The organism is Alterinioella sp., assembly GCF_058343375.1.
The window spans coordinates 1-55,582 of record NZ_JBTUJH010000075.1 but is presented as its reverse complement, the minus strand read 5'-3'; the positions used below and the strand labels follow the sequence as shown (position 1 = coordinate 55,582).

The window sequence follows — 55,582 nt, the reverse complement described above, 5'->3', positions numbered from 1 at the left end:
TCGTCATCAGGCACATCCTTTGGCAAGCGATCTGCGGGTCTCGGCCCCGTTTTGGCGGCCAATGCTGGTAATATGGGGGGGGCCTCGCTGCTCTGCAAGACGTTGAACGCTTTGCCATGCAGGGCAAATCCGGTATCGTCCGGTCTCGCCAATAGCCCGACTCACGCCCCGGGGGGCCAGCTGCAGATATGGAAACGACCGCCGAGATGAGCCACGAGGATGTGCTGCGCGTGAAATTGCGCGTGCTGATGCGTGAACACCGTGATCTCGATGATGCGATCTCGGCGTTGGAGCAGCACACCCGCCCTGATCCGCTGACGCTGCGGCGGCTGAAAAAGCAGAAACTGTCGCTCAAGGACCGCATCGCCCGGATCGAGGATGAACTGACCCCGGATATCATTGCGTAGCCGCGCGCCATGGCTATAGTGCGCGCTTTCTTGAACCGGCTGAGGGGCTTGGGCAAATGGCAAAGATCGAGGTCGGCATCATCATGGGCAGCCAGTCCGATTGGGCCACGATGCGCGAGGCGGCAGAGGTTCTGGGCGAACTTGACCTGCCCTTCGAGACCCGGATCGTATCGGCCCATCGCACGCCGGATCGGCTGTGGAGCTATGGCAGCACGGCGATTGAGCGTGGGCTGAAAGTGATTATCGCCGGGGCTGGCGGGGCGGCCCATCTGCCCGGCATGATGGCGTCCAAGACCCGGGTGCCGGTGATCGGCGTGCCGGTGCAGACGCAGGCGCTTTCGGGGCTCGACAGCCTCTATTCCATCCTGCAGATGCCGCGTGGCTATCCGGTCGCAACCATGGCCATCGGGGCGGCGGGTGCCCGCAATGCCGGCCTGATGGCGGCGGGCATTCTGGCGCTCTCCGATCCTGGCCTGGCCACCCGGCTGGACGCCTGGCGTGCCGCTTTGTCGGCCTCCATCCCCGAGGAGCCGCAAGATGATTGAGCCGCTCGCCCCCGGCAGCACCATCGGCATTCTCGGCGGTGGCCAGCTTGGCCGCATGCTGGCGATGGCGGCGGCGCGGCTTGGCTATAAAACCCATATATTCGAGCCGGGCAGCGCGCCCGCTGGCGATGTCGCGGCGCATGTGACGCAGGCGGGCTATGATGATCTGACAGCACTGGCCGAATTTGCGGCCGCGGTCGATCTGATCACGTTCGAATTTGAAAACATCCCCGCCGCGGCGCTGGATCTGCTGTCGGGCACAACCCCGCTGTTCCCGTCGCGCCGCGCGCTGGAGGTGAGCCAGGACCGGCTGACCGAAAAGATGTTCCTTACCGAACTGGGCCTGACCACCGCGCCCTTTGCCGCCATTGATACCGCCACCGATCTCGATGCCGCGCTTGCCCGCATCGGCACCCCCGCCATCCTGAAAACCCGCCGCTTCGGCTATGATGGCAAGGGCCAGGCCCGGATCATGGCACCCGATGAGGCCGCCGGGGCGCTGGCCGCGCTCAACGCGGCACCGGCCATCCTGGAAGGGTTCATCGACTTCAGTATCGAAATCTCGGTCATCGCGGCGCGCGGGCGCGAGGGCCAGATCGCCTGCTATGATCCCGGCGAGAATATCCACCGGCAGGGCATCCTCGCCACCACCACGGTGCCCGCCGCAATCCCGGCCAGCCTGCGCAGCGATGCCGTGCTGCTGGCGGCGCGTATCCTGAATGCGCTCGACTATATCGGCGTGTTGGGGGTGGAACTATTCGTGACCCCCACCGGCCTCGTGGTCAATGAAATTGCCCCGCGGGTCCACAATTCCGGCCACTGGACCCAGGCGGGCACCGCCGTTGACCAATTCGAACAACATATCCGCGCCATCGCCGGCTGGCCGCTTGGCGACGGGGCCCGGCATGCCAATGTGGTGATGGAAAACCTGATCGGAGACGATATCTCCCGCGTGGCCGAGGCCGCCGCCCGGCCCGGCACACAGATCCATCTCTATGGCAAATCCGGTGTCCGCCCGGGCCGCAAGATGGGCCACCTGAACCGCGTGACCGGCCCCGCAGGCTAAGCCCCGCCCGCGCGCGCCGCCCCCATTCATCTTGGCACAAATACCTCGGGGGGTGTGGGGGGAGCCCCCCACTATGACCGCGCCGCACACCGAAAGCTGCGCCTGCATTTTCGCACAGACCCGGCCCGGCCGCCATGGCAATGCGGGCGGCGGAGGGCTCCCGGCAGGGGGCTTGACGTCGCCCGCTCCCGGCTCAGGGGACCAGCGCCTCCGCGGCATCGAAAAGGCTCAGGCTATGATCAAAGGCCCCGTTTTCCAGAAAGGCCACGACCTCGGCCACCACAACCGGATTGTTCATCATGAAAGTATGGCTGACCGGCAGCACAATGAAATCAGCCATGCCCTCCACCCGGGTGCTCTCGACCGAAACTTTGCCATCATCGGCCCCGTCGATCAGCGCCGAGGTGATCGGGTTGAGCGTGGCATAGCCGGCGATCACGCCAAGCTCGAAATCAACCGGCGGCAGCTGGCTGACAAGCGATCCGCCCTCGGTCGTCAGGTCCTCTGCAGCCGGACCATTGACCCATTGAAACGGGCCAAATTCGCTCAGCCGGTCCACCAGTTCCGATCCCTGGTTGGGCGGCGCAAGCATCACCACCCGGCCCAGGTTTTCGGGCCGGTTTTCCACCAGCCAATAGCGCAGAAGAATGCCGCCCATCGAATGGGTCACGAAATTTATGCGCTGATCGCCGCATTCTTCTATGGCCGGGATCAGGGCCGCCGGGGCCAGCTCCTCGATCGGGGCCTGGGTGGAGGGGTAGTCGCGGTTCACCACCTGGTAGCCTTCGCGCTCCAGCACCTCCTCGATGACCCAGAGCGACAGTGATGTGCGCGCCAGCCCATGCAACAGGATCACGCACTCGGCGCGATCCGCCTGGGCGCGTGCAGCGCCGGGCAACAGGGCCGCGCCAAAGGCCGCCGCAAACAGGGTCAATCGCATCATCATGCCCCCGATCTAGGCTTTTCACCCCGCCACGCCAACCCCCGCTTGCATATCGGGCCCCGGCCCGGCAGCATCGCCCCCCATGCCCTGCCCCCGCCTTGCCGCCCGCGGCCTCCTTCTGATCGACGACCGGCTGCTTATGGTCAACGCCTGGCCCGGCCATCGCGGCGGGCTGTGGTGCGCGCCCGGCGGCGGGGTCGAACGCGGCGCGTCGCTGCAGGACAATCTGGCGCGCGAATTTCACGAGGAAACCGGGCTGACCGTCGCAGTTGGCGCGCCCTGTCTGATCAATGAGTTTCACGACCCGAATGGCAGTTTTCATCAGGTCGATCTCTATTTCCGCTGCACGCTGATCGCGGGCCGGATCGACCAGAACTGGAACGACCCAGAAGGCATCGTGACCCGCCGCCGCCTGTTTTCGCGGGGCGAAATGGCCACGATCAAGGTCAAGCCCGACAGCCTGGCCCAGGCCGCCTGGGGGCAAAGCCTGCTTTATGATCCGCTGGAGCCGATCTTGCGCTGACCGCCGGCCAGGAGGCCGATGGCAATACCGCCCAGAACCACCGCGCCGGCACCCAGAACGCGCAGACCGGCCGCTTCGCCCAACAATACAGCGCCGCCCAGAACCGCAATCACCGGCACCGAAAGCTGCACCAGCCCCGCAACCGAGGCCGCAAGCCGTGGCAGAACGCTATACCACAACGCATAGCCAAGCCCCGATGTCACCGCCCCGCACAGCACCGCCAGCGCTACTCCCGGCGCGCTGATCGGGGTGGCATCCGCCTGCACCGGCAATAGCAGCGCCACCGCTACAAGGATTGGCGCGGCCAGCACGAAATTGGCCGCCGTCGCCGCCAGCGGGTCGCCCGCGCGCCGCCCGATCAGTGAATAAAGCCCCCATCCAATGCCCGCCAATCCCATGGCACCCGCCCCGACCCCCGGCACCCGCACCGCGCCTGCGGGCCACAGCAACCAGGCCAGCCCGGCCAGCGCCACCGCCGCCCCGATCCAGCGCGTGCGGGTCACGGTCTCGCGCGTCGCAACGGCACCGGCAAACATGGTGATCTGGACCATGCCGAACAGAATGAGCGCACCCAGACCGGCATCCAGTTGAATATAGGCGATCGAAAATCCGACCAGATAGAGGCTGAGCGACAGCGCCCCGCCAACCCGGCCCGGCGCAAAGACCGGCAACCCACGCCGCCGGATCAGCACGATCAGCAGCAGAATTGCCGCCCCCGACAGAACCCGGATCACCGCAAAGCTGATCGGGTCGATCAAACCGGCGCTGACCGCCAACCGGTTCAGGATCGAATTGGCGGCAAAACCCAGCATCGTCAGCACCGTGAGGCTGGCCAGGCGCGGGCCGTTCATGCCAGAAACCGGGTGGCGATGGGGCCGGCAAGATAGGTCAGCTGCCCGCCCGCGATAGTGGCCTGCACCTGGGCCAGACCGGGATCAAGGATCACCAGATCGGCGCGTTTGCCGGGGCTGATCTCGCCGCGATCCTCCAGGCCCAGGATCCGAGCCGGTCGGGCCGAGACCAGCGGCCAGGCCTGCGCCAGATCCCACCCGTCGGCAACCAGCCTGCGCATGGCTCCCAAAGGGGCCGGATAGTGATAATCCGATGCCAGCGCGACCGCGCTGCCCGGTGCCAGAAAATCACGCGCATTGATGCCTTTGGAATGGCTGCCGCCGCGCATCACATTGGGGGCGCCCAGGATGATCGGGTCGCCGGCCATTTGCGCCGCGCTTGCGGCCTCAGCCGTGACCGGAAATTCCGCGATCTTCGCGCCCAGGCCCCGCCAAAAGGAACGTCCAGAGCCGCTATCATCATCATGGCTGCCAAGGATGACGCCCCGCGCCGACAGCGCCGCGCATGGTTCGGGCAGCCGGGCGCGGGCGGTCCAGATCTGATCATGCAGCCGGTTGAGCAGCGCCAGATGGGCAGAGGGCGACCGGCCCGATTTCAGCGCCTGCCCTTCCAGACGCGGCACGCGCTTGCCCGACGCCAATTGCCGGTGCGGCAGATGATCATTGAACACGACATAACCGATCTGGTGCCGCTCGATCAGGGCCAGCGCCGCGTCAAACTGCTCGAAACACCCCAGCTCCAGTCGCAATTGCAGCCGCAGATCGGCGCGCGCGTCATGGCCCGCCAGCGCCGTGCAAAGCGCCGCCGCGAAATCGGGGCTGCGCATGCCGCCCTCCCAGCTCCAGAACTGGGCCAGCATGGCCGTGGTGATGCCATTGGCGGCAAGTTCGGCCTCGACCGCGCGCAAGCCCTGCCCCAGATCGGTGGCGGCCCCCCGGCGCGGGGCCAGATGCCGTTCAAACCCGTCGCCATGCGGATCGACGATGCCGGGCAGAATGACGAAACCGGACAGGTCAATCTGGCGTCCCTTCGCGTCGGAAATCAGGCCATCAGCCACACCAAGCGGGGCCGCGCAGAACCCGCCCGGGCGCAGAACCCTGGCACCAGTGAATGAGAGCGGAGGCAAATTCATGACCCGTTCCTGCCCGGTCGGAACAGGAAAGAAAAGCCCCGCAACCGAATGCTGGCGCGACCAGGCTGTCAGCCGCGGGCCGCTTTCAGGCTTGCAGCGACTTCAGCACGACCTTGTTTCGGCAATAGGCGGGCGTGTCAGCGGCACCGGTTTCATGCGCATCCAGCCAGGTTTCGCAGGCGCGGTGCTCGGGGCATCTGCTGCACCGGAACACGATGTCGCTGATCGGGAAATTCCGCAGCCTGCCCGCCAATACCGCCTGGCCGAGATCGACGCCAATCGTTCCGGCCATTTTTTGCACGCGTTGCGAATGTGAAGCGAAATCCTGGATGAATGCCATGGCACCTTCCCATATTGGTGATTGTTTCGGGACAGGGCGAATTCTGCCCATTGGGAACCTGTGTTTCGTAAGGCAGTCCGGGAAATCCGTCATTGATCGAAGTCAAACTGCGCCGCGGGCTGCCGTTTACGCAAAAAAGAGGGGCCACCGGATGGCAGCCCCTCTTTTTGTCAGTTCAGCGATGTTGCGCGCGTTGTCCGGCCCCAAGAGGCCAAAGCTCTGCTGCGCTACAATTCAAACCCGCAGGTTTGAATTTACATCATGCCGCCCATGCCGCCCATGTCGGGCATGCCGCCGCCACCGGCGCCTGCGCCTTCCTTGGTGGGCTTGTCGGCGACCATGGCCTCGGTGGTGATCAGAAGCGAGGCAATCGAGGCCGCATCTTCCAGCGCGGTGCGCACCACTTTGGCCGGGTCAATCACGCCGAATTTGAACATGTCGCCATATTCTTCGGTCTGCGCGTTGAAGCCAAAGGTCACATCGTCGCTTTCGCGAACCTTGCCCGCAACCACGGCACCGTCAACACCGGCGTTTTCGGCAATCTGACGCAGCGGTGCTTCCAGCGCCCGGCGCACGATGGCGATCCCGGCATTCTGGTCGGAATTGGCGCCGGTGACGCCAGCCAGCGCTTTCGCGCCCTGGATCAGAGACACGCCACCGCCAACAACGATACCTTCCTGCACGGCCGCACGGGTCGAGTTCAGGGCGTCGTCAACACGGTCTTTGCGCTCTTTCACTTCGATCTCGGTCATGCCGCCAACGCGGATGACGGCAACGCCGCCGGCCAGTTTGGCAACCCGTTCCTGCAGCTTTTCGCGGTCATAATCCGAGGTGGTTTCCTCGATTTGCAGACGGATCTGGGCCACACGCGATTCGATTTCAGCTTTCTCACCGCCACCGTCGACGATGGTCGTCTCGTCCTTGGTGATGGAGACCTTCTTGGCCGAGCCGAGCATGTCCATGGTGACATTTTCCAGCTTCATGCCCAGATCTTCGGAGATCACCTGACCACCGGTCAGAATGGCGATATCCTGCAACATGGCCTTGCGACGATCGCCGAAACCAGGGGCTTTGACGGCCGCGATTTTCAGGCCGCCGCGCAGTTTGTTGACCACGAGGGTCGCCAGCGCTTCGCCTTCGACATCTTCCGAGATGATCAGCAGCGGCTTTTGCGACTGGATCACGGATTCGAGCAGCGGAACCATGGATTGCAGCGACGAGAGTTTCTTCTCGTGCAGCAGGATCATGCAGTCTTCGAGATCTGCAACCATCTTGTCCGGGTTGGTGACAAAATAGGGGCTCAGGTAGCCGCGATCGAACTGCATGCCTTCGACAACTTCGGTCTCGGTCTCGAGGCCCTTGTTCTCTTCGACGGTGATCACGCCGTCATTGCCGACCTTCTGCATCGCATCGGCGATCTGACGGCCGATTTCGGCTTCGCCATTGGCAGAGATGGTGCCGACCTGGGCAACTTCATCGCTGTCGGCAACTTCGCGCGAAGATGCCTTGATCGATGCGATGACATGGGTCACGGCCGTGTCGATACCGCGTTTCAGATCCATCGGGTTCAGACCGGCGGCAACCTGTTTCAGGCCTTCACGCACGATGGCCTGGGCCAGAACGGTGGCGGTGGTGGTGCCGTCGCCGGCCTCGTCATTGGTGCGAGAGGCAACCTCTTTCACCATTTGCGCGCCCATGTTTTCGAACTTATCTTCCAGCTCGATTTCCTTGGCTACCGTCACACCGTCTTTGGTGATGCGCGGGGACCCGAAGGATTTGTCGAGGATCACGTTGCGGCCTTTGGGGCCGAGGGTGACTTTAACCGCGTCGGCGAGAATGTTCACGCCTTTCAGCATGCGGTTGCGGGCATCGGTGTCAAATTTGACGTCCTTAGCAGCCATATCAGCTTGCTCCTTGAATATCTGGTTTTCGTGGGGCGGGGGTTACCCCGCCAAGTGGAAAGTGGCGGCTCAGGAGATGATCCCGAGAATGTCGCTTTCCTTCATGATCAGCAGTTCCTTGCCGTCAACGGTCACTTCAGTGCCGGACCATTTGCCGAACAGGATCTTGTCGCCTTGTGCAACATCCATCGCGATACGGTCGCCGTCATCGTCCTTGGCGCCAGCGCCGACAGCCACAACCAGGCCTTCAGCCGGTTTTTCTTTGGCGCTGTCGGGGATGATCAGGCCGCCTGAGGTTGTGTCGTCGCTTTCAATGCGCTCGACCAAAACCCGGTCATGCAGAGGTGCAAATGCCATCTGTCGAACTCTCCTTCGATTCGTGTTTTTCCCTTGTTGTCACTCAGGGTCACCGAGTGCTAACGAACGGTAGATAAGCGGGGCACCGGTGCGAGTCAACAAGCGGCGGCAAAACTATTTGCGTCGCATTCGTGCCGATCCGTGCAGCGGGCGCAACCCGGGCCGCGCGAAAACGCCCCATGACAATGGTGCATGACACGCCTATAAGGGCGGCGAATTTCGCACATGCATGACGGAACCCAAACCCATGACCACACTCGTTTTCGGCCACAAATCCCCCGACACCGATTCCACCGGGTCACCGCTTATCTGGGCCTGGTATCTGAACGAGGTGAAGGGCGTCGAGGCCCAGGCCAGGCTGTTGGGCGAACCCAATACCGAAGCCGCATTCGTGCTGGAACGCTGGAACCTGGACAAGCCCGAGATCATCGCCGATGTGGCCGAGGGAACGCCGGTCGTCATCGTCGACACCAATAACCCGGCCGAACTGCCCGCAGGCATCAATGGTGCCGATATTCAGGCCATCATCGACCATCACAAACTGGTCGGCGGGCTGGAAACCAAAGGCCCGATCGAGATCACCATCCGCCCCGTCGCCTGCACCGCGACCATCATGCATGACCTGATGGGCGATGACGCCGCCAGGATGCCCGAGGCAATCAAGGGCGCGATGCTGTCCTGCATTATTTCCGACACGCTGGAATTTCGCTCCCCCACCACCACCGATGCCGACCGCGACGTGGTGGCCACACTGGCCGCCGATCTGGGCATCGACGTCACTGCCTACGCGGCCGAGATGTTCGCCGCAAAATCCGATATCTCGCGTTTCTCAGATGCCGAGCTTTTGCGGATGGACAGCAAGGAATTTACCGTCCAAGGCACCAAATTCCGTGTCTCGGTTCTGGAAACCACCTCGCCCGACACGGTTCTTGCGCGCAAACCCGGTCTAATGCAGGCCATGGCCACGGTCGCCCAGGAAGATGGCGTCGATCAGGTGCTGCTGTTTGTTGTCGACATTCTGAATGAGCAAAGCACCATGCTGATCCCGAATGCGTTTACCAAACAAGTGGCCGAGGCCAGCTTTGCCACTGCCTGCGGCGACGCCGACAGCGTGGTTTTGCCCGGTGTCGTGAGCCGCAAGAAACAGATCATCCCCAACCTGACACTCTGACCCCCGCGCCACCAGATTTCAACCTGTCAAAGGGGCGGCCCTGGGGCTGCCTCTTGGCATATGCGTGGCCCCATATCGCCCTGCCCTGCGCTGATCCAGGCAAGCCTCAGAAGGAATCACTGACCAATTGGTCAAAATCGGGCATGATCCCGCATATCAATAATATGATACGATCAGGAGGGTTCCCCCATGGCATTCATCATCGACCGCCGCGCGTTTCTGGCAGGCAGCGCCAGCTTCATCGCCTTGCACCCGTTCTCGGCCAATGCGCAGGCCGGTCAGGCGCATCTGCGGATCATGGAAACCACCGATCTGCATGTGCATGTCTTCCCCTATGATTATTATGGCGACCGCCCCGTAGATACCCTGGGCCTGTCGCGCACCGCGACGCTGATTCAGGCGGTGCGCGATGAAAGCACCAATTCGATGCTGATCGACAATGGCGATTTCCTGCAAGGCAACCCGATGGGTGATTACATCGCCTATGAGCGCGGCATGGCCGAGGGCGACACCCACCCCATCATCAATGCGATGAACACGCTCGGCTATCAGGCCTCGACCCTTGGCAATCACGAATTCAACTATGGGCTGAGCTTTTTGCTGAACTCGGTCGCGGGGGCCAATTTCCCGGTGGTCTCGGCCAATGTGGTGCGCGAAATGGGGGCCTCCCCGCGTGACGACACCACCCTGCTGCCGCCCTATGTGATCATCGATCATCAGGTCACCGATGGTGCCGGTGTGGCCCATGACATCCGCATCGGGCTGATCGGGTTCGTGCCGCCACAGATCATGAACTGGGACCGCCGCCATCTGGAGGGCAACGTCCAGACCCGTGACATCGTCGATACCGCGCGCGCCTATGTGCCGCAAATGCGCGAGGACGGCGCCGATCTGATCATCGCGCTCAGCCATTCCGGCATTGGCGAGGCCGATCATATCGACGGCCAGGAAAACGCCTCGATCCCGCTGGCCGCCGTGGACGGCATTGATGCCATCCTGACCGGCCACCACCACCGCGTGTTCCCCGGACCCAACTATGCCGAAACGGCCGGCGTCGATACTGAGGCCGGCACGATCATGGGCAAACCGGCCACCATGGCCGGGTTCTGGGGCTCGCATATGGGCCTGATCGACCTGATGCTGGAAAATGACGGCGGCACCTGGCGGATCGTGGCCCATGAAAGCGAAGCGCGGCCGATTTCGATGCGCAACGAAGACCGCTCGATCACGCCGCTGGTCGATAGCGTGGCCTCGGTCGAGGCCGCCGCACAGGCCGAGCATGAGGCAACCCTGGCCTATGTCCGGCGCGCCGTCGGCCGGACCGAGGCCCCGCTGCACAGCTATTTCGCGCTGGTGGCCGATGATCCATCGGTGCAGATCGTGTCGATTGCCCAGATGTGGTATATTGAGCAGATGATGGCGGGCACCGAATATGAGGGCCTGCCGATCCTGTCGGCCGCCGCCCCCTTCAAGGCCGGTGGCCGGGGCGGGCCGTCCTATTACACCGATGTGCCGGTGGGCGATGTGGCGATCCGCAATGTGGCCGATCTCTACCTCTACCCCAACACCGTGCGCGCGGTGCTGATCACAGGCGAGGAATTGCAGGGCTGGCTGGAACGCTCTGCCGGTATCTTCAACCAGATCACCCCGGGTGAGGCCGATCAGGTGCTGCTGAACAATGATTTCCCGTCCTATAATTTTGACGTGATCGACGGCGTGCAATACCAGATCGACCTGAGCCAGCCATCGCGGTTCACCACACGGGGCGAGCCGCTGAACCCGGAGGCCAGCCGCATCGTCAACCTCACTTACAATGGCGCGCCGGTGACCCCGGACATGCAGTTCATCGTCGCCACAAACAATTACCGCGCCGGCGGCGGCGGGTCTTTCCCCGGCGCATCGCCCGAAACGGTGATCTTTGAAGGCCCCGACACCAACCGCGACGTGATCGTGCGCTATATCGTGGAACAGGGAAGCATCAACCCTGCCGCCGATGCCAACTGGTCCTTCGCGCCGCTGCCCGGAACCTCGGTGCTGTTCGATACCGGCCCGGCGGCTGCACCCTATGCAGATAGCGTGCCCGGCGTGTCGATCGAGCCTGCGGGCGACGGCCCCGACGGCTTTGCACGGTTCCGCATCTCGCTCTGAGGCGCAATATGAGGGGGGAAGAAAACAGCTTCCCCCTTCATCTTGGCGAAAATACCTCCGGGGGTTTGGGGGTGGAACCCCCAAGCTTCCTTTCCAATCCGCGCGCGGCCCTCTAAGGAAATCCAAGCTTTTCCCGAAGAGGTCGAACCATGACTCAGATTATCCGTTCGCTCGCTGACATCTCCGACCGCTACGATGTGCTTTACTGCGATCTCTGGGGCTGCCTGCATGACGGCTACACGCCTTTCACAGAGGCGGTTGCGGCATTGCGCGGCTTCAAGGCGCGCGGCGGCACGGTGTTGCTTTTGACCAATTCGCCACGCCCGCGGGCGCAGGTCGAACAGCAATTGGAGGAAATCGGCGTGCCGCGCGATTGCTGGGATATCATCGCCTCATCGGGCGACAGCGCGCGGGCCGCGATGCTGCGCGGGCTGGTCGGCCGCAAGGTGTGGTTTGTCGGTGATCCTTCCGATCACGGATTTTTTGCCCCGATGCAGATCGTGGGCTCAGAACCCGAGATCACCAAGGTGGCGCTGGAGGAGGCCGAGGGGATCGTCTGCACCGGCCCCTTCGATCCAAGGGCCGACCCGTCCGTGCTGCGGCCGCAATTTCTGGTTGCCAAGGCGCGCGGGCTGAAATTGCTCTGCGCCAATCCCGATATCGTTGTCGATCGGGGCGAAACCCGTGAATGGTGCGCCGGCGCTTTGGCGGCGCTTTATACCGAAATGGGCGGCGAGAGCCTCTATTTCGGCAAACCGCACGCGCCCATCTACGAGCTGGCCCGAATGCGCCTGGCCCAGATCGGCGTCGATCCGGACCCGGACCGGGTGCTGGCCGTTGGCGATGGCATCCGCACCGATATTCTGGGCGCGCTTGGCGATGCGACAGATACGCTTTTCATCACCGGCGGGCTGGCACGCACCGAGACCGGCACCGGCACCGGGCGGGACCCGGATTCGGAAAAACTGCGCGCCTATCTGGATGAGGCACAGATTGCTGCGACCTATTCCATCGGATATCTACGGTAGCAAAGCAATATAGTTTCGATATGGATGCGAGTGGGGATTTTTAATTACTTCTGCATTGCAGCATTCATCAATATCCGTTATCATTTCGGCACATGGCTGACAGGATTCCGGATATGCTCGATAACTTCCCCCGTGGCACGATCTGTATCGAAGATATCGAGATCGGCATGACCCGGCATCTTCTGAAAGAAGTGACGGATCGGGATATCGAACTTTTTGCCGAAATATCCACCGATCACAACCCGGTGCATCTGGATGACGCCTATGCGCAGGACACGATCTTTGAGGGGCGCATTGCGCATGGCATGCTGACGGCGGGGTTGATCTCGGCCGTGATCGGCGAGCAATTGCCCGGCCATGGCACGGTCTATCTGGGCCAGACACTGAAATTTCTGGCCCCCGTGCGCCCCGGCGATATGGTGCGCGCGGAAGTGACGGTGACCGAGATGGATATCGGCAGGCGCCGGGTGGCGATGGCGACAGAGTGCACCATCGAAGGCAAGCCGGTGCTGCGCGGTGAGGCCATCGTGTTGGCCCCGTCGCGGAAATTCGATTGACCGGGTAAGTTATTGCAAGGCGATTTCGCCGCGCCTTTGGCGCGCCGATCCGGGTGGGGGCCAGCCCGTCGCCATTTTCGCTCGGACCAATGGCGCAACAATGCCAACCCCCCGAGGTATTTTCGCCAAGATGAACAGGCAGAGTTGCCCTTGCCGAAAGTGCCGGATAATTCGGGGCCATGAGAATCCTGCGCGACTATCAATATGCTTTGCCAGAAGACCGGGGCGCGTCAGCCGCCATCGGGAATTTCGACGGTGTGCATCTGGGCCATCAGTATGTGATCGACCGCGCCCGCGTCGATGGGCTGCCGCTTGGGCTGCTGACATTCGAGCCGCATCCACGCGAGTTTTTTGCCTCCGGCACCCCGCCTTTCCGGCTGATGAATGCCGAGGCGCGGGCCCACCGGCTGCAAAAACTGGGGGTTGATATCCTGTATGAACTGCCCTTCAACGCGGCCCTTTCGGGGCTGAGTGCCGAAGATTTCGCGCGCGATGTGCTGGCCGGCGGTCTGGGTTTGAAGCGGGTTATCGTCGGCGCTGATTTCTGTTTCGGAAAGGGCCGCAAGGGAACCGTGGCAATGCTGAGCGATCTGGGCCGCGATCTGGGATTTGCGGTCGATATCGTGCCCATCCTGCATGGCGATCTGGGCGCGATATCCTCGACCAATATCCGGCGCGCCTTGAGCGAGGGCCACCCCCGCGACGCCGCCGCCATGTTGGGCCACTGGCACCGGATCGAAGGCCCGGTGGTGCATGGCGAAAAACGCGGCCGGCAATTGGGATACCCCACCGCCAATATGAGGCTTGATGGGCTGCATTTGCCCAAACTTGGCGTCTACGCGGTGCTGGTCGATGTGCTCAACGGCACCCATCCCGGCCATTATCATGGCGTGGCCTCGCTTGGTGTGCGGCCGATGTTCAATGGCGATGCGCCCAATCTGGAAACCTTTCTGTTTGATTTCTCGGGCGATCTTTACGGCTGCGATCTGTCAATCGCGCTGGTCGAATATTTGCGACCCGAGTTGAAATTCGACGGGCTGGAGCAGCTGGTCACGCAGATGGATGCCGATAGCGAACAGGCCCGCGCCATTCTGAAGGCTCTGCCATGAGGCCCGATTTCTGGCGACGCTTTCCGCTTTCGAAACTGACCGGCCAAGAATGGGAGGCGCTATGCGATGGCTGCGGCAAATGTTGCCTGAACAAGCTGGAGGATGAGGCGACCGCAGAGGTCGCGCTGACCTGTGTGGCCTGCCGGTTGCTGGATGACCAGACCTGCCGCTGCGGGCAATATGACATCCGCAAGATGCTGGTGCCCGAATGCATTCAACTGACGCCAGACACCATGGCCGATGTCGCCTATTTCATGCCCGAAACCTGCGCCTACCGGCTGCTGCATGAGGGCAAGCCGCTTTATCACTGGCACCCGCTGGTCTCGGGCGATCCCGAAAGCGTGCACCAGGCCGGTGTCTCGGTGCGCGGGCTTTCGGTGCCCGAATTCGAAGTGCCAGAGGAAGACTGGGAAGATTATATCATAGAGGAACCGGGCATATGATGTTTGCATCCGACAATATGGGCCCCGCCGCGCCCGAGATCATGGCGGCGGTTTTGCGTGCCAATCAGGGCCACCACATGCCCTATGGCGCGGATGCGTTCACCGATGGCGCGGTGCAGAAACTGCGCGATCTGTTCGAAGCACCCGAGGCGGCGGTGCATCTGATCTCGACCGGCACCGCCGCCAATGCCGTCGCTTTGGCCGCCCTCGCCAATCCCTGGGACGCGATATTCGTGCACCGGATTGCCCATGCCGAAGAGGATGAATGCGGCGCGCCGGAGTTCTATTCCGGCGGGGCCAAACTGACCCTGATTGATGGCCCGGACGGCAAGATCGACCCCGCCGCCCTGCGCGAGGCCATCATGCTGACGGCTGACCGCGGCGTCAGGGGGGTGCAATGCGGCCCCGTCAGCATCACCAATATCACCGAGATCGGGACGATCTATTCGCTGGAGGAAATTCGAGCCATCACCGATATCGCCAAATCCTTTGGCCTGAAAACCCATCTTGATGGGGCCCGGTTTGCCAATGCCTGCGCCGCGCTGAACTGCACCCCGGCCGAGATGAGCTGGAAAGCCGGCATAGATGCGGTCAGCTTTGGCGGCACCAAGAACGGCTGTATCGGGGTCGAGGCGATCATCTTCTTTGATCCGGCCAAATCCTGGGAGCTGGAGCTGCGACGCAAGCGCGGCGCGCATCTGGCCTCGAAATTCCGTTTCCTGTCAGCGCAGATGGAGGCCTATGCCAGCGATGGGTTGTGGCTGCGGCTGGCCCGCGCCGCCAATGCGCGCTGCGCCGAACTGGTGGCCGGTTTGCGCGATGTGCCCGGCGCGACAATCGAGGCGGAACCGGCCGGAAACATGGTCTTTGCCCACCTGCCGCGCGCAGCCCATCGCCGGGCGATGGAGGCAGGCGCGCAATATTACCTCTTTCCCGCTGACAGCAGCCTGGATGGCCCCGATGATGCGTTGATCCGCTGTCGGTTCGTCTGTGACTGGTCCTGCACTTCAGACAGCGTGCAAACCTTGCTGGCACATTTCAGGGGCTGACACGCGCCAGATGGCCCGCAATGGCATCTGCGACCGGGGCGGGATGGGTGATCGGGGCCATGTGACCCGCGCCGGGGATCTGGCAGCGTGTGGTATCGGGCATGTCCCGCTCCATCCGGCCGAGGATCGCTTCAATCACCGGCGGGCAATCGCCGCCCGCCATCAGCAATGTGGGTGCCGCCACCTGCCCAAGACGCGGGACCAGCGCCGCACTGTCACCAAACAGCGCCGGCGCGGCGGCATCAATCAGATGGATACGGGCGGCCATATAGGCCTGTTGATGCGCCGGCAGATCATCGAAATTCGCGCCGCTGCCCCAAAGTTTGAGAAACTGCCGGGTGACCGCGACCCGATCCCGTTGCGTCACGGCCATGCCAAGCCCCATTTCCGCGTCCTGATGCGGGGTGAAAGTGCCACTGCCCTTTGCGGCTGCGAACAGAACCGGCTCGATCAGGGTCAGGCTGCGGATGCGGTCGGGCATCTCGATGGCCAGCCGCAGCGCCAGCGTGGCACCGAAACTGTGGCCCACGGCGTCAAAGCGGCCCGGGGGCAGACAGGGGAGCACCGCCGCAAGACATTGGTCATGCAGATCACGGCTGGGGTCGTATTCCGGCCCCTTCCCATGGCCCACCAGATCGGGCGCTGTCAGTCTCAGGCCGCCGGGCAACGCGTTTGCCACGCCTGTCCAGGCCGCGCCCTGCGCCAGCGAACAATGCAGCATCAGGACGTCGCGCGCACCGTCGCCCCAATGCCGGGCCGCAGCACTCACAGCTTGCCGGACAGATACAGATCCAGATCCTCCAGCCGGTCCTGCCCCCAGAAATGCGCCGCCCCGTCGACCACGAAGAAAGGCGCGCCAAAGACATTCGCGGCGACCGCATCTTCCAGATTATGGCCATATTCATCGGCCGCGGCCAACATGCCCTTATCGGCCAGATCGGGATCAAACCCGGTCTCGCTCAGGGCGGCGCGGATCACCTCATCCTGGGCGATGTCCTTTTCTTCGGCCCAGACCGCGCGGCCAAGCGCGAAGACCAGCCCGCCCAGATCACCGCCGCCGGTCTTTTGCGCCGTGATCAGCGCATAGGAGGCGGGCGCGGGATTGGTCGGAAAAAACATCGGTTTCTCATTCAGCGGCAGCCCCGCCCTGGCCGCCTGTCGGCGCAGATCCTGCAACCGGTAAGCCTGGCGCGCCGGATGCCGCTCATTGGGGGCGGTGCCGCCGGTGCGGGCAAAAAGCGCCAAAAGATCGAGCGGCTTATAGGTGATGTCTGCCCCGTGGCTTGAGGCAATCTCGGGAACCCGCTGCCCGGTCAGATAGCTATAGGGCGACAGCGGCGTGAAATAGATGTCGATATGGGCCAATTTGACCTCCCGTTTGGACTTTCCCGAACGGTAGCCGGATGCTAGGGGGTGTCAACGTTTCACCAGCGCTGCCTTGAGGAAACCCTGCCCATGCCCGCGACCGACCCCAAGCTGATTTCCGGCAATGCCAACCGCCCCCTGGCCGAGGCCATTGCCCGCCGCATGACCCTGCACCGGGGCATGTCCGTCAGTCTGGTCGATGCGCGCGTGGAACGCTTCAACGATCAGGAGATCTTTGTCGAGGTCTATGAAAACGTCCGCGGCGAGGACATGTTCATCATTCAAAGCACGTCGAACCCGGCCAATGACAATCTGATGGAACTGCTGATCATGGCCGATGCGCTGCGCCGGTCGTCGGCGGCGCGCATCACCGCCGTGATCCCCTATTTCGGATATGCGCGCCAGGACCGCCGCACCAAGGCGCGCACGCCCATTTCGGCCAAGCTGGTGGCCAACATGATCGTGCGGGCGGGCATCGAACGGGTGCTGACGATGGATCTGCACGCTACCCAGATTCAGGGTTTTTTCGATATTCCGGTTGATAACCTCTATGCCTCGCCGGTCTTTGCGCTGGATATCCTGCATCATTTCCAGGGTGCGACCGACGATATCATGGTGATCTCGCCCGATGTCGGCGGTGTGGCGCGCGCCCGCGAACTGGCCAAACGGATCAACGCACCGCTCTCCATCGTCGACAAGCGCCGCGAGAAAGCCGGCGAGATTGCCGAGATGACCATCATCGGTAATGTCGCCGGCAAGAAATGCATCATTGTCGATGACATGATCGACACCGCCGGGACGCTGTGCAAGGCCGCCGAAGTGCTGATGGCGCAGGGTGCCTCCGAGGTGCACGCCTATATCACCCATGGCGTGATGTCGGGCCCGGCGGTCGAGCGGATCACCAATTCGGTGATGAAGTCGCTGGTGATCACCGATTCGATCGAGGCCACGTCGGAAACGCTCGCCGCTCCCAATATCCGCATCGTTCCGATGGCCCCGATGTTCGCGCAGGCGATCCTGAACACATGGAATGGCACATCCGTGTCGTCGCTGTTTCAAGGTGAGACGCTGGCACCGATCTATGAGGGCATGTATTCGCGGGGGTGATGTGCCGTTTGCGGGGATCTTGCCTGATTTCGCCGGGTCAAGGTCGCATAAATTCAGGCCTCGATTGGCCGGTGTTTAAACGCCACCATGGTGATCCAGATCCAAACGGCTATGCGCAGCACCATCGCGCCGACTGTGCGCATCTCATAGGCCCCGCCCTGAAACACGACGACGCCGAAGGCGACAAAGACAGCGGCGGTCGTAACCAATATGGCAATAGACAGCCCTGCCGCCCATGCGCGACGCGCGATCAGCCCAATTCCCGCCAGGACATAGGCAATACCGGCGAAGAAATTGAACCACAGGACGAAGGGAACGGCATCGCCGGCTGCGGCGCGCGCCTCTGCGCCCGCAAACAACACGCGGCCTCCTGAAATGACTGTTAAGACACCGAACACAATCGCGACAATGGCCGCAATCCACAGGTGGGTTTTCCGTTGGCTGGACATATTCTGAGCCTCTCCTGATGAACAAGAGCGGTCCGCGGAAACTGCCAGGTTCCGGCAGTCGTGATGCGGGGCCGCATTGTCGATTTTGGTATGATTGGGCGGTTTGTGAAATGTCGCTATTGTCACAGGCGGAAAATTTGGCGCGTCGCCTCAATACAAATCCCAGTCATCCTCGTGCAGCAACTCTCCGATCGCCATCCAGTCGGCGCGCACGCGGGCGATCTTGCTGTCTTCCCAGGTGGTGAGCACCAGTTCAAACCCGTCACGGCGCACATTGCGGGCGCGCAGATCAATCCGGTGATTGGTGCTGATATCCATATCCCACATCGACAGGGAAACATGGACCATCGGCGGGGTGCTGTATTTGTCGCTGAAACGCACCTGATGCCAGGCCTCACGCGGGCCGGTGCCGGTCCACATGTCACCACCGGTGTCATAATCCTCGAACATCACCTCGCTGCCCTGGGCGATGCCGATCAGGTTGTTTCTCAGGCGTTTCATTCAGTCATCACATCCGTTCGCGTCATAATCTGCGAAATGATTGCGGCTGCAATAGGGAAATATTCGACCATGTTGCAGGTGATAGCGCCCCGCCAGATGATCTGGCGGGGCGCTATCGGTGTCGGATCCTGACGGAATGGGCCTATTCCATGTCCTGCATCAGCTGAACCAGGTCCGAGACGAATTTCTCGGCCACATCCCTTTGCGCCGCTTCGGCACCCGATGCCGCCGCGCGGGCCTCTTCCAGCACCGATGTCAGATCATCCTTGGTGATCTCATCCCCGGCATGGGCGCGTTCGGCGATCACCGAGACCGAGGCGTCGGTGATTTCGACAAATCCTGCCGTAACCACATAGGATTTGTCACCCTCAGTCGACTGCACCCGGACCACACCGGGGCGCAGGGCCGCGATCACCGGGCTGTGGCCCGGCATCGCCGTCATATCGCCATCGGCCCCCGGTATCTGCACCGCGGTGGCGGTGAAAGACGCCAGCCGCTTTTCCGGGGATACGAGGTCGAATTGCATATTATCTGCCATCGGGCCCTCCTCAGGCGGCTTCTGCGGCCAGGCGTTCGGCTTTTGCGATCACGTCGTCGATGCCGCCGACCATGTAGAAGGCCGCTTCGGGAAGGTGGTCATATTCGCCGGCAACCACGGCCTTGAACGACGCGATGGTTTCGTCCAGCGGAACCTGCACACCGTCAAAACCGGTAAAGACCTTGGCGACATCGAAGGGCTGGCTGAGGAACCGCTCGATCTTGCGGGCGCGGGTCACGGCCAGTTTGTCATCCTCGCTGAGTTCATCCATGCCCAGAATGGCGATGATGTCCTGCAGGGATTTATAGCGCTGAAGCACCTGCTGCACGTCGGTGGCAACCTTGTAATGCTCTTCGCCGATGATCAGCGGATCCAGCAGCCGCGAGGTCGATCCAAGCGGATCCACAGCCGGGTAGATGCCTTTTTCCGAAATGGCACGATCCAGAACCGTGGTCGCATCAAGGTGGGCAAAGGACGTGGCCGGCGCGGGGTCGGTCAAGTCATCGGCCGGCACATAGACGGCCTGCACGGACGTGATGGAGCCTGATTTGGTCGAGGAAATCCGTTCCTGCATCGCACCCATATCGGTGGCCAGCGTCGGCTGGTAGCCCACGGCAGAGGGGATACGGCCCAACAGCGCGGACACTTCCGACCCGGCCTGCGTGAAGCGGAAGATGTTGTCGACAAAGAACAACACGTCCGACCCGGTATCGTCACGGAACTGTTCGGCCAGCGTCAGACCGGACAGGGCCACCCGCATACGTGCCCCCGGAGGCTCGTTCATCTGGCCATAGACCAGCGCGATTTTCGATTCAGGCAGGTTATCGGGAACGATAACGCCGGATTCGATCATCTCGTGATAGAGGTCGTTGCCCTCACGGGTCCGTTCCCCAACACCGGCAAACACCGACACGCCCGAATGCACCTTGGCGATGTTGTTGATCAGTTCCATGATCAGAACTGTCTTGCCCACACCGGCACCGCCGAAAAGACCGATCTTGCCGCCTTTGGTATAGGGGGCCAGCAGGTCGATCACCTTGATACCGGTGGTCAGGATCTCGGTTTCGGTGGATTGTTCGTCAAAAGCCGGGGCGTCGCCATGAATGGCGCGACGCTCGGTTGCGCCGACATCGCCTTTTTCGTCCACCGGGTCACCGACCACATTCAGGATGCGGCCAAGGGTGGCGGTGCCCACGGGCATCGAAATCGGCCCGCCCTGGTCGGTCACGGTGGCCCCGCGCACCAGACCTTCGGTGGCGTCCATCGCAATGGTGCGCACGGTGTTTTCGCCCAGATGCTGCGCCACTTCCAGAACCAGCGGCCTGCCGTTGTTTTCCGTGGTCAGCGCGTTGAGGATCTTGGGCAGTTCATCTTCAAACTGCACGTCAACGACGGCGCCGATGACCTGCGTGATTTTTCCGACTGCATTTGCCATGTCGTTAAGTCTCCGGTTCTTAGAGCGCTTCTGCGCCCGAGATAATTTCGATCAGCTCGTTGGTGATGACAGCCTGACGCGAGCGGTTGTATTTGATCGTCAGTTTGTCGATCATGTCGCCCGCGTTGCGCGTGGCGTTATCCATCGCCGACATCCGTGCGCCCTGTTCAGAGGCACCATTTTCCAGAAGCGCCGAGAAGATCTGCGTTGCCACACCACGCGGCAGCAGGTCTTCCAATATGGCCTCTTCCGAGGGTTCATAATCATACAGCGTGGAGGCCGCGTCAGCGCCTTCCTCGAACACCGCCGGAATGATCTGCGTTGCCGTCGGAATCTGGCTGATCACCGACTGAAAGCGGCTGAAGAAGATCGTGGCCACGTCGAATTCACCGGCGTCAAAGCGTTTCAGGATATCGCCCGCTATTTCGGCGGCATTGGCGTAGCCCACCCGCTTGACCTCGGTCAGATCGACATGCGCAACCATCAGGTCTTCATATTCCCGCTTCAGCTGTTCGCGGCCCTTTTTGCCCACGGTCAGCAGCTTGACGGTCTTGCCCGCGCCCTGCAATTCGGTGATCCGGGTGCGCACCAGGCGCACGATGGACGAATTGAAGCCGCCACACAGGCCGCGTTCAGAGGTCATCACCACCAGAAGATGGGTCTGATCCGCGCCCGAGCCTACCAGAAGGCGCGGCGCATCTGGCGAATTTCCGACAGATGCCGCCAAGCCGCCCATGACGGCCAGCATACGTTCGGCATAAGGGCGCCCGGCCTCTGCCGCTTCCTGCGCACGGCGCAGTTTTGCGGCAGCGACCATCTGCATCGCCTTGGTGATCTTGCGGGTCGATTTGACCGACGCGATCCGATTTTTTAGAACCTTGAGGTTTGGCATTGCCTAAGCCCCCTTATGCGAAATCGGCGGCGTAATCGTTGAGGGCTGCCTTGATCTTGTCCTCAAGCTCACCTTTGACCTTGCGGTCGTTATTGGTGATGTCATCCAGCAGATCCTGGTTCTTGCCACGCAGATGCGACAGCAGGCCAGCCTCAAACCGGCCAACCTCTTTTACATCGACATTATCAAGGTAACCATTGGTCCCTGCATAGATGACGCAAACGATCTCGGCGTTGGTCAGCGGCGAATACTGCGCCTGCTTCATCAGTTCGGTCAGGCGGGCACCACGGGCCAGCAGACGTTGTGTTGACGCATCAAGATCGGATCCGAACTGTGCGAATGCCGCCATTTCACGGTATTGCGCAAGGCTCAGCTTCACCGGGCCAGCAACAGAAGACATCGCCTTGGTCTGGGCCGATGACCCAACCCGGGATACCGAAAGACCGGTGTTCACGGCCGGGCGGATGCCCTGATAGAACAGCTCGGTTTCCAGGAAGATCTGGCCGTCGGTGATCGAGATCACGTTGGTCGGGATAAAGGCCGACACGTCGCCGCCTTGGGTTTCGATGATCGGCAGCGCGGTCAGCGACCCGGAGCCGTGATCCTCGTTCAGTTTCGCGGACCGTTCCAGCAGACGCGAGTGCAGATAGAAAACATCGCCCGGATAGGCTTCACGCCCCGGCGGACGGCGCAGCAGCAGCGACATCTGGCGATAGGACACGGCCTGTTTGGAAAGGTCATCATAGATGATCAGCGCATGGCGGCCATTGTCGCGGAAGAACTCGGCCATCGCGGTGGCGGCATAGGGGGCCAGGAACTGCAACGGCGCGGGGTCCGATGCGGTGGCTGCCACAATGATGGAATATTCCAGCGCGCCGCTTTCTTCCAGCTTCTTGACCAGCTGCGCCACGGTGGACCGCTTCTGGCCGATCGCCACATAGATGCAGTAGAGCTTCTTGCTCTCGTCATCGCCGGCGGCCTCATTATAGGATTTCTGGTTCAGGATCGTGTCCAGCGCCACCGCGGTCTTGCCGGTCTGGCGGTCACCGATGATCAGCTCGCGCTGGCCCCGGCCGATCGGGATCATGGCATCGACCGATTTCAACCCGGTCGCCATCGGTTCATGCACCGATTTGCGCGGGATGATACCGGGGGCCTTCACATCGGCCACGCGGCGCTCAGAGGCCTCGATCGGGCCTTTGCCGTCAATCGGATTGCCCAGACCATCGACCACGCGGCCCAGCAGGCCATTGCCCGCCGGCACATCGACGATGGAATTGGTGCGCTTGACGATGTCACCTTCCTTGATGTCCCGGTCAGAGCCGAAAATCACGACACCCACATTGTCGCTTTCCAGGTTCAGGGCCATGCCCATGATGCCACCGGGAAATTCGACCATTTCACCGGCCTGGCAGTTGTCCAGACCGTAAACGCGGGCAATACCGTCGCCCACGCTCAGCACACGGCCAACTTCGGCAACTTCCGCGTCCTGACCAAAGCTTTTGATCTGCTCTTTCAGGATCGCAGAGATCTCGGCTGCTTGGATACTCATTTATCCGACCTCTTTCATGGTGTTCTGGAGAGAGTTGAGCTTGGAGCGGATCGACGTGTCGATCATCTTCGAGCCCACCTTAACGACAAGACCGCCGATGATACCCTCATCAACGGTCGCATTCAGTTTCACTTGCTTGCCAATCGCGGCGGCCAGCGTTTTCGCCAGCTTGTCGGATTGGGTTTTCGTCAGGGCCTTGGCCGAAGTCACATCGGCGACAATCTCGCCTTTATGATCGGCAATCAGGTCGCGCAGCTTGGCCATCAGCGCGGGCACCACAAAGAGGCGGCGCTTGGTGGCCATCAGCTTCAGCGTGTTGCCCAGGATCGGCCCCAGGCCCATCGCGCTGGCAACGGCACTGATACCGGCCTGCATATCGGCGCGGGAATAGATCGGGGAATTCAGCAGATCGCGCAGGTCGGCGCTATCGGCCATGGCAGATTCCAGCATGCCAAGATCGCCCTCCAGCGCAGGCAGGGCATTTTCCTCCTGCGCGAGGTCAAAAACCGCCGTGGCATAACGCAACGCTATGCCGGATGAAATCGAAGCTGGTTCGGACACGTCCACCCTTCCGATATTGAGGCCGGGTTCATGCGCAAAGCATGCCCGGCAGTTTTGTCGTTGAGAGCGGAACTTGTCCCCCGCCCATAGAAATCGCGCAGGATGTAGCAGAGGTGTCTTAGACCTGCAACACAAACGGGCAGGCTCGATTTTCCGGCAACAGGGCCGATTCTTAAGGGGCGCAGCGCAATCCCGCACCCTGCGACGCTTTGAAGCTGACAAAAACACTGAACTTTTCTGTGGATAACTCCCAGGTCACAGAGCACGGCCGGCCATGGCGCAGATTTGCATGCCGAAACTATCCCAAATTGCGATTCGCCGGGCGCGGGGCGGCATCCAGAATGCGCAGCGGGCGGCGCACACGTTCAGCCAGGCCAGGCCGGGTCGGCGCATAGGTCTGCTTGCTGGCCTCCAGCAAGATCACGCCGCCGGCGTAATAATTCGACATCTTGCGGCCCATGCGCTCCACCAGCTCGGCACTGCGCAACCAGAACGCTGCATGGCTTGGCGGGGCGAACAGGGCGGCCCGGTGGCGTCCGGGCTCGAACCCGTGGCTGCGCAGCTGCGCCTCGAGCTGACCAAGCGTATAGGGCCTGCCGAAGCCGAACGGCGTGCCGTCGCGCCGCGCCCACAGCCCGCCCCGGTTCGGCACGATGAACAGCGCCCGACCGCCCGGGGCCAGCACCCGGTAGCATTCCTCCAGCACAGATGACGGGTGTGGCGTGGTTTCCAGCCCGTGCATGCAGATCAGCTTATCCGCCATGCCCGCCGATAACGGCCATTTGGATTCGTGGCACAGAACCGAGACATTGGCCCCGCCCGGTGGCCAGGGCATCACCCCCTGCGCGCCCGGCATCAAGGCCAGCACCCGCGCTGCCTGCCCCAGATAGGGCCGCATCAGCGGCGCGGCAAAGCCGAACCCCACCATCACCTCGCCGCGCGCTTCGGGCCAGAACGCCACCACCTGATCGCGCACCGATTTCTGCGCGATGCGGCCAAGCCGGGTCCGGTAATAGAACTGGCGCAGGTCCAGCACATCGAGATGCATTGCAACCCTTTCAGGTTTGGGCGACGGTTCTGGTCAAGCTAAGCACGCCGAAAGGATTAATCCATGCCCCTTGAGATTGTGACAATCCCCTGCCTGTCCGACAATTACGCCTTTTTGCTCCATGATGCCCAAACCGGCGCGACCGGGGTGGTCGATGTGCCCGAGGCGGCGCCGATACGGGCCGCATTGGCGGCGCGCGGCTGGACGCTGAGCGATATCCTGATCACGCATCACCACTGGGACCATATCAGCGGCGTCGACGACCTGATCACCGCAAACGACATTGCGATCTGGGGCAATCGGGCCGATGCCGAACGCCTGCCGCCGCTGACCCATGCGCTCAACCCCGGCGACGCCGTGACCATCGGTGTCGAGGCCGGCACCATGATGGATGTCTCGGGCCACACCATCGGCCATGTCGCCTTTCATTTCCCCGCCTCAGCCGCCGTTTTCACCGCTGACAGCCTGATGGCGCTTGGCTGCGGGCGGCTGTTTGAAGGCACCGCCCTCCAGATGTTCGAAAGTCTGGGCCGCCTGGCCGCGCTGCCGCCCGAGACCAACGTCTTTTCCGGCCATGAATATACCGAAGCCAACGCCAAATTCGCGCTGACCATTGAACCCGACAATCCTGACCTTATCTTGCGTCATGACGCGATTGGTGCCGCGCGCAGTGCCGGCCGCCCCACCGTTCCCTCCACTTTGCGCGAAGAACTGGCCACAAATCCGTTCCTGCGCAGCCACATAACCGCAATAAAAAACCGGCTTGGCATGGCCGATGCCGGTGACCCTGAGATTTTTGCCGAAATTAGGGCACGCAAGGACAAATTCTGATGACGTTGCCGGAATGACCCGCATGTGCGGCTCAAATTCTTCACAAAACGGAAATTGATGCCGCGAAAGGCAAGAATTGATCAGAATTACCTTGAACTACGGTCAAGAAAACCGAACCTTAATGATATGAGGCCACAGTCGGTCAGGCGCGCCCCCTTCCTCGCCGAACCGGTTCAACGAAAGGAGCACTGGTAGTGCCGTCGTTTTCAAACACTCTTGAGCAGGCCATTCACGCGGCGTTGGCGCAGGCCAATGCACGCCGTCATGAACTCGCCACCCTGGAACATCTGCTGCTCGCCCTGCTGGATGAGCCGGACGCGCTGAAGGTCATGCAGGCCTGCGGCGTCGATATCGACATTCTGCGCGAAAGCCTGGTGACGTTCATCGACGATGACCTGTCGACGCTGGAAACCGATGTCGAAGGCTCCGAGGCGGTGCCGACCGCCGCCTTCCAGCGCGTCATTCAGCGCGCCGCGATCCATGTGCAAAGCTCGGGCCGGACCGAAGTGACCGGGGCCAATGTGCTGGTGGCGATCTTTGCCGAACGCGAATCGAACGCCGCTTTCTTTTTGCAGGAACAGGACATGACCCGCTATGACGCGGTCAATTTCATCGCCCATGGCGTCGCCAAGGACCCGTCCTTTGGCGAAGCGCGCCCGGTGACCGGGGCCAGCGACATGGAAGAAGACGCCGTCCGCAATGATGCCGCACCCGAGGCTGAGGCCAAGGAAAGCGCATTGGCGAAATACTGCGTCGATCTGAATGCCAAATCGCTGAAGGGCGATGTTGATCCGCTGATCGGCCGCGACCAGGAGGTTGAACGCTGCATTCAGGTGCTCTGCCGCCGGCGCAAGAACAACCCGCTTCTGGTGGGCGATCCCGGGGTTGGCAAAACCGCCATCGCCGAAGGCCTGGCGCGCAAGATCGTGCAGGGCGAAACGCCTGAGGTGCTGTCGGGGGCCACGATCTTTTCGCTCGATCTGGGCGCGCTGCTGGCCGGAACCCGCTATCGCGGCGATTTCGAGGAACGCCTCAAGGCGGTGGTGAACGAGCTTGAGGAACACCCCGATGCGGTTCTCTTCATCGACGAGATTCATACCGTCATCGGGGCCGGCGCGACATCGGGCGGGGCGATGGATGCCTCCAACCTGCTGAAACCCGCGTTGCAGGGTGGCAAGCTGCGCTGCATGGGCTCGACCACCTACAAGGAATTTCGTCAGCATTTCGAAAAGGACCGCGCCCTGTCGCGCCGGTTCCAGAAAATCGACGTCAATGAACCATCCGTCGATGACAGCGTGAAGATCCTGAAAGGGCTGAAACCCTATTTCGAGGAACATCACGATGTCAGATACACCGCCGATGCGATCAAGACAGCGGTGGAACTTTCGGCCCGCTACATCAACGACCGCAAACTGCCCGACAAGGCCATCGACGTGATTGATGAGGCCGGTGCCGCGCAGCATCTGGTCGCCGAAAGCAAACGCCGCAAGACCATCGGCGTAAAAGAGATCGAGGCCGTGGTGGCCAAAATCGCGCGCATCCCACCGAAAAACGTGTCCAAGGATGATGCGGCGGTGCTGAGAGATCTTGAGGTCTCGCTGAAGCGCGTGGTCTTTGGTCAGGACAAGGCGATCGAGGCCTTGGCAAGTGCCATCAAACTGTCGCGCGCCGGGCTACGCGAACCTGAAAAGCCGATTGGCAACTACCTCTTTGCCGGCCCCACCGGTGTCGGCAAGACCGAAGTTGCCAAGCAACTGGCCGATGTTCTGGGCGTGGAGCTTTTGCGCTTCGATATGTCGGAATATATGGAGAAACACGCCGTTTCACGTCTTATCGGCGCGCCTCCGGGCTATGTCGGCTTTGATCAGGGCGGTCAGCTGACCGACGGCATCGACCAGCATCCGCATTGCGTGCTGCTGCTCGATGAGATCGAAAAGGCGCACCCGGATGTGTTCAACATCCTGTTGCAGGTGATGGATCATGGCACGCTGACCGATCATAACGGTCGCTCGATCGATTTCCGCAATGTCGTGCTGATCATGACGTCGAATGCGGGAGCCTCCGAAATGGCGAAAGAGGCCATCGGCTTTGGCCGCGACCGCCGCGAGGGGGAAGACACCGCCGCCATCGAGCGCACCTTCACGCCCGAGTTCCGCAACCGTCTGGACGCGGTGATCAGCTTTGCACCGCTGCCCAAGGATGTGATCCTGCAGGTTGTCGAAAAATTCGTGCTGCAACTGGAAGCGCAGCTGATGGATCGAAACGTCACCATCGAACTGACCAAACCCGCCGCCGAATGGCTGGCCAATAAGGGCTATGACGACAAGATGGGCGCGCGCCCGCTTGGCCGTGTCATTCAGGAATATATCAAGAAACCACTGGCCGAGGAGCTATTGTTCGGCAAGCTTGCCAAGGGCGGCAATGTGCATGTCGGCATCAAGGATGGCGCTTTGGATCTCAGGATCGAGGAGCTTGGCAATCGCCGGATCTCGACAAAAAAGCCACCGCTTCTTACGGCGGAATGATCCAAGCCGGAATATTTGGGGCGGTCCTTTCGGGGGCCGCCTTTCTCACCGGCGCGGCCCTGGCCGATCCGCCGGTGCTGGATTTCCCGCTGGACTGCAGCTTGGGGCAAGACTGCGTCATTCAGCAATTCATGGATCGCGATCCCGGGCCTGAAGCGCGCGATTACACCTGTGGCCCGCTCAGCTATGAGGGCCATACCGGCACCGATATCCGGCTGCATGATTTTGCCGCGATGGCGGCGGGCGTGCAGGTGCTGGCCGCCGCCCCCGGCATCGTGACCGGCCTGCGCAATATTGCGCCCGATACCGGCCGCGCCGGAATGGCAGAGGGTCAGGAATGCGGCAATGGCGTGGTGATCGATCATGGCGAAGGCTGGCAGACGCAATATTGTCATATGTTGCAGGGATCCATCGCCGTCACGCAGGGCCAGATGGTTCAGGCCGGCACGCCGCTTGGTCTGGTCGGCTATTCCGGCAATACCGAATTTCCGCATCTGCATCTGTCGGTCCGCTCCGACGGCACCCCGGTTGATCCGTTTTCAACCGCCGAGAGCTGCGGCGATGGCGGCGGCGACACCCTCTGGCGCAATGATCTTCCCTACCAGCCCGGCGGCATCCTGACAGCGGGGTTTGCCCCGGACATGCCCGCCTTCGAGACCATCCAGGCCGGTGAGGCCGGGGCCGAAACCCTGCCCTCAGATGCCCCGGCGCTGGTGATCTGGGGCTATCTCTTTGGGGCCCGCGCCGGGGATGCGGTGCGGCTCAGCATTCGCCAGCCCGATGGCAGTCTCATGCATGATGTGACGGTGCCGCTGGAGCGTCGCCAGGCGCAGCTTTTCCGCGGCACCGGCCTGCGTGCGCGCCCCGGTGGCTGGCCGGTGGGCACCTATCATGGGCAGGTCCGGATGATCCGCGACGGGCGCGAAATGGACCAGATCACCACAACGCTGATCGTCACGCCCTAACGCTCGGTCAGTTTCAGTTCGATCCGCCGGTTCTGGGCCCGGGCCTCGGGCGTATCGGCGGGGTTGATCGGGCGGTATTCGCCAAAACCGGTGGCCGCCAGCCGATAGGGCGGAATGCCCAGCTCCTCGGTCATATACAGCACCACCGACAGCGCCCGGGCCTGGCTGAGTTCCCAGTTATTTGCATAGGTGCCGCCGGGCCGGATCTGGACATTGTCGGTATGGCCATCGACGCGGATGATCCAGTCGATCGTATCGGGAATGTCATCCGAGATCTCCAGCAGCAGCTCAGCCACATTGGCGATCTGCGAAAGCCCCTCATCGGCCAGTTCGGCAGACCCGGTTTCAAACAGAACCTCAGAGGAAAAGACAAACCGGTCGCCGTCGATCTGCACGCCTTCGCGGCCCTCCAGCAGATCGCGCAGGCGGCCAAAAAACTCTGACCGGTAGCGTTCCAGTTCCTGCGCCTCGGCGGCCAGACGCTCGACCTCGGCCTGGCTCAACCGTGCCGCTTCGGCCTCGGCAGTAGCGCGGGCCGCAGATTCGGCGGCAAGCCGCGCCAGTGCCGCATTCAGATCGGCACCAAGCGATTCGACCTGCACTTCGGCCGCGGCATCGCGGTCGCGCGCGTCATCCAGCAGCGCCTGCAATTGCCCCAACTGGCTGCGCAGCGCGGCCACCTGCTGGTTCAAGGCCGCAATCTGGCGCTGGCTTTCGGCCGAGGCCGCCTCAGCGGTTGCTTCCAATTCCAGATTGGCCTGCGCCAGAAGGGCTGCGCGCTGTTCAGATTCACTCAGGCGCGAGGCATCCGCCTCGGCCAGCATCTGCGCGGTCAGGGCTTCGGCAAGTGCGGCCTCCAGATCCGAAAGGGCGATGGCGGCATTGGTGCTGGAGGTCTGGCGCGACGCCTCGGATGCGGCCAGCGCATCTTCAAGTTCCGCGATACGCGCGGCGGCGTCCTGTTCGCTGCGGGTCAGATCCAGCAGCGCCTGCGCCAGTTCCGCTTCAAGATTGGCAAGCGCCGTGCGCCCGGCCGCCATACCTTCAATGGCGGCAGCCGCCTGCGCCTGCGCCAGGCCCAGTTGGGCTTGCAGATCGCTGGCCAGTTCGGTGCGGTCGGCGGCGGCGGCCAGGGCTTGCGCAAGGTCTGCCTCCAATGCGCTCAGCGCCGCTCCGCTGGCTTCAACTTCGTTGGCCGCCGCAACGGCCTCGGCCCGGGCCACAGCCAAATCGCCCTCCAGCTCTGCGACGCGGGCGTCACTTTCGCGGATCTGCGTGGCCAGACGCGCCAGCGCCAGCGCCAGTTCCTCCTCAAGCGCAGACAGATCGCCGGCGCGCGCAGTGGCCTCGACCTCTGCCGCCGTCAGGGCGTCGCGGGTAGCTGCCAGATCGGCGGATGTTCCAGCCAAAGTTTCGCGCGTCGTCGCCAATTCGGCGGAGGTTCCGGCCAGGGCGTCGCGGGTCGATGCCAGATCGGCCCGGGTTCCGGCCAGGGCCTCGGCGTCCCGGGCGCGGGCCGCCAGCGCCAGCGCCAATTGGCCTTCCAGCACCGAAAGCCGCCCGATTTCGGCGGTGGCGGTTTCCAGATCGCCCTGGATCTGCGCCCGGGCGGCCAGCGCCAGCGCCAGCTGCGCCTCCAGATCCGAGATCGCAGCGCCGCCTTCGGCCTGCAGCGTAGCAATCCGGGCGTCGCGTTCAGCAATCCGGGCGTCGCGGTCAGCAGTCGCGGCGACGGCGGCGGCCAGCCGGGCGGCCAGGTTTTCGCGCGCCTGATCGGCAGCGGCCAGCAGGGTCAGCGTTTCCTCGGCCTCGCGCCGCCGGTCCTCCAGCGCCAGTGACATCGCGGTCAGCTCTGCGTCGGCGGCTTCCAGACGGGCCCGCAACGCCTCTGCCGCGGCCGCTTCAACCAGCCGCGCCTCCTCCTCGGCTGACAGTTGCGTCTGGGTATCATTCAGCCGCTCGCGCAGTGCCAACGCGGCCGCGGCCTCGGCCAGTCGCGCAGTTTCCTCGGCGCTCAGCTCGGTCTCCAGCGCCGCTATTTCAGCCTCCAGCATCGCTGTCACATTGCGTTCGCTATCCAGCATTGCCAGCGTTTGCGCCACCTCGGCCTCCAGCGCCACTGACACATTGCGCTCGCCTTCCAGCATTGCCAGCGTTTCCGCCAGCGTGACCGATCGTTCTGCGGCCTCGTTTTGCAGATCGGCAATCAGCGCCTGTAGCGCTTCGCGTTCCGCCGCCGCCAAACGCGCCGCCTCGGTCGCCTGGTCGATTTCCGACCGCGCCGCCGCCAGCGCCAGGCTCAGCGCGTCAGCCTGCGAAATCCGGTCGGCGATTTCGGCGCGCGCGGCATCGCGATCGGCTGCCAGGTCCGAGTTATCCGCCAGCAGCGCCGCAACCTGCGCCTCGAAATCGGCAATACGGGCGGTCTGCGCCTCGGTTTGCTCGGTCAGGGCCGCAATCAGCAGGGTCTGGGCGATAACCTCATCTTCTGCCGCCGCCAGCGATCTGCCCAATGTGGCGGCGCGGCTCTCCAGTTCCGAGACGCGCAATTGTTCCAGCCCAAGCGCGTCGGCAAGTTGATTGAGCTGCGCATTCAGCTCGTTGAGTTCGGCATCCTGATCATTGATCGTCTCGGACAGCACGAATTGCACCACCATGAAAATGGTCAGCACAAAGATCATCACCATCAGCATCGCGGTGATGGCATCGACGAAACCGGGCCAGATAGAGCCTGCAAATCGGTTGCCGGCGCGCCGGTGAAAGGCCATGGCTCAACCCTCTTGCGGCGGTTGGTCCCGAACGGGACGCGCGCGGCGCGAGCGGCGTTGTTGTTGGGTGGCCGACCGGTTGAGGTCGCGCAGCGCTTCGGTCAGGGCCCCCAGATCGTCGCGCAGGGCACCGACCTCATCGGCGCGCGAGGCCCCGATCTCCTCGAAGATCTTCAGCAATTGCACATCGATCGACCGCAGGCGCATCCGGCTTTCAGCATCTATTCCGGCCTCGCCGCCAATCGCAGACATGACCTCGGCCATGCGTTCTTGTGACGCTGCCAGCCGTTCGGTCGCGGCCACCTGACCGGGGCCCAGACGTTCCGCCAGATCATGCAGCACCACCGTGATATCCGACATCCGCTGTTCGGTATCGGCGTGGCGCGTTTCCGATTGTGTGAACAGACTCTGCAACGTGTCGATCTGGTCAACCATATGATCCAGAACCGTCGCAATCGCACCGCGATCCACGCCGCCGCCATCGCCTTCGCCAGATGAAAAACTGACCCGTGTGATGGTTGACAGCCATTCCTCCATCTCGCGGTAAAACCGGTTCTGGCCATGGCCTGCGAACAGTTCCAGCAGCCCCACCACCAGCGACCCGGCAAGGCCCAGCAGCGAGGATGCAAAGGCCGTGCCCATGCCGCCCAACTGTTGCTCAAGCCCGCCCATCAGCCGGCCAAACACCTCCATGCTGCTTTCGCCCGCCGCGGGGCGCAGCGACCGGATGGTTTCCACCACGGCCGGAATGGTGATGGCGAGCCCATAGAAAGTGCCCAGAAGACCAAGGAAAATCAGCAGGTTGGTGATATAGCGCGTGATATCGCGGCTTTCCTCCATCCGCGCGCCCACCGAATCCAGAATGGAACGCGACGAGGCCGAGGTAAGCTGCAACCTTGTGCCGCGCGCCCGCAGGATGCCTTCCAGCGGGGCCAGCAACAGCGGCGGGCGATCGGTTGTATCGGTGCTGCCCGACGCGATTTCCTCGATCCATGAAATGGACGAAAAAAGCTGCACGACCTGCCAGTAACAGGCCAGGACGCCAACCAGAAACACCACCGCGATGGTGCCGTTGAGAAACATATTGGCCAGGAAAATAGGGGCCACGGACGGGAACACAAAGAACGTGCCAAGCCCAACCAGCCCGCAGATCATCAACATGATGGCGATCTGGCGGATCGGTTGCGTGAATCGGGGGGCGTCTGGTCTGCTCGTCACGGGGGTTCTGGCCAAATCCGTTTATTTGAGGTCACCCTACCCGGCTTGGCCGGTTCTGCCAACCGATATGGGCGTCAGGCGGCTTTCAATCCGCGAACCCGGGCGACCAGCCAGTTCAGATCCTCGTCGGCAAGGTCCAGCTCGGCCAGATGGGCGGCGGTATTGTAGAGATATTCGTCATTCGGGCCGCGCCCGCCAATGGCATGCGCGATGATGCGGGCCTGATCCTCCAACGCCAGACCGGCCACATATTGCACATGGGACCGGTCGATGACGTAGGTGACAGCGCACACCGTGGTCCCATCGCGGAAGGTGATCGGAAGCTCGCGTTCCAGATAGGCCGAGGAAATCAGCTCGCGTTCGCGCAGATATTCGATGGTGGCGGCGGATTTATCGGCCGCCACTCGAAACGCCACCCCGTCGCAATGCGCCCCCGCAGCCGCATCCAGGGCCAGGACAAGACCCGGTTCATCCTCGGTGCCGCGATGGTGAATCGATGACATGCAGAATGACCGGTGCCAGCCCGGCAGCCGCGCGATGCGGGTCTCGGTCACGTCAAAGCCCGGGTTCCATATCAGCGACCCATAGCCAAATACCCACAGATCCATATTGCATCTCTCTCTGGTGTCTTGCCCTGCCCCCCCTATATGCAGGGCGCAGGCAGGATGAAACAGGGGAATCGCGGCATGAAAATGTTGGCCTGGATTTTGGGCATCGCCGCGGCGCTCTGGTCGGGGGTCTGGTATCTGGGTGCCACCGCCACTGAACGCGTCAGCCTGGCCTGGCTGCAACAACAGGCCGATGCCGGATGGGCCGTCTCCTTTGACAGTGTCGCCACCGCGGGCTTTCCGCTGCGCTTTGACACAAGGTTTGACGCGCTTGTTCTGGCCGATCCCTTCACCGACCTGGCCTGGGCTGCGGATGGGTTTCGCCTGATCCAGCCCGCCTATCAACCGCAGGCCCTGCGCGCGATCTGGCCCGGCGAACAGGTTCTGACGACGCCGCGCCAACAGCTTTCAATCCGTTCTGACACAATGCAGGCCCTGCTGCACCTGCGCCCGACGGATAGGTTTTCGCTGGTCCGGGCCGAGGCTGATCTGGCCGGGCTGGAGATTTCCAGCAACTGGGGCTGGACCAGCGCCATCGACAGCGCAGGGCTGGTCATCGCCGATCAGGGCGGCGATACCGCGCGCTATGATATCCGCTTGGACGCCCAGGGGCTTACGCCCGCGGGCGAGGTGTTGCGCCTGCTGGATCCGGGCCGGCAACTGCCCGCAGCGATCGAGCGTCTCAGCATCGAAACCGTGCTGGAATTTGAGCGGCCCTGGGACATGCGCGCGCTGGAAGTGGCCCGGCCGCAGATCACCCGTATCGAATTGGCCGAATTGCGGGCCAATTGGGGCGCGCTGGCCCTGCGCGCCAGCGGTGATCTTGATGTCGATGCGGCTGGCATCCCGACCGGAAATCTCGCCATCAGGGCCGAAAACTGGCAGGGCATGGTCGAGCTTGGCGTCAATGCGGGGGCCATTCCGGCGGCAATGCAATCCACGCTGGAAAGCGGTCTGGCGCTGATTGCGGGCCTGTCGGGGCGGCCCGGCGATCTCGATGTGACGCTGCGCTTTTCCGAAGGCCAGGCCTATCTCGGCCCGATCCCGCTTGGCCCGGCCCCGACCCTGACACTCTATTAGCGGCAATAGGATCCGCTGCGGTAGGATGCGACATCAACGTGGAAATGATCCTGGTGATAGCGGTCGGCATTCGGCCCCAGAACGGTGCCGAACCGGCCGCAGGCTGCCGCATGCAGATTGCGCAGGATGCGGCCCTCGGCCCCGCTGCCCCAATCGCTCAGCACGGTAATCTCGCGCCCATCGGCCAGGCCGAACCCGGCAATATCCATCGCATTGCCGGTGGCATGTTCCGACAGCCGCGCACCGGGCTGGCTGTTGCGGGTGCGGCAGGAATACGAGCTGATGACCCGGACCGAAATAACCCCACCACCCCGCCGCCCGACCTCTGGCACGACATCCTCGCTCAGCCAGCCCTGCAAGGCCCGCGCCGCCTGACAATTCAGTGTCGGGCGCTGTGAAAAGGTGATGCCGTTGATCGCACTGATGCGAACCGGCTCGGCGATGCCGCAGCCGTTCAACCGGCCCGGAATGGTGGCCAGCCGCTCGCCCGCGATGCCCGGAACACCACATAACCCGCCGCTCGCCCCAACCTGCGCGGGCGGATCCTCATGCCCCGGCGCGGCGGCGGTGCGCCGGTTCTGCCCGGTGAGCAGGGCCAGCAATCCCCGGCGCGGTTCCGGCTCTGGCGCTGCCGCATGCTCTGGCGCGCGCTCTGTTTCATGATCTGCGCCTGCGGGCACCAACAGGACCGACGCGACGGCCGCATTTACCGCCTCCGCCGCTGCCCCCGCTTCTGCCTCGGCTGCTGCCGCATGCATGGCTGGGCTGCGATGACCGGGGCGGATCGCGGGCCGCAGCGACCTGCCGGGGGCCAGACCCGATGCGCTGATCCGGATCACGATTGGTGCGCCTGGCCCCGCCATCGCCATCGCGCCCCCGGGGCGCGGCATTGGAATGAGCGACTGCGCGGGCGGATCGGCAAAGGCCGGGGCCGCCAGCAATGCCACCGCCAGCACCGCCCCCGCCCCGAATGCCACCCGCGAAAGGCTCATTCCCCGGACCCGTCCTTGCGCGCCGCACCGCGCCCGAAATCGGGGGCGTCAGTATCCTGCCCGGCCTCGATAATGCCGCGCCGGATCGCCCGCGTGCGGGTGAAATAGTCAAACAGCAGATCCCCATCGCCGCGCCGGATCGCGCGTTGCAAGGCGAAAAGCTCCTCGGTAAACCGGCCCAGAATCTCCAGCGTGGCTTCTTTGTTGGACAGGAACACATCGCGCCACATGGTCGGATCGCTGGCCGCAATACGGGTGAAATCACGAAATCCCGCGGCAGAGTATTTGATGACCTCACGGTCGGTCACCCGGCGCAGATCATCGGCCACACCGACCATCGTATAGGCAATCAGATGCGGCGCATGGCTGGTGACGGCCAGCACCAGATCATGGTGATCGGCCTCCATTTCCTCAACAATGGCCCCGCAGCCCTGCCAAAGCGCCCGCAACCGCGCCAGGGCGGCGGGGTCGGTTCCCTCAGGCGGCGTCAGCAGGGTATAGCGATTGTCGAACAGCTCGGCAAAACCCGATCGCGGCCCGGAATGTTCGGTCCCCGCCAGCGGGTGCCCGGGGATGAAATGGACATGCTCCGGCAGCAACGGGCCGACCTGAGAAATCACGTCTCTTTTGACCGACCCGACATCGGTCACCGTGGCTCCTTCTGCCAACAGCGGCGCAATCTCGGCAGCCACCGCGCCCATCGCCCCGACCGGAACGCAGAGCACCACCAGATCGGCCCCCGCCACGGCCTCGGCACCGGTCTCGACCACCCGGTCGCACAGCCCGATATCGGCCGCCACCGCGCGCGTCTGCGCCGAGCGCGCCGTGCCCACGATCTCTTTGGCCAGGCCCGCGCGCCGTATCGCATGCGCCATCGAGCCTGCAATCAGCCCCAGCCCGATCAGCGCCACGCGGTCATAAATCACACTCATGCCTTCGCTCCAAACCGCGCCATCACCGCCAAAACCCGCGTGACATCCGCTTCGGTGCCTACCGTAATCCGAATGGCGTCATGCAGGCCATAGCCGGCAACCAGCCGGATGATAATGCCGTTTTCCTTGAAATGGGCATCGGCGGCGCGGGCCTGATCCGCATCCGCCATCCGCACCAGAATGAAATTGCCATGGCTCGGGTCCGAGGGATACCCCATCGCCGCCAGCCCCTCGGCCAGCCGCGCCCGCTGCACCCGGTTCACCTCGCGGCACATCTGCATATAGCCGGTATCGCGCATCGCGGCTTCGGCCCCGGCCAGCGCCAGATTGGACAGGTTGAACGGCCCGCGCACCCGGTTCAACACGTCGATCACCGCGCGCGGGCCATAGCCCCAGCCCACCCGCAACCCGCCAAGCCCGTAGATCTTGGAAAATGTCCGCGTCATCACCACATTGTCGCGCGCCTCGACCAGGCCCGCGCCGCCATCATGGCCCTCGACATAATCGATATAGGCCGCATCAATGACCAGCAGGCAGGTCTCGGGCAGGCCCTCGGCCAGGCGCGCCAGCTCCGCCTCCGCTATCATGGTGCCGGTCGGATTGCCGGGATTGGTCACGAAAACCAGCCGGGTGCGCGCTGTCACACCGGCCAGAATCGCATCGACATCGACCACCCGGTTGCGTTCCTTCACCACCACCGGCATGGCCCCGGCACCCAGCGCCGAGATCCGATACATCAAAAATCCGTGCTCGGTATAGAGCACCTCATCGCCCGGCCCGGCATAGGCCTGGCAGAGAAAGGTGATCACCTCATCGCTGCCGACACCACAGATGATGCGATCGGCCTCCAGCCCCAGACCCTCACCGATCGCCGCCCGCAGGGCCGCGTGATCAGTGGCCGGATACAGATGCATCCCCGCCGCCGCCGCCGCCACCGCGTCTACTGCACGCGGGCTCGGCCCAAACGGGTTTTCATTCGAGCTCAGCTTCAGAACCCGGTCGCGGCCCATGATTTTCGAGGCCCCTCCCTGATAAAGCGAAATCTCCATGATGCCGGGTTGCGGGCGGATCTTCGTCATGTCGGGCCAGCCTCTGTCAATATGTCTCGCCGGGCGCTTTTAGCGGCACGCCCCCCAGTTGGAAACCGCCCTGAGCATCGCGGCACCGATTAGAGCCTGTCGCGTTTTATCGAATTCACCCGGCGGGCCGAACGCGTTCTGCGTTGCAAACGCTGCCTCGGCCCGCCGGGTGAATGCTTGGTTCCTGATGAACGCGACAGGCTCTGACCCCAAATCAAGGCCGCCCATGACCGCCCAATCCCAACCGATCCCAACCGATCAATAAAAACTCTGCGGATCAATATCGACCGACAGCCGCAGCGCCCCCGGCAGCTTCAACCCGCCCACCCATTGCCTCAGCGCGCCCTGGATCGGTGCCCCACGCGGCGCTTTCACCAGCAACCGCACCCGGTGACGTCCCCGAATGCGCGCAATCGGGGCCGGGGCCGGGCCATAGACCGTGCCGCCAATGGCCGTGATCGGCCCGTCCCTGCGCACCAGATGGGTGGCCAGATCAAAGGCCGCAACGGCATCGGGCGCCGATATGACAATGCCCGCCAAGCGGCCAAAGGGCGGCATCCCCGTGGCCCGGCGTTCCTCCGCCTCGGCCCGCCAGAACCCTTCCTCATCGCCCGACAGGATCGCCCGGATCACCGGATGTTCCGGCTGGAAGGTCTGCATCATCGCCACACCAGGCACATCGACCCGGCCCGCACGCCCCGCAACCTGGCGCATCAGTTGAAACGTTCGCTCCGCCGCGCGCAGGTCCGATCCCTGCAACCCCAGATCGGCATCGATCACACCCACCAGCGTCAGGCGCGGAAAATTATGCCCCTTGGCCACCAGTTGCGTGCCGATGATGATGTCGGTCTGCCCTTCCGCGATCTCAACGATCTTGGCCTTCAGCGCCCGCGCCGATCCAAACAGATCCGATGACAGCACCGCCATTCGTGCCTCGGGAAACAGCGCCGCCGCCTCTTCCGCCAGCCGCTCCACTCCGGGCCCCACCGCCGACATCTTGCCCGCCACCTCGCAGGACGGGCAGATCTCCGGCATCGGCCTCGTGTCACCGCATTGATGGCACATCAGGCGCTTCTGGAACCGGTGCTCGACCATGCGCGCATCGCAGTGCTCACAGCCCACGCCCTCACCGCAGGCCCGGCAGATCGTCACCGGGGCATAGCCGCGCCGGTTGAGAAACAACAGCGATTGCTCGCCGCGCGCCAGCCGGGCCCGGACCTCGCCCTGCAATGTCGGCGAGACCCAATGATTGCCCGGAAGATCTTCGGCCCGCATGTCGATGGCGCGCATCTCGGGCATCACCGCAGCCCCGAACCGGTCGGCCAGATCGACCCGGGCATATTTGCCGTTTTCCGCGTTCCACCAGCTTTCCAGGCTGGGCGTGGCCGAGGCCAGCACCACCTGCGCGCCGGTCAGCGAGGCCCGCAACACGGCCATGTCGCGAGCATTATAGAGCGCGCCCTCCTCCTGCTTGTAAGACGTGTCATGTTCCTCATCGACCACGATCAGCCCGAGATCACGAAACGGCAGGAACAGCGCCGAGCGCGCCCCCACCACCAGCCCCGCCGCGCCCTGGCCCACCATGCGCCAGCACCGCCGGCGTTCGGTCATGGTAACGCCGGAATGCCATTCCGCGGGCTCGGCCCCGAACCGCGCCTTCACCCGGGTCAGAAATTCCGATGTCAGCGCAATTTCCGGCAACAGGACCAAGGCCTGCCGCCCCTGGCGCAGACATTCGGCGACCGCCTCCAGATAGACTTCGGTCTTGCCCGATCCGGTGACGCCCTTCAGCAAAGTGGTGCCATAGGTTCCGCTGCGTATTCCCTCGACCAATGGCACCACCGCCGCCTGCTGTTCCGGGGTCAGCGGTTTGCCGGGGCGTTCGGGGTCCAGCGGCAGGTATGGCGCATCGCGCGGCGTCTCATACTGTTCGACCGCGCCCTGCGCCAACAGCCCCTTGATCACTGACCCGGAGGTGCCCGCCATCTCCGCCAGTTCCGATTGCGTGAAACCGACGCCGCCATATTCCTCCAGCACCGCCAGAACCCGGGCGCGGGCATCGGTCATCCGGTCGGGCACCGCCTGCCCCAACCGGAACAGCCTGCGCATCGACGGCGGATCAGCCAGCCCCGGCGCGCGGGTCGCCAGCCGCAGCATGGCAGATAGCGGCGTCAGCGTGTAATCCCCGGCGCGGATCAGAAAATCGCGCATCTCGGTGCGCATCGGGGCCACATCCAGCACCTTGGCCACCGCCCTGATCCTGGCCGGATCCCAATCGCCGCGCCCGGCCCCCCAGATCACGCCGATCACCTGGCGCGGCCCCAACGGAACCATCACATAGGCCCCCATCCAGCAGCCGCCTTCGGGGGCCTTGTAATCCAGCACCCGGTCCAGCGGCTCGGCTGTCAGCACCCCGACCAGGGTGCCTTCTTCAAAAAACGCGGGGCTGGTCATGATAGCGCAAACATCAACAGGGTTCCCGCCACTCTATTCCTGCGCTAAGAGATGCGCAAACCGCATCATGCCCGATAGGATCAGATCATGAAATTCTTTGTCGATACCGCCGAAGTGGACGCCATAGCCGAGCTGAACGATATCGGCATGGTCGATGGCGTCACCACCAACCCGTCGCTGATTCTGAAATCGGGGCGCGACATCGTGGAGGTTACGAAAGAAATCTGCGATCTGGTCGATGGCCCGGTTTCGGCCGAGGTTGTGGCGCTGGAGGCCGACGCGATGATCGCCGAAGGGCGCAAGCTGGCCGAGATTGCCGACAATATCTGCATCAAGGTGCCGCTGACCTGGGACGGGCTCAAGGCCTGCAAGCTGCTCTCGGATGAAGGCCACAAACTGAACGTGACACTGTGCTTTTCCGCCAATCAGGCGCTGCTGGCCGCCAAGGCCGGGGCCACCTATATCTCGCCCTTCATCGGCCGGCTCGATGATATCAATGCCGATGGTATGGATCTGATCGTCGATATCCGCCAGATCTATGACAATTACGGTTTTGAAACCCAGATCCTCGCGGCCTCGATCCGCTCCGTGAACCACATGAAGGACGCCGCCCTGATCGGAGCCGATGTCGCCACCGCGCCGCCAAATGTGATCAAGGCGATGGCAAATCATGTGCTGACCGACAAGGGCCTGGAGGGCTTTATGAAGGATTGGGCAAAAACAGGGCAGAAAATCCTGTAACCATGGTGTAAGCTCTGCCCAAAGCTAAAAAAGAACATGAGGGCAGAGGATATGGGCGAGAGGGCAGAGCCGTTGCAGGACTGGCGCGAACGGGTATTGACCGACCCGGATCTGATTCTGGATGACCGCGATGTGATGCGCGCGCTGATCACGGCGAATGACCGTCAGATGGGCGGCAATATCGTCGATATGCGCGGCATTGCCATGGAACGGCTGGAAAACCGGCTCGATCGGCTGGAAGATACCCACCGGTCCGTGATCGCGGCGGCCTATGAAAACCTGGCCGGAACCAACCAGATCCACCGCGCCATTCTGGCCCTGCTGGAACAGCCCGATTTCGAGGCGTTTCTCAAGATCCTCGGCACCGATGTGGCCGCGATTCTGCGCGTTGACCGTATCCGCCTGGTTCTCGAAAGCACTGAAGCCACCGATGACAGCGCCCCGAATGTGCAAAAGCTGGAGGATGTGCTGACCATCGTCAGCCCCGGTTTCGTCGATCACTACCTGACCGGCGGGCGCAGTATTCCGCAACGCACCGTGACATTGCGCCAGGTCGGCGACAGTTCCGACCGCATCTATGGCGAAGCCGCCGACTGGATCGCCTCCGAGGCGCTGTTGAAACTCGACCTTGGCGAAGGCCGACTGCCCGCGCTGCTGGTGATCGGCTCCGAGGATCCGCACCAGTTCCGCCCCAGCCAGGGCACCGACCTGCTGACCTTTTTCACCTCTGTGTTCGAACGCTCCATGAACCGGTTCCTGGGCTGACATCATGACCCTCGCCCTCAGCCCCGCTGCCCGTGATCTGCTGGCCGCGTGGCTGGACGATGTCGGGGCGCTCCGGGGCGGCTCAGATGCCACCGTGACCGCCTATGGCCGCGACATGGCCGGGTTTCTGGCCTTTCAGGCCGGCCATTTCGGGGGTCAGATGGGGCTTGCCCCCCTGCAATCGCTCGGGTCCCGCGACATCCGCGCCTGGATGGCGGCGGAACGCGGCCGCGGCGTGTCGGCCCGGTCGCTGGCGCGCCAGCTCTCGTCCGTGAAATCCTTCTATCGCTGGTGGGCCGAACGCGACGGGTTCGACGCCACCGCGATTCTCTCTACCCGCGCGCCCAAGTTTCAGCGCAAGCTGCCCCGCCCGCTATCGGTGCGCGGGGCCCGCAACCTGCTGGACACGGTCGAAATGCAGGACAGCCGCGATTGGGTTTCGGCGCGCGATGTCGCCGTCATGACCCTGCTCTATGGCTGCGGCATGCGCATATCCGAGGCGCTTGGCCTGGCGGCTGATGTGCTGCCGCTGACCGACACCCTGCGCATTCGCGGCAAGGGCAACAAGGAACGTGAGGTGCCCGTGCTGCCCGCCGCACGCGCCGCCGTCGCGCGCTACGCAGATCTCTGCCCGCATGATCTGGCCCCCGGCACGGCGCTGTTTCGGGGCATTCGGGGCGGCCCGCTCAACCAGCGGCTGATCGCCAAGGTGGTCGAGGCCGCTCGGATGCAGCTTGGCCTGCCCGCCAGCGCCACGCCGCATGCCATGCGCCACAGCTTTGCCACCCATCTGCTGGATGCGGGCGGCGATCTGCGCGCGATTCAGGAGCTTCTGGGCCACGCCTCGCTCTCGACCACGCAGGCCTATACCGCCGTCGATACCGCCCGCCTGCTCGAGGTCTATGCCAACGCACATCCCAAAGCCTGAGCGGGTTGCGAAAACGCGATCAATGGGTCATGTCAATCCGATGAATATACGCGTCAAAGCCCTTTCGGTGCATCTGTTCACCGCCACCGGTGCCGTCTTTGCCATGCTGGCGATGCTGGCCGCGGTCGAGGAAAAATGGTCGCTGATGTTCCTGTGGCTGGTGGTGGCCTTCATCGTCGATGGCATCGACGGGCCGCTGGCGCGCAGATATGACGTGAAAACCAACGCGGCCGAATTTGACGGCTATCTGATGGACCTGATCATCGACTACCTGACCTATGTGTTCATCCCGGCCTATGCGCTGTTCAAATCGGGGCTGTTGCCGGGCTGGCCGGGCTGGCTGGTGATCATCGTCATCACCTTTGCCAGCGTCGTCTATTTCGCCGATACAAGGATGAAGACCAAGGATAACTCTTTTTGCGGCTTTCCCGGTTGCTGGAACATGGTGGTGCTGGTGCTGTTCGCAATCAGCCCGCCGCCGCCGATCAGCCTGGCGCTGGTGGTTCTGTTTGCCATCGGCATGTTCGTGCCGTTCAAATTTGTCCACCCGGTCCGCACCGTCCGCTGGCGGATATTGACGCTGCCCATGGCCATCGCCTGGACCGGCTTTGCCATCTGGGCCGCGCTGGTGGAATTTCACCCGCAATCCTGGGCCCTGTGGGGGCTGGTGGTCACCTCGATCTATCTGGCATTTGCCGGCATCGTGCAGCAGATCATTCTGCCTGCCAACCGCGATGCCTAGGGGCAAAAGCCGGTAACAATGAATGGCCCCGCCGATGTGCTCGGCGGGGCCATTTTCATGCCACCCGGTGCCGCGAAACCCCGGCCCGCGATGTCAGACAGGCTTTAGCGCCCGCGCCTGCGAAAAGGACAGCAATCGTCTTGAATTTTCGTCCCACAGATGCAGTCGCGCGTTGACCAGACTTTCGCGGATTGTCATTCGGTTGCCATCGGCCAGTTCGGCATGATCGCGCAGCACTTCGGGCAATCGGTAGAACGGGATCCGGCTATACAGATGATGCACATGGTGAATGCCGATATTTGCACTGACCCATTGCAGCGGTGACGGCAGCACATAATGCGAGCTGCCCTTCAGGGCCGCGTCATGCAATTGCCAGTCTTCCTCTGAATCCCAATGCGTGGTCTCGAACTGATGCTGGACATAGAACAGCCACACCCCCGCCGTCGCCGCCAGCAGCGTCGAGGGCAGGAAGATCAGCAGGATCGGCATAATGCCGCCAAAAAAGATGATCAGCCCCAATGCAACAATGATCGCTGCATTCGTGCACATGGCGCTGATCCAGTATCGCGCCTTGGCCATCATACCCAGTGGCAACCGGTTTTGCAGGAAAAACAGGTATCCCGGCCCCAGGCCAAACAGGATGACCGGGTGCCGATAGAGCCGGTATGTCCAGCGGCCAAAGCCGCTGAGCGCCTGATATTCGGCAACCGTCAGGGTGTGGACATCGCCGATACCGCGCCGGCCCAGATTGCCGGCAGAGCTGTGGTGGATGGAATGCGACCGCCGCCAGACATCATATGGCGTCAATGTCAGAACGCCGATCACCCGCCCCAGCCAGTCGCTCAGCGTGCGGTTGTTGAAAAACGCGCCATGCCCGCAATCATGCTGGATGGCAAACAGACGCAACAAAAAGGCCGCGTTGAACGATGAGATCGCCAGGGTCAGCCAGTAACTGAACGACAGCGACCACCACGCCAATACCCATAACAGCAGGAAGGGGCCCACTGTTATGACAAGCTCAAACGAGCTGCGCAGCGCGTTCGGGTCGCGATAGGCTGCCAGAACCTTGACCCATTCTCTGGGCGGGCGGGTTTCTGACGATTGCGATGCGGGGGCGATTGGGTCGAGCATGTGCCTGTGTCCTGTATATGTTGGCTAACCTCATACCCGATTAATTATGTCACGCAACCGTCACTTTTTAGTGCACGGACCCCAAGACCCGATCCACCGGCAATCAGCGGCCATCCTGTCAGGGCCGTGCAAGGCAGCATGGCCCGCCGCGCCCCCGGCATCCAGGCACCATTTAGTGCTTTGGTTCAACCGGTTGGCGCAGCCCAGTGCCAGGTCCATCGCAAGCGCATGCGACCGGAAACATCCTCATTTCTCGAATTTTGGTGTCTTTATTACACAATAACCCTTGCGCTACCCGACATTAAGTGTATATTCGACACTATATCACGATAAAGACCTTTCACCGGACCCAAGACCTTAGATTTTTTTATGACGAAAACCTTTATCGGCGGATGGGAATGTCGGATCCGTGAGACCGGCAGGCCCATCCGCCACCAGGGCTTTCTGACAGCCCGGCGCAAACAGAGCTGCCCCTGGTCAGGCTATTGCAGGCATTCTACATCTGCGACAGCGCCATCGCTCTGCTCAGGATGCACCACACAATCATGCGATGTTCCGGTGTCACGCTCCAGCATGACCATAAATGCAATGATCGCGACGCCGGCACCGATGATACCCAAGGTCAACGCAATCCAATCCACCGCCATGGCATCGCGAATACCCACGGCCATACCCCTTATCCTGCCTTGTGGCATAGTTTTCCCCTTGCCCTGGCCCCCAATTACGACAGCTACCAAGGCAACCGGGCCAATTTTTGGAAAATTCGAGAAGAAATGCGCCGCGAATGCGGCCCTTACGCGTCGGAACGAGCGCGGATGATCTTGGCGAAGGGATCAAAAATGGCCTCGGCCCCGGCAATCAGATGGCCGTCTTCCAACATGCTCTGGCCAATACGCAGGGGTTGCACCAAGGCCCCGGCCTCGCGCGCAATCACGATGCCTGCCGCGATATCCCAGGGCTTCAGACCGCGTTCCCAATAGCCGTCGTAACGGCCGGCCGCGACATAGGCCAGATCCAGCGACGCCGCCCCCCATCGCCGCACACCGGCGCATTCCGGCATCAATCGGGCCAGATCCTGCAAACAGGCCGGCAGATATTGGCCACCCGCAAAGGGCACGCCGGTGGCGAATACCGATTCGATCATCTTGCTGCGGCCCGACACCCGCAGGCGCAGCGAATCGTTCAACCAGGCACCTGCGCCTTTTTCGGCATAGAACATCTCGTCCTTGGCCGCGTCAAAGACCACCCCGGCGACCACTTCGCCCTTGTGTTCCAAGGCCACGGACACCGCCCAATGCGGCATTCCGTGCAGGAAATTCGTGGTGCCATCCAACGGATCGACGATCCAGCGGCGGGTCGGGTCGGCACCCGGCACCTCATCGCTTTCCTCGCCCAGCCAGCCATAATTGGGCCGCGCGGTCATCAGTTCCTCGCGCAGGATCTCCTCGGCGGCCATATCGGCCTTCGACACGAAATCGCCGGGGCCCTTGGCGCTGACCTGCAGGTTCTCGACCTCGCGGAAATCCTTGACCAGGCTACGCCCGGCCTTGCGCGCGGCCTTGATCATGATGTTGAGATTGGCGCTGCCCTGCATGGTCGTCCCCTGTCTGGTCCAGCCCGTGCGTATAGACCCCGCATGGCGCGCTGCCAAGGGCAGGACAGGCGGTTTTTTCAGGCCGCGCGCTGCAGCAAGGCCCGAATGTCGCTGGCTTTCAGATAGGCGCGGGCGGGCGGGCCATAAACCGTCTCAACATCGCCCCCCCCGAAGATCAGCCTGGCCATTGCGGGCATCGCGGCCATCAGATCGCAGATCGTATCGACATCAAGAGATTTCAGCGCCATCGGCCCGGGATAGAACGCCTCCGCCGGGGCCCCTTCGGCATAGATCAGTTGGTGGCGGTCAAACATCAGGTGAATATAGGTCACGTCGCTGCACTGCATATCCACCCGCGCGGCACCGCTACCCAGATACTCGGCCGCGTGTTTGGCGCGGATCAGACGCCCCTCTGCCGCCGCCCAGACCAGCCCATGTTGCGGCGAAACCCGCATCCCTCGTTGATTGCCAAAGGCCAGCTTGCGGATGATCACCGGGCGCAATGCGGGATCACGCGCCAGATCGTCCGGGCTCAGGGTCTGGTGGCGCGCCCAGATCACCGGCTGCAACCCGTGATCGACCGTCTGCACCAGATCGCCCACCGTGATATCCTCGACCGCGACCTGCCCCTTGGCGGTGGTGATCCGCGTGCCGGGGGTGAAACAGGGAATGCCGATGGCGTTCAACTCGGCAATGGAATCGACCTGATCGGGGATGACGCCGATCAGCGTGATGCTCTCGCCATTGGGAAATGTCAGGATCGCATCGCCGCTGCCATCGCCATTGGTATCGGTCACGATGACATCGGCGGCCGTCACCGGCGTGGCGGTGCCATCCGAGGTCAACCCGGTGACATCGAGCTGATCCTTGGTGCTGCCATCGCCCGCATCCGCCATGTCAAAGGCATTGACCGTATCATTGCCGCCGCCATCGCCCAGGATCAGCGTATCGCGCCCGGACCCCAATATGATGGTCTCGATCTCGTCCGCCGTCGTGCTGCCCAGGCCATCGCTGACAATGATCTTTTCCGGGTCGGCGGCGGTCAGATCAACCGTGGTATCGACGCTCAACGCGCTCATATCCAGCGTGTCGCCATCCGTTTCACCGGTTTCACCGCCCAATATGGTGTCATTGCCAAAGCCGTCGCGCAGCGAGATGGTATCGTCGCCGCCCTCGCCATGGATCGCGTCATCGCCCACGCCGCCGCTGATCAGGTCATCCCCGGCCCCGCCATGGATCACATCATCGCCCGCGCCACCCGCAATGGTATCGCCGCCGGTCTCGCCATAGACAGTGTCATTGCCCGCGCCGCTGGTGATACTGTCATTGCCCGCCCCGGCAAGCACAAGATCATCATCCGAGCCGTCGGAATGGTCGCCCGCGTCGATCCGGTCGCCTTCGGGGTCACCACTATATCCGGCATCGATGATGTCGTCGCCCGCGCCGCCCTCGACCACGAAATCGCGCCCATCCGGGATGCCGATCGCAACCAGCTTGTCGATGCTGTCCAGATCAGAGGGGCTGACCCCGACCAAGGTGATCGATTCTCCGCCCGGAAATGTCAGAACCGCATTGCCCGACCCGTCATCGCTGACCGCCACATCACCGGCATGAACCGGCGTGGTGCCGTAATCCGAGGTGACAAGCGAAACATCGAGCTGATCATTGGCGGTGCCATCACCCGAATCCGTCATGTCAAAGCCCAGAACCCGGTCCGCCCCCGAAAGATCGGCCAGCCGAATGGTGTCGCGCCCGGCCCCCAGCACGATATTCTCGATCTCCTCGAAACTGGCGGTCGATACGCCATCGCTGAAACTTCCGGTCTCGGGGTTGGATCCGGTCAGGTCGATGGTCAGATCATCGGTGACCAGGCTCAGATCCAGCACATCGCCGGTGACCTCGCCGATGCCCTCGGCGCTGATCGTGTCATTGCCGAAATTGTTCTCGATGCGGATGGTGTCGTCATTATAGCCGCTCCAGATGTAATCATCACCCTCGCCGCCCCACATCTCGTCATTGCCGACCGAGCCGCGCAGCCAGTCATCCCCGGCCCCGCCCTTGATGATGTCATCGCCATCATTGCCGCTGATCGAATCGGCCCCGTCGCCGCCCTCAAGACTGTCAGCACCCAGGCCGCCATCAATGGTATCATCGCCGCCGCCGCCGAGGATGGTGTCATTATCCTCGTCGCCATAAAGATCATCATCCCCCGCGCCGCCCTCCAGACTGTCATCGCCGGTGCCGCCGCGCAGCGTATCGGCCCCGATGCCGCCGACCAGCGTATCATTGCCGACATTGCCCAGCAGGCTGTCATCGCCGCCCTGGCCGTAAACCTCGTCATTGCCCGCACCGGCATCGACAATATCATCGCCGCCACCGGCCAACACGTAATCATCATCGCTGCCGGCATTGCCGGTCTGCGCACCGGTGCTGTCGCCGGCATCGATCCGGTCGCCTTCGGGGTCACCGGTATAGCCCGCGTCGATCAGATCATCGCCGCCGGTGCCCTCGACAATGTCATCGGGCGGGGCCACGCCAAAACTCAGATCACCGATCCCGGCGCCACCGGATTGGGTGCCGTCCGGCCCGTCTTCAAACGTCACCACCAGCCGTGAAATCTGCCCCGGCAGGGTGATCGTCACATTATTGGCGATAGGGCCATCCGCCTCGATCGTGACCGACCCGTCCGGGTTCACGGTCACGGTTTCATCGACCAGCCCGGTCCGCCCCGCAATCACATCGGCCGCGGCCAGCATGTTGCCCTCCGCGTCATAGGCGCGGATCGTGAACATATCGTCATAGGTGGAGCCAGAAGAATTGACATGCTGCAAGTCAAAGCTGAGATTCTCGACCACATTGGAAAACTGATACTCGGCCGTAATCGGTGCCGAGAGGCCAAAGGCCCCGAATTCGGAAACCCCATAGCCCGATTGCGACGCATCCCAGGCCTTGTCCGTGAACGTGCCGGTGACGGTGGTGGCGTTGGCCCCATCGGCAATCACCGTGCTGCCGCTTTGCGCGGTTCCGCCCGGCCCGGTCAGCCAGATTGCATTGTCAAGCACAGCCATATCGCCACCTGTTTGCGTATCATCACACGGGAAAAATCCCCGAACGGAACGGGGACCACCTGGATGCAAATATGGTCAGCAAGCATGGCCCAAATCAGGCAATCGACAGGCGAGTTCGGGGCAAAACAAGGGTGGCTGCACGCCCTCAGCGGCGTTGCATCTTGACCGGCTCGCTGCGCGCCAGACGCAGGACATGGGCCATATAGGGCCTGGTCGTCTCATCGCGGCGCGTGGCCCCGTAAAGCCGCCGGGTCAGGCCATGTTCGGTCAGCGGCCGGGTCACGTAGCTGGCATTGTTGCGCAAATCGCGCACCACCCAATCGGGCAGAACCGCCACGCCACGGTTCGACGCCACCAATAGCAAAATCACCGCCGAAAGCTCCACCTGACGCACCGCGCGCGGCTCAATTCCGGCCGGGTTCAAAAGCTGGCTGAACACATCCAGCCGGTTGCGCTCCACCGGGTAGGTGATCAGCATCTCATCGGCGAAATCCTCGGCCTCGATAAAGGGCTTGGCGGCCAGAGGATGCCCGGCGGCAGCGACAAAGACCGGCTCATAGTCGAACAGCGGCGTGAAATCGACGCCCGGCAGGTCTTCGGGGTCCGACGAGATCACCAGATCGACCTCCTCGCGCATCAGGGCAGGCAGGGCCTCGAATTGCAGGCCGGGGCGGATATCGACATCGACCTCGGGCCAGGCGACGCGGAACGCCTCCAGCACCGGCAGCAGCCAATCGAAACAGGCATGGCATTCGATGGCGATATGCAGCCGCCCCGATTTGCCGGACCTGAGCGCGCGAAACTCCTCCTCCATCGCCGCCATCTGCGGCAATATCTGATCGGCCAGACGCAACAGCCGCATCCCCGCCCCGGACAGTTTCATCGGCTTTGACCGGCGCACGAACAGCTCCATCCCGGCCTGCTCCTCCAGCCCCTTGATCTGATGGCTGAGCGCGCTTTGCGTGATATGCAGCCGGTCGGCGGCCCGCGCCAGCCCGCCCTCCTGATGAATGGCCTTGATGGTGCGCAGATGGCGAAATTCGATATGCATTAGTCGGGCTCATGTAGATGATGAATGTTATGAGTTTGCCTCATGTGTTCATCTATGCGACATCCGGGGCACCTGATCAAGGATACCCGTCATGGCCCCGACACCGCCCCAGACACCGCCCCAGACACCGGCCCCCGCCCCGCGCGTCTCGTTCGAGTTCTTCCCGCCGCAATCGCTCGAGGCCTCGTTCCGGTTGTGGGATACGCTGGCCACGCTGGCCCCTCTGGGTCCGGAATTTGTCTCCGTCACCTATGGCGCCGGCGGCACCACGCGCGATCTGACCCATGAGGCGGTGAAAACCATCCATGCCCATACCGGCGTGCCGGTGGCCGCACATCTGACCTGCGTCGATGCCAGCCGCACGGAGACCCTCGAGATCGCCGAAAGCTACGCCGCTGCGGGCGTCACCCAGATCGTTGCCCTGCGCGGCGACCCGCCAAAAGGCGCGACCGGCTTTCGCCCGCATCCCGACGGCTTTGCCTCCTCGATCGAACTGGTCGGCGCATTGGCCAAAACCGGCACATTCGACATCCGGGTCGGGGCCTATCCCGATCCGCATCCCGAGGCCGAAAACCTGCAAGCCTGCGTCGATTACCTCAAGGCCAAGATCGACGCCGGGGCCAGCTCGGCCATCACCCAGTTCTTCTTTGAGGCCGACACCTTCTTTCGCTTCCGCGATGCCTGCGCCAAAGCGGGCATCACCGCACCGATCATTCCCGGCATCCTGCCGATCACCAACTGGACCCGGGTGCGCCGGTTTGCCGCCCAATGCGGCGCGCATGTCCCGACCTGGCTGGAGGATGCTTTCGCCACCGCCACGCGCGACGGTCGCGAGGAATTGCTGTCGACCGCGATCTGCACCGAGCTCTGCTCGGACCTGATCGAGGGCGGCGTGAATGATCTGCATTTCTACACCCTCAACAGCCCCGATCTGACCCGCACCATCTGCGCCGCACTCGGCATCGCGCCGCAGGCAAAACTGGCGCAGGTGGCCTGAAAATACGTCACGTCGCGGGCCCGGTCCAGGGCTTGCAAAGGGGGACGCGGGGCGGCAGGTTGGCCACTGGTTCAGCCGCAAGGAATACCCCATGCCCGCGCCCTACCATGCCCAAACCGCCGCCGATCTTGCCGACCGCGACACGCTTTTGTCGATGTCGGGGCTGGCCTTCATGCAGGGTATCCGCGACGCCACCCTGCCGATGCCGCCGATCGCCGAACAGATGAACTACCGGATCGGGACGGTCGAAGAAGGCCGGGTCACCTTCCTGGGCACGCCGCTTTTTACCCATAGCAACCCGATGGGCACCGTGCATGGCGGCTGGTATGGCACGCTTCTCGACAGTTGCATGGCCTGCGCGGTGATGACCAGGGTGCCGCAAGGCTCGGCCTATACAACGCTGGAATACAAGATCAACATAATCCGCCCGATCCCCATCGGGGCAGAGATCGTGGCCGAAGGCGTCACCTCGCATAGCGGGCGCTCCACCGGCGTGGCCGAGGGCACCATCCGGGGTGTCGAGGATGGCAGGCTCTATGCCACCGGCTCCACCACCTGCATCATCCTGAAAATGACCTGACCGCGCCCCGAAAATCTTTCCCGAAAGATTTTCCACCACCACAAAATCTTTCGCGAAAGATTTTGCCCGCGCCCGATTTCATTGACTTCAAGATGCCGTTGGGGCATGGCCGTTTCTTCAACTTTCCGTATGGAGACCCCCGATGATCACGCCGGTCCTGCCCAGCTATTCCCGCGCGCCCCTTTCCTTCGTCAAAGGCGAAGGTGCCTGGATGATCGAGGCCGATGGCCGACGTTTTCTGGATTTCGGCGCAGGCATCGCGGTGACATCCCTGGGCCATGCCCATCCGGCCCTGATCAAGGCGCTGACCGATCAGGCCAATGCGCTGTGGCACAGCTCGAACCTCTATAACGTGCCGGGCCAGCAGGCGCTGGCCGAAAAGCTGGTCGATCACACCTTCGCCGACACCGTGTTCTTTTGCAATTCCGGCACCGAGGCGGGCGAGCTTGCGGTCAAGATGGCGCGCAAATACTGGTATGATCTGGGCCAGCCCGAGCGTCACGTCATCCTGACATTCGAGGGCGCATTTCATGGCCGCTCCACCGGCATGATCTCGGCCGCGGGCGGCGACAAGCTGACCTGCGGCTTCGGGCCGTTGCTGCCGGGCTTTCGGCATCTGCCCTTTGGCGATCACGAAGCGCTGACTGAGGCTGCCAAAGCCCCCGATGTGGCCGCCATAATGGTCGAGCCGGTGCAGGGCGAAGGCGGCATCCGGCCCCTGTCCGATGCCTGCCTGAAAGGCATGGCCGATCTGTGCGACGAACACGGGCTCTTGCTGATCCTGGATGAAATCCAATGCGGGATGGGGCGCACCGGCAAACTCTTCGCGCATGAATGGGCCGGCATCTCGCCCGATATCATGATGGTCGCCAAAGGCATCGGCGGCGGCTTTCCCCTGGGCGCGCTGCTGGCCACCGAAAAGGCCGCCCAAGGCATGACCCCCGGCACGCATGGCTCGACCTATGGCGGCAACCCGCTTGCCTGCGCTGTCGGCTGCGCCGTGGTCGATGAAATCACCAAGGACGGCTTTCTCGACGACATAAGCCGCCGCGCGGGCTTTTTGCGGCAGCAACTCGAAGGCCTCGTTGCCAGCCACCCCGACATCTTCACCGGCATCCGCGGCAAGGGTTTCATGTTGGGGCTGATCTGCACACCGCCCAATCTGGATGTGGTCAATGCCGGCTATGACGCCCTTGTCCTGACCGTGCCGGGCGGCGACAATGTCGTGCGCCTGTTGCCGTCGCTGACCATATCCGAGGAAGAAATCGCACAAGGCGTCGCGCGCCTAGATACCGCCGCCACCGCATTGGAACCCGCCGACTAACCATCCCCCTCCGCTTCTTTGCGCCCCAAATATCCTCGGGGGAGCGCGAGGGGGCAGACAGCCCCCTCGCTCCCGCCACCAGCCAAAAGCATCAAAACCCCATGACCCATTTCCTCGATATCGACCAAACCCCCGCCGCCGACCTGCGCCAGATTCTGACCCAGGCCGCCGCGATGAAATCGGCCCGCAAGGGCCTGCCCAAAGGCACGCCCGACGCCGAGCAGGCGCTGGCGAACCACATGGTGGCGCTGATCTTTGAAAAACCCTCCACCCGCACCCGCATCAGTTTCGATGTCGGCGTGCGCCAGATGGGCGGCCAGACCCTGGTGCTGTCAGGCTCCGACATGCAGCTTGGCCATGGTGAAACCATCGCCGATACCGCCCGCGTGCTGAGCCGCTATGTCGATCTGATCATGATCCGCACCTTCGAGGAAGCCACCCTGCTGGAAATGGCCGAATACGCCACGGTGCCGGTGATCAACGGCCTGACCAACCGCAGCCATCCCTGCCAGATCATGGCCGACATTCTGACCTTCGAGGAACATCACGGCCCCATTGCGGGCAAAAAGGTGGTCTGGTCCGGCGACGGCAACAATGTCTTTGCCAGCTTCGCCCATGCCGCCCAAAAATTCGGCTTTGACCTGACCTTCACCGGCCCCGAAACACTGGACCCTGAGGCGCACCTGATCCCCGGCATCACCATTGAACGCGACCCGCACAAGGCCGTGCAGGGGGCCGATCTGGTGGTCACCGATACCTGGGTCTCGATGCATGATCCGCAAAGCGCGCGCGAACGCCGCCACAACCAGTTGCGCGGCTATCAGGTCAACGAAGATCTGATGGCGGCGGCCAAGCCCGACGCGATCTTCATGCATTGCCTGCCCGCCCATCGTGACGATGAGGCAACCAGCGCGGTGATGGACGGCCCGCGCTCGGTGATCTTCGACGAAGCCGAGAACCGCCTGCACGCGCAAAAGGCCATCATGCGGTTCTGCCTGGGGGTCTGAGGCGCTCTGATTCCCGATCCGGCACGGGTGGTTCGGGCGGCCTCGCCGCGCGTTCCGCGCGTCGATCCGGTTTTGGATATTTGAAGCACAAAGAAGGCCGGGGCCAGCAAACCCTTACGCATCGCTCTTGCTTGGCGGCGTCAGGTTCAAAGGTCAGGCGAGGGCACCGGCAAGGGAGCAGGATCTGTCCGTCACCACGGCTTGCGTGACATGCTCTGCTGGCGGCGATGGTAGCGATCTCCTGAGCCTCCCCGGGCACGCCCGTTGCTGCACTGACGGGGCTTGCCCTTCTGATCGCTCTGGCGCAGGCCTGTTACGTCAACGCCAAGGCCCGCGCCGATGCCAGCTTCGTGACCCCGTTTTCTTTTGTCACCCTCGTCTTTGCCGCCCTCTTTGATGCGGCGGTTTTGGCACGGTGCCCGACCTGATCAGCCTGATCGACAGCGCCATCATTATCTCGGGCGCAGCCCTTCTGACCTGGCACCAGGCCTATCTGCGCATATCGCCCGCGTAATCGCCGCGCTTGCCCCTTTTCATCCCCGCCCGGGGCCCATATAACCAGAGGCTGCACTTGGGGCTAAGGATCAGGAGGGGCATATATGTCCTGGACCGACGAGCGGGTAGAGCTTCTCAAAAAAATGTGGGGCGAGGGGCAATCAGCCTCACAAATCGCCAAGGAACTGGGCGGCGTGACGCGCAATGCCGTGATCGGCAAGGTGCATCGCCTTGGCCTGTCAAACCGCACGGCAGGCGCTGCGGCCAAATCAGCCGCCCCTGCCGCCAAGGAAGCCGCCGCCAAACCTGCGGCCAAACCCGACCCCGCCCCCAAACCGGCAGCACCGCGCGCCAAAGAAAGCAGCCCGGCACCTGAACCCGCCGCACGCCCCAATAACGTGATGCCACTGCGCAAACCCATCGTGCCCGCAGGTCAGCCGCTGCCGCCGCAACCCTCAGCCAATGAGATCAGCCCCGAGGCGCTGGCCAAGGTCAGCGAGGTCGAGAAACACGCCAAACGCATCAGCCTGATGGAATTGACCGAACGGGTCTGCAAATGGCCAATCGGCGATCCCGCCACCGATGATTTCTATTTCTGCGGCCTGCCGGTGCAACAGGGCAAACCCTATTGCGAAGCCCATGTCGGCGTCGCGTTTCAACCCATGAGCAGCCGCCGCGACCGGCGGCG

At 62.9% G+C, this 55,582-nt stretch carries 53 protein-coding genes; 25 read left to right on the top strand and 28 right to left on the bottom strand.

Translation table 11 applies throughout. The features are described from left to right. Positions 1 to 188 precede the first annotated feature (188 nt). The 3 genes from ACW8PS_RS11185 to ACW8PS_RS11175 are packed head-to-tail and all read left to right on the top strand — an operon-like array spanning position 189 to position 2,018. The gene (locus ACW8PS_RS11185) at positions 189 to 407 is read left to right on the top strand and encodes a YdcH family protein (protein WP_491527490.1); all 219 of its coding nucleotides are present in this window, start codon (positions 189 to 191) and stop codon (positions 405 to 407) included. 56 nt (positions 408 to 463) lie between these two features. Next, on the top strand, positions 464 to 952 hold the full coding sequence (gene purE / locus ACW8PS_RS11180) for a 5-(carboxyamino)imidazole ribonucleotide mutase (protein ID WP_491527489.1): 489 nt from the start codon (positions 464 to 466) through the stop codon (positions 950 to 952). Beyond that, positions 945 to 2,018, top strand: a complete 1,074-nt coding sequence (locus ACW8PS_RS11175; RefSeq protein WP_491527488.1) for a 5-(carboxyamino)imidazole ribonucleotide synthase — start codon at positions 945 to 947, stop codon at positions 2,016 to 2,018. Before purE ends, ACW8PS_RS11175 begins: the two co-directional genes overlap by 8 nt. A 193-nt stretch (positions 2,019 to 2,211) precedes the next feature. Here the strand turns inward: ACW8PS_RS11175 and ACW8PS_RS11170 are convergent, their stop codons facing one another. Then, positions 2,212 to 2,961, bottom strand: a complete 750-nt coding sequence (locus ACW8PS_RS11170) for an alpha/beta fold hydrolase (RefSeq protein ID WP_491527486.1) — start codon at positions 2,959 to 2,961, stop codon at positions 2,212 to 2,214. A gap of 82 nt (positions 2,962 to 3,043) precedes the next feature. Between ACW8PS_RS11170 and ACW8PS_RS11165 the strand changes: the two genes are divergently transcribed. Beyond that, positions 3,044 to 3,484, top strand: coding sequence for an NUDIX domain-containing protein (locus ACW8PS_RS11165; RefSeq protein ID WP_491527485.1), 441 nt, complete (start codon positions 3,044 to 3,046; stop codon positions 3,482 to 3,484). On the opposite strand, the gene ACW8PS_RS11160 is transcribed toward ACW8PS_RS11165, so the two are convergent. The 5 genes from ACW8PS_RS11160 to ACW8PS_RS11140 form a co-directional block, all read right to left on the bottom strand. Next, positions 3,454 to 4,335, bottom strand: a complete 882-nt coding sequence (locus ACW8PS_RS11160; protein ID WP_491527484.1) for a DMT family transporter — start codon at positions 4,333 to 4,335, stop codon at positions 3,454 to 3,456. The genes ACW8PS_RS11165 and ACW8PS_RS11160 overlap by 31 nt on opposite strands. Continuing rightward, the gene (locus tag ACW8PS_RS11155) at positions 4,332 to 5,468 is read right to left on the bottom strand and encodes an alpha-D-ribose 1-methylphosphonate 5-triphosphate diphosphatase (RefSeq protein ID WP_491527483.1); all 1,137 of its coding nucleotides are present in this window, start codon (positions 5,466 to 5,468) and stop codon (positions 4,332 to 4,334) included. The genes ACW8PS_RS11160 and ACW8PS_RS11155 overlap by 4 nt, the downstream gene beginning before the upstream one ends. A gap of 85 nt (positions 5,469 to 5,553) precedes the next feature. Next, the gene (locus ACW8PS_RS11150) at positions 5,554 to 5,808 is read right to left on the bottom strand and encodes a DUF6455 family protein (protein ID WP_491527482.1); all 255 of its coding nucleotides are present in this window, start codon (positions 5,806 to 5,808) and stop codon (positions 5,554 to 5,556) included. 254 nt (positions 5,809 to 6,062) lie between these two features. Beyond that, positions 6,063 to 7,709 (bottom strand): chaperonin GroEL, encoded by a 1,647-nt coding sequence (gene groL, locus ACW8PS_RS11145; protein ID WP_491527481.1) that lies wholly within the window; start codon positions 7,707 to 7,709, stop codon positions 6,063 to 6,065. 69 nt (positions 7,710 to 7,778) lie between these two features. Next, on the bottom strand, positions 7,779 to 8,066 hold the full coding sequence (locus tag ACW8PS_RS11140) for a co-chaperone GroES (protein ID WP_491527480.1): 288 nt from the start codon (positions 8,064 to 8,066) through the stop codon (positions 7,779 to 7,781). 247 nt (positions 8,067 to 8,313) lie between these two features. On the opposite strand from ACW8PS_RS11140, the gene ACW8PS_RS11135 reads away from it, so the two are divergent. The 7 genes from ACW8PS_RS11135 to ACW8PS_RS11105 all read left to right on the top strand — a co-directional run bounded on the left by ACW8PS_RS11135 (position 8,314) and on the right by ACW8PS_RS11105 (position 15,571). Beyond that, positions 8,314 to 9,237 carry a manganese-dependent inorganic pyrophosphatase gene (locus ACW8PS_RS11135; protein WP_491527479.1) on the top strand — a complete coding sequence of 308 codons (924 nt, stop codon included), beginning with the start codon at positions 8,314 to 8,316 and terminating at the stop codon, positions 9,235 to 9,237. A 189-nt stretch (positions 9,238 to 9,426) separates the two neighbouring features. Then, positions 9,427 to 11,385, top strand: a complete 1,959-nt coding sequence (locus ACW8PS_RS11130; protein ID WP_491527477.1) for a bifunctional 2',3'-cyclic-nucleotide 2'-phosphodiesterase/3'-nucleotidase — start codon at positions 9,427 to 9,429, stop codon at positions 11,383 to 11,385. 149 nt (positions 11,386 to 11,534) lie between these two features. Further along, positions 11,535 to 12,413, top strand: a complete 879-nt coding sequence (locus ACW8PS_RS11125) for a TIGR01459 family HAD-type hydrolase (protein WP_491527476.1) — start codon at positions 11,535 to 11,537, stop codon at positions 12,411 to 12,413. 113 nt (positions 12,414 to 12,526) lie between these two features. After that, positions 12,527 to 12,970, top strand: a complete 444-nt coding sequence (locus tag ACW8PS_RS11120) for a MaoC family dehydratase (RefSeq protein ID WP_491527475.1) — start codon at positions 12,527 to 12,529, stop codon at positions 12,968 to 12,970. A 179-nt stretch (positions 12,971 to 13,149) separates the two neighbouring features. Beyond that, positions 13,150 to 14,079, top strand: a complete 930-nt coding sequence (locus tag ACW8PS_RS11115) for a bifunctional riboflavin kinase/FAD synthetase (RefSeq protein ID WP_491527474.1) — start codon at positions 13,150 to 13,152, stop codon at positions 14,077 to 14,079. After that, a complete protein-coding gene (locus tag ACW8PS_RS11110) occupies positions 14,076 to 14,522 on the top strand; it encodes a YcgN family cysteine cluster protein (protein WP_491527473.1) in 447 nt (148 codons plus the stop codon). Before ACW8PS_RS11115 ends, ACW8PS_RS11110 begins: the two co-directional genes overlap by 4 nt. Beyond that, positions 14,519 to 15,571 carry a threonine aldolase family protein gene (locus ACW8PS_RS11105; RefSeq protein WP_491527472.1) on the top strand — a complete coding sequence of 351 codons (1,053 nt, stop codon included), beginning with the start codon at positions 14,519 to 14,521 and terminating at the stop codon, positions 15,569 to 15,571. The genes ACW8PS_RS11110 and ACW8PS_RS11105 overlap by 4 nt, the downstream gene beginning before the upstream one ends. Here the strand turns inward: ACW8PS_RS11105 and ACW8PS_RS11100 are convergent. Continuing rightward, positions 15,561 to 16,340 (bottom strand): alpha/beta fold hydrolase, encoded by a 780-nt coding sequence (locus ACW8PS_RS11100; protein WP_491527471.1) that lies wholly within the window; start codon positions 16,338 to 16,340, stop codon positions 15,561 to 15,563. The genes ACW8PS_RS11105 and ACW8PS_RS11100 overlap by 11 nt on opposite strands. Continuing rightward, the gene (locus ACW8PS_RS11095) at positions 16,337 to 16,936 is read right to left on the bottom strand and encodes a 2-hydroxychromene-2-carboxylate isomerase (protein ID WP_491527470.1); all 600 of its coding nucleotides are present in this window, start codon (positions 16,934 to 16,936) and stop codon (positions 16,337 to 16,339) included. Before ACW8PS_RS11095 ends, ACW8PS_RS11100 begins: the two co-directional genes overlap by 4 nt. Before the next feature lie 90 nt (positions 16,937 to 17,026). Here ACW8PS_RS11095 and ACW8PS_RS11090 point away from each other — a divergent pair, with 90 nt between their 5' ends. Further along, the gene (locus ACW8PS_RS11090; RefSeq protein ID WP_491527469.1) at positions 17,027 to 18,043 is read left to right on the top strand and encodes a ribose-phosphate pyrophosphokinase; all 1,017 of its coding nucleotides are present in this window, start codon (positions 17,027 to 17,029) and stop codon (positions 18,041 to 18,043) included. A gap of 53 nt (positions 18,044 to 18,096) precedes the next feature. On the opposite strand, the gene ACW8PS_RS11085 is transcribed toward ACW8PS_RS11090, so the two are convergent. The 8 genes from ACW8PS_RS11085 to ACW8PS_RS11050 form a co-directional block, all read right to left on the bottom strand. Then, positions 18,097 to 18,618 carry a hypothetical protein gene (locus tag ACW8PS_RS11085; protein ID WP_491527468.1) on the bottom strand — a complete coding sequence of 174 codons (522 nt, stop codon included), beginning with the start codon at positions 18,616 to 18,618 and terminating at the stop codon, positions 18,097 to 18,099. A 24-nt stretch (positions 18,619 to 18,642) separates the two neighbouring features. Continuing rightward, positions 18,643 to 18,993, bottom strand: a complete 351-nt coding sequence (locus tag ACW8PS_RS11080; protein ID WP_491527467.1) for an H-type lectin domain-containing protein — start codon at positions 18,991 to 18,993, stop codon at positions 18,643 to 18,645. A gap of 142 nt (positions 18,994 to 19,135) precedes the next feature. Further along, positions 19,136 to 19,531, bottom strand: coding sequence for a F0F1 ATP synthase subunit epsilon (locus ACW8PS_RS11075; protein WP_491527466.1), 396 nt, complete (start codon positions 19,529 to 19,531; stop codon positions 19,136 to 19,138). A 10-nt stretch (positions 19,532 to 19,541) separates the two neighbouring features. Beyond that, positions 19,542 to 20,966 carry a F0F1 ATP synthase subunit beta gene (gene atpD, locus ACW8PS_RS11070; RefSeq protein ID WP_491527465.1) on the bottom strand — a complete coding sequence of 475 codons (1,425 nt, stop codon included), beginning with the start codon at positions 20,964 to 20,966 and terminating at the stop codon, positions 19,542 to 19,544. Positions 20,967 to 20,985: 19 nt separating this feature from the next. Continuing rightward, positions 20,986 to 21,858 carry a F0F1 ATP synthase subunit gamma gene (locus tag ACW8PS_RS11065; protein ID WP_491527464.1) on the bottom strand — a complete coding sequence of 291 codons (873 nt, stop codon included), beginning with the start codon at positions 21,856 to 21,858 and terminating at the stop codon, positions 20,986 to 20,988. 13 nt (positions 21,859 to 21,871) lie between these two features. Further along, the gene (gene atpA / locus ACW8PS_RS11060; RefSeq protein WP_491527463.1) at positions 21,872 to 23,410 is read right to left on the bottom strand and encodes a F0F1 ATP synthase subunit alpha; all 1,539 of its coding nucleotides are present in this window, start codon (positions 23,408 to 23,410) and stop codon (positions 21,872 to 21,874) included. Beyond that, positions 23,411 to 23,971 (bottom strand): F0F1 ATP synthase subunit delta, encoded by a 561-nt coding sequence (locus ACW8PS_RS11055; protein ID WP_491527461.1) that lies wholly within the window; start codon positions 23,969 to 23,971, stop codon positions 23,411 to 23,413. It lies immediately after the preceding gene. Between the two features lie 298 nt (positions 23,972 to 24,269). Next, positions 24,270 to 25,019, bottom strand: a complete 750-nt coding sequence (locus tag ACW8PS_RS11050) for a class I SAM-dependent methyltransferase (RefSeq protein WP_491527459.1) — start codon at positions 25,017 to 25,019, stop codon at positions 24,270 to 24,272. Positions 25,020 to 25,082: 63 nt separating this feature from the next. On the opposite strand from ACW8PS_RS11050, the gene gloB reads away from it, so the two are divergent. The 3 genes from gloB to ACW8PS_RS11035 all read left to right on the top strand — a co-directional run bounded on the left by gloB (position 25,083) and on the right by ACW8PS_RS11035 (position 29,340). Then, positions 25,083 to 25,850: a hydroxyacylglutathione hydrolase gene (gene gloB / locus ACW8PS_RS11045; protein ID WP_491527458.1), complete on the top strand. Its 768-nt coding sequence runs from the start codon at positions 25,083 to 25,085 to the stop codon at positions 25,848 to 25,850. 194 nt (positions 25,851 to 26,044) lie between these two features. Further along, entirely contained in the window at positions 26,045 to 28,375 is a 2,331-nt protein-coding gene (gene clpA / locus ACW8PS_RS11040; protein WP_491527457.1) for an ATP-dependent Clp protease ATP-binding subunit ClpA, read from the top strand. Then, positions 28,372 to 29,340 (top strand): M23 family metallopeptidase, encoded by a 969-nt coding sequence (locus ACW8PS_RS11035; RefSeq protein WP_491527456.1) that lies wholly within the window; start codon positions 28,372 to 28,374, stop codon positions 29,338 to 29,340. The genes clpA and ACW8PS_RS11035 overlap by 4 nt, the downstream gene beginning before the upstream one ends. On the opposite strand, the gene ACW8PS_RS11030 is transcribed toward ACW8PS_RS11035, so the two are convergent. The 3 genes from ACW8PS_RS11030 to ACW8PS_RS11020 all read right to left on the bottom strand — a co-directional run bounded on the left by ACW8PS_RS11030 (position 29,337) and on the right by ACW8PS_RS11020 (position 33,934). Beyond that, positions 29,337 to 32,108 (bottom strand): peptidoglycan -binding protein, encoded by a 2,772-nt coding sequence (locus ACW8PS_RS11030; RefSeq protein ID WP_491527455.1) that lies wholly within the window; start codon positions 32,106 to 32,108, stop codon positions 29,337 to 29,339. The genes ACW8PS_RS11035 and ACW8PS_RS11030 overlap by 4 nt on opposite strands. A gap of 3 nt (positions 32,109 to 32,111) precedes the next feature. Continuing rightward, positions 32,112 to 33,269: a biopolymer transporter ExbB gene (locus tag ACW8PS_RS11025; RefSeq protein WP_491527492.1), complete on the bottom strand. Its 1,158-nt coding sequence runs from the start codon at positions 33,267 to 33,269 to the stop codon at positions 32,112 to 32,114. Between the two features lie 131 nt (positions 33,270 to 33,400). Beyond that, the gene (locus ACW8PS_RS11020; protein WP_491527454.1) at positions 33,401 to 33,934 is read right to left on the bottom strand and encodes a gamma-glutamylcyclotransferase; all 534 of its coding nucleotides are present in this window, start codon (positions 33,932 to 33,934) and stop codon (positions 33,401 to 33,403) included. A 78-nt stretch (positions 33,935 to 34,012) separates the two neighbouring features. Here ACW8PS_RS11020 and ACW8PS_RS11015 point away from each other — a divergent pair, with 78 nt between their 5' ends. Further along, positions 34,013 to 35,014, top strand: a complete 1,002-nt coding sequence (locus ACW8PS_RS11015) for a DUF2125 domain-containing protein (RefSeq protein ID WP_491527453.1) — start codon at positions 34,013 to 34,015, stop codon at positions 35,012 to 35,014. On the opposite strand, the gene ACW8PS_RS11010 is transcribed toward ACW8PS_RS11015, so the two are convergent. The 4 genes from ACW8PS_RS11010 to ACW8PS_RS10995 all read right to left on the bottom strand — a co-directional run bounded on the left by ACW8PS_RS11010 (position 35,011) and on the right by ACW8PS_RS10995 (position 40,471). After that, positions 35,011 to 36,006 carry an extensin-like domain-containing protein gene (locus tag ACW8PS_RS11010; protein ID WP_491527452.1) on the bottom strand — a complete coding sequence of 332 codons (996 nt, stop codon included), beginning with the start codon at positions 36,004 to 36,006 and terminating at the stop codon, positions 35,011 to 35,013. The genes ACW8PS_RS11015 and ACW8PS_RS11010 overlap by 4 nt on opposite strands. Further along, complete coding sequence (locus ACW8PS_RS11005) at positions 36,003 to 36,938, bottom strand: prephenate/arogenate dehydrogenase family protein (protein ID WP_491527451.1); 936 nt, start codon at positions 36,936 to 36,938, stop codon at positions 36,003 to 36,005. Before ACW8PS_RS11005 ends, ACW8PS_RS11010 begins: the two co-directional genes overlap by 4 nt. Beyond that, the gene (gene hisC, locus ACW8PS_RS11000) at positions 36,935 to 38,017 is read right to left on the bottom strand and encodes a histidinol-phosphate transaminase (protein WP_491527450.1); all 1,083 of its coding nucleotides are present in this window, start codon (positions 38,015 to 38,017) and stop codon (positions 36,935 to 36,937) included. Before hisC ends, ACW8PS_RS11005 begins: the two co-directional genes overlap by 4 nt. Before the next feature lie 258 nt (positions 38,018 to 38,275). Continuing rightward, positions 38,276 to 40,471, bottom strand: a complete 2,196-nt coding sequence (locus tag ACW8PS_RS10995; protein WP_491527449.1) for a primosomal protein N' — start codon at positions 40,469 to 40,471, stop codon at positions 38,276 to 38,278. 87 nt (positions 40,472 to 40,558) lie between these two features. Here ACW8PS_RS10995 and fsa point away from each other — a divergent pair, with 87 nt between their 5' ends. From fsa to ACW8PS_RS10975, 4 genes are read left to right on the top strand one after another with little or no spacing between them, the layout of a single operon-like run. Then, positions 40,559 to 41,212, top strand: coding sequence for a fructose-6-phosphate aldolase (gene fsa / locus ACW8PS_RS10990; RefSeq protein ID WP_491527448.1), 654 nt, complete (start codon positions 40,559 to 40,561; stop codon positions 41,210 to 41,212). A 51-nt stretch (positions 41,213 to 41,263) separates the two neighbouring features. After that, positions 41,264 to 41,977, top strand: coding sequence for a DUF484 family protein (locus tag ACW8PS_RS10985; RefSeq protein WP_491527447.1), 714 nt, complete (start codon positions 41,264 to 41,266; stop codon positions 41,975 to 41,977). A gap of 4 nt (positions 41,978 to 41,981) precedes the next feature. Further along, a complete protein-coding gene (locus tag ACW8PS_RS10980; protein ID WP_491527445.1) occupies positions 41,982 to 42,905 on the top strand; it encodes a tyrosine recombinase XerC in 924 nt (307 codons plus the stop codon). Between the two features lie 40 nt (positions 42,906 to 42,945). Continuing rightward, positions 42,946 to 43,647 carry a CDP-alcohol phosphatidyltransferase family protein gene (locus ACW8PS_RS10975; protein WP_491527444.1) on the top strand — a complete coding sequence of 234 codons (702 nt, stop codon included), beginning with the start codon at positions 42,946 to 42,948 and terminating at the stop codon, positions 43,645 to 43,647. A gap of 93 nt (positions 43,648 to 43,740) precedes the next feature. Here the strand turns inward: ACW8PS_RS10975 and ACW8PS_RS10970 are convergent, their stop codons facing one another. The 5 genes from ACW8PS_RS10970 to ACW8PS_RS10950 form a co-directional block, all read right to left on the bottom strand. After that, positions 43,741 to 44,778 carry a fatty acid desaturase gene (locus ACW8PS_RS10970; protein WP_491527443.1) on the bottom strand — a complete coding sequence of 346 codons (1,038 nt, stop codon included), beginning with the start codon at positions 44,776 to 44,778 and terminating at the stop codon, positions 43,741 to 43,743. A gap of 482 nt (positions 44,779 to 45,260) precedes the next feature. After that, positions 45,261 to 45,449 (bottom strand): hypothetical protein, encoded by a 189-nt coding sequence (locus ACW8PS_RS10965; protein ID WP_491527442.1) that lies wholly within the window; start codon positions 45,447 to 45,449, stop codon positions 45,261 to 45,263. A gap of 122 nt (positions 45,450 to 45,571) precedes the next feature. Continuing rightward, a complete protein-coding gene (locus ACW8PS_RS10960; protein WP_491527441.1) occupies positions 45,572 to 46,372 on the bottom strand; it encodes an inositol monophosphatase family protein in 801 nt (266 codons plus the stop codon). Positions 46,373 to 46,449: 77 nt separating this feature from the next. After that, the gene (locus ACW8PS_RS10955) at positions 46,450 to 49,440 is read right to left on the bottom strand and encodes a Hint domain-containing protein (RefSeq protein ID WP_491527440.1); all 2,991 of its coding nucleotides are present in this window, start codon (positions 49,438 to 49,440) and stop codon (positions 46,450 to 46,452) included. Between the two features lie 145 nt (positions 49,441 to 49,585). Continuing rightward, a complete protein-coding gene (locus ACW8PS_RS10950; RefSeq protein ID WP_491527439.1) occupies positions 49,586 to 50,491 on the bottom strand; it encodes a LysR family transcriptional regulator in 906 nt (301 codons plus the stop codon). A 91-nt stretch (positions 50,492 to 50,582) separates the two neighbouring features. Between ACW8PS_RS10950 and metF the strand changes: the two genes are divergently transcribed. The 5 genes from metF to ACW8PS_RS10925 form a co-directional block, all read left to right on the top strand. Then, a complete protein-coding gene (metF, locus tag ACW8PS_RS10945) occupies positions 50,583 to 51,488 on the top strand; it encodes a methylenetetrahydrofolate reductase [NAD(P)H] (RefSeq protein WP_491527438.1) in 906 nt (301 codons plus the stop codon). Positions 51,489 to 51,579: 91 nt separating this feature from the next. Further along, entirely contained in the window at positions 51,580 to 52,068 is a 489-nt protein-coding gene (locus ACW8PS_RS10940; protein WP_491527437.1) for a PaaI family thioesterase, read from the top strand. Positions 52,069 to 52,210: 142 nt separating this feature from the next. Continuing rightward, on the top strand, positions 52,211 to 53,392 hold the full coding sequence (locus tag ACW8PS_RS10935) for an aspartate aminotransferase family protein (RefSeq protein ID WP_491527436.1): 1,182 nt from the start codon (positions 52,211 to 52,213) through the stop codon (positions 53,390 to 53,392). Positions 53,393 to 53,493: 101 nt separating this feature from the next. Further along, positions 53,494 to 54,399, top strand: a complete 906-nt coding sequence (argF, locus tag ACW8PS_RS10930; protein WP_491527435.1) for an ornithine carbamoyltransferase — start codon at positions 53,494 to 53,496, stop codon at positions 54,397 to 54,399. A 599-nt stretch (positions 54,400 to 54,998) separates the two neighbouring features. Further along, positions 54,999 to 55,582: GcrA family cell cycle regulator (locus ACW8PS_RS10925; protein WP_491527434.1), on the top strand; the 584-nt coding region annotated here is incomplete at its 3' end.

Excerpts from the sequence above, each read along its gene's own strand:
- ACW8PS_RS10970 (WP_491527443.1), bottom strand. The coding sequence starts at position 44,778 with ATGCTCGACCCAATCGCCCCCGCATCGCAATCGTCAGAAACCCGCCCG.
- gloB (WP_491527458.1), top strand. The coding sequence starts at position 25,083 with ATGCCCCTTGAGATTGTGACAATCCCCTGCCTGTCCGACAATTACGCC.
- ACW8PS_RS11175 (WP_491527488.1), top strand. The coding sequence starts at position 945 with ATGATTGAGCCGCTCGCCCCCGGCAGCACCATCGGCATTCTCGGCGGT.
- ACW8PS_RS11025 (WP_491527492.1), bottom strand. The coding sequence starts at position 33,269 with ATGTTGATGATCTGCGGGCTGGTTGGGCTTGGCACGTTCTTTGTGTTC.
- ACW8PS_RS11105 (WP_491527472.1), top strand. The coding sequence starts at position 14,519 with ATGATGTTTGCATCCGACAATATGGGCCCCGCCGCGCCCGAGATCATG.
- ACW8PS_RS10960 (WP_491527441.1), bottom strand. The coding sequence starts at position 46,372 with ATGCAGGGCAGCGCCAATCTCAACATCATGATCAAGGCCGCGCGCAAG.
- ACW8PS_RS11035 (WP_491527456.1), top strand. The coding sequence starts at position 28,372 with ATGATCCAAGCCGGAATATTTGGGGCGGTCCTTTCGGGGGCCGCCTTT.
- atpA (WP_491527463.1), bottom strand. The coding sequence starts at position 23,410 with ATGAGTATCCAAGCAGCCGAGATCTCTGCGATCCTGAAAGAGCAGATC.
- ACW8PS_RS11065 (WP_491527464.1), bottom strand. The coding sequence starts at position 21,858 with ATGCCAAACCTCAAGGTTCTAAAAAATCGGATCGCGTCGGTCAAATCG.
- ACW8PS_RS10965 (WP_491527442.1), bottom strand. The coding sequence starts at position 45,449 with ATGGCCGTGGGTATTCGCGATGCCATGGCGGTGGATTGGATTGCGTTG.
- ACW8PS_RS11010 (WP_491527452.1), bottom strand. The coding sequence starts at position 36,006 with ATGAGCCTTTCGCGGGTGGCATTCGGGGCGGGGGCGGTGCTGGCGGTG.
- ACW8PS_RS11080 (WP_491527467.1), bottom strand. The coding sequence starts at position 18,993 with ATGAAACGCCTGAGAAACAACCTGATCGGCATCGCCCAGGGCAGCGAG.
- ACW8PS_RS11165 (WP_491527485.1), top strand. The coding sequence starts at position 3,044 with ATGCCCTGCCCCCGCCTTGCCGCCCGCGGCCTCCTTCTGATCGACGAC.
- ACW8PS_RS10935 (WP_491527436.1), top strand. The coding sequence starts at position 52,211 with ATGATCACGCCGGTCCTGCCCAGCTATTCCCGCGCGCCCCTTTCCTTC.
- ACW8PS_RS11050 (WP_491527459.1), bottom strand. The coding sequence starts at position 25,019 with ATGCATCTCGATGTGCTGGACCTGCGCCAGTTCTATTACCGGACCCGG.
- ACW8PS_RS10975 (WP_491527444.1), top strand. The coding sequence starts at position 42,946 with ATGAATATACGCGTCAAAGCCCTTTCGGTGCATCTGTTCACCGCCACC.
- ACW8PS_RS11115 (WP_491527474.1), top strand. The coding sequence starts at position 13,150 with ATGAGAATCCTGCGCGACTATCAATATGCTTTGCCAGAAGACCGGGGC.
- ACW8PS_RS10955 (WP_491527440.1), bottom strand. The coding sequence starts at position 49,440 with ATGGCTGTGCTTGACAATGCAATCTGGCTGACCGGGCCGGGCGGAACC.
- ACW8PS_RS11185 (WP_491527490.1), top strand. The coding sequence starts at position 189 with ATGGAAACGACCGCCGAGATGAGCCACGAGGATGTGCTGCGCGTGAAA.
- ACW8PS_RS10985 (WP_491527447.1), top strand. The coding sequence starts at position 41,264 with ATGGGCGAGAGGGCAGAGCCGTTGCAGGACTGGCGCGAACGGGTATTG.
- ACW8PS_RS10980 (WP_491527445.1), top strand. The coding sequence starts at position 41,982 with ATGACCCTCGCCCTCAGCCCCGCTGCCCGTGATCTGCTGGCCGCGTGG.
- purE (WP_491527489.1), top strand. The coding sequence starts at position 464 with ATGGCAAAGATCGAGGTCGGCATCATCATGGGCAGCCAGTCCGATTGG.
- ACW8PS_RS11170 (WP_491527486.1), bottom strand. The coding sequence starts at position 2,961 with ATGATGCGATTGACCCTGTTTGCGGCGGCCTTTGGCGCGGCCCTGTTG.
- argF (WP_491527435.1), top strand. The coding sequence starts at position 53,494 with ATGACCCATTTCCTCGATATCGACCAAACCCCCGCCGCCGACCTGCGC.
- ACW8PS_RS11015 (WP_491527453.1), top strand. The coding sequence starts at position 34,013 with ATGAAAATGTTGGCCTGGATTTTGGGCATCGCCGCGGCGCTCTGGTCG.
- ACW8PS_RS11110 (WP_491527473.1), top strand. The coding sequence starts at position 14,076 with ATGAGGCCCGATTTCTGGCGACGCTTTCCGCTTTCGAAACTGACCGGC.
- atpD (WP_491527465.1), bottom strand. The coding sequence starts at position 20,966 with ATGGCAAATGCAGTCGGAAAAATCACGCAGGTCATCGGCGCCGTCGTT.
- ACW8PS_RS11150 (WP_491527482.1), bottom strand. The coding sequence starts at position 5,808 with ATGGCATTCATCCAGGATTTCGCTTCACATTCGCAACGCGTGCAAAAA.
- ACW8PS_RS11120 (WP_491527475.1), top strand. The coding sequence starts at position 12,527 with ATGCTCGATAACTTCCCCCGTGGCACGATCTGTATCGAAGATATCGAG.
- hisC (WP_491527450.1), bottom strand. The coding sequence starts at position 38,017 with ATGACGAAGATCCGCCCGCAACCCGGCATCATGGAGATTTCGCTTTAT.
- groL (WP_491527481.1), bottom strand. The coding sequence starts at position 7,709 with ATGGCTGCTAAGGACGTCAAATTTGACACCGATGCCCGCAACCGCATG.
- ACW8PS_RS11030 (WP_491527455.1), bottom strand. The coding sequence starts at position 32,108 with ATGGCCTTTCACCGGCGCGCCGGCAACCGATTTGCAGGCTCTATCTGG.
- ACW8PS_RS11125 (WP_491527476.1), top strand. The coding sequence starts at position 11,535 with ATGACTCAGATTATCCGTTCGCTCGCTGACATCTCCGACCGCTACGAT.
- ACW8PS_RS11135 (WP_491527479.1), top strand. The coding sequence starts at position 8,314 with ATGACCACACTCGTTTTCGGCCACAAATCCCCCGACACCGATTCCACC.
- ACW8PS_RS11090 (WP_491527469.1), top strand. The coding sequence starts at position 17,027 with ATGCCCGCGACCGACCCCAAGCTGATTTCCGGCAATGCCAACCGCCCC.
- ACW8PS_RS11020 (WP_491527454.1), bottom strand. The coding sequence starts at position 33,934 with ATGGATCTGTGGGTATTTGGCTATGGGTCGCTGATATGGAACCCGGGC.
- ACW8PS_RS11140 (WP_491527480.1), bottom strand. The coding sequence starts at position 8,066 with ATGGCATTTGCACCTCTGCATGACCGGGTTTTGGTCGAGCGCATTGAA.
- metF (WP_491527438.1), top strand. The coding sequence starts at position 50,583 with ATGGCCCCGACACCGCCCCAGACACCGCCCCAGACACCGGCCCCCGCC.
- ACW8PS_RS11130 (WP_491527477.1), top strand. The coding sequence starts at position 9,427 with ATGGCATTCATCATCGACCGCCGCGCGTTTCTGGCAGGCAGCGCCAGC.
- ACW8PS_RS11155 (WP_491527483.1), bottom strand. The coding sequence starts at position 5,468 with ATGAATTTGCCTCCGCTCTCATTCACTGGTGCCAGGGTTCTGCGCCCG.
- ACW8PS_RS10950 (WP_491527439.1), bottom strand. The coding sequence starts at position 50,491 with ATGCATATCGAATTTCGCCATCTGCGCACCATCAAGGCCATTCATCAG.
- ACW8PS_RS11075 (WP_491527466.1), bottom strand. The coding sequence starts at position 19,531 with ATGGCAGATAATATGCAATTCGACCTCGTATCCCCGGAAAAGCGGCTG.
- fsa (WP_491527448.1), top strand. The coding sequence starts at position 40,559 with ATGAAATTCTTTGTCGATACCGCCGAAGTGGACGCCATAGCCGAGCTG.
- ACW8PS_RS11160 (WP_491527484.1), bottom strand. The coding sequence starts at position 4,335 with ATGAACGGCCCGCGCCTGGCCAGCCTCACGGTGCTGACGATGCTGGGT.
- ACW8PS_RS10940 (WP_491527437.1), top strand. The coding sequence starts at position 51,580 with ATGCCCGCGCCCTACCATGCCCAAACCGCCGCCGATCTTGCCGACCGC.
- ACW8PS_RS11005 (WP_491527451.1), bottom strand. The coding sequence starts at position 36,938 with ATGAGTGTGATTTATGACCGCGTGGCGCTGATCGGGCTGGGGCTGATT.
- ACW8PS_RS10995 (WP_491527449.1), bottom strand. The coding sequence starts at position 40,471 with ATGACCAGCCCCGCGTTTTTTGAAGAAGGCACCCTGGTCGGGGTGCTG.